The sequence below is a fragment of the Hydrogenobacter sp. T-2 genome (assembly GCF_033971325.1).
In the GTDB taxonomy this organism is placed as follows: Bacteria; Aquificota; Aquificia; order Aquificales; family Aquificaceae; genus Pampinifervens; species Pampinifervens diazotrophicum.
Map to the genome: position 1 here is coordinate 605,630 of NZ_CP117180.1, position 53,326 is coordinate 658,955.

The 53,326-nt window shown below is 43.5% G+C and carries 68 protein-coding genes (2 of these 68 cut by a window edge); 35 read left to right on the plus strand and 33 right to left on the minus strand.

The window, feature by feature from the left end:
• Positions 1-626: the 5' portion of a selenide, water dikinase SelD gene (gene selD / locus IAE16_RS03570; RefSeq protein ID WP_323701352.1), read on the minus strand. 346 nt of this gene lie to the left of the window's left edge; the window shows 626 of its 972 coding nt (coding positions 1-626); the start codon lies at positions 624-626; its stop codon lies beyond the left edge, outside the window.
• A gap of 154 nt (positions 627-780) precedes the next feature.
• Between selD and trpD the strand changes: the two genes are divergently transcribed.
• The 3 genes from trpD to IAE16_RS03585 are packed head-to-tail and all read left to right on the plus strand — an operon-like array spanning position 781 to position 2,946.
• Complete coding sequence (gene trpD / locus IAE16_RS03575; RefSeq protein ID WP_323701353.1) at positions 781-1,794, plus strand: anthranilate phosphoribosyltransferase; 1,014 nt, start codon at positions 781-783, stop codon at positions 1,792-1,794.
• Positions 1,794-2,525, plus strand: coding sequence for a menaquinone biosynthesis protein (locus IAE16_RS03580; RefSeq protein ID WP_323701354.1), 732 nt, complete (start codon positions 1,794-1,796; stop codon positions 2,523-2,525). Before trpD ends, IAE16_RS03580 begins: the two co-directional genes overlap by 1 nt.
• Before the next feature lie 22 nt (positions 2,526-2,547).
• Positions 2,548-2,946 (plus strand): YMGG-like glycine zipper-containing protein, encoded by a 399-nt coding sequence (locus IAE16_RS03585; protein WP_323701355.1) that lies wholly within the window; start codon positions 2,548-2,550, stop codon positions 2,944-2,946.
• A gap of 11 nt (positions 2,947-2,957) precedes the next feature.
• Here IAE16_RS03585 and hpf read toward each other — a convergent pair whose 3' ends face one another.
• On the minus strand, positions 2,958-3,560 hold the full coding sequence (gene hpf, locus IAE16_RS03590; RefSeq protein WP_323701356.1) for a ribosome hibernation-promoting factor, HPF/YfiA family: 603 nt from the start codon (positions 3,558-3,560) through the stop codon (positions 2,958-2,960).
• A gap of 43 nt (positions 3,561-3,603) precedes the next feature.
• On the opposite strand from hpf, the gene purN reads away from it, so the two are divergent.
• The 3 genes from purN to IAE16_RS03605 are packed head-to-tail and all read left to right on the plus strand — an operon-like array spanning position 3,604 to position 5,162.
• Positions 3,604-4,251, plus strand: coding sequence for a phosphoribosylglycinamide formyltransferase (gene purN / locus IAE16_RS03595; RefSeq protein ID WP_323701357.1), 648 nt, complete (start codon positions 3,604-3,606; stop codon positions 4,249-4,251).
• 35 nt (positions 4,252-4,286) lie between these two features.
• Complete coding sequence (locus tag IAE16_RS03600) at positions 4,287-4,679, plus strand: PA2779 family protein (RefSeq protein WP_323701358.1); 393 nt, start codon at positions 4,287-4,289, stop codon at positions 4,677-4,679.
• A 3-nt stretch (positions 4,680-4,682) separates the two neighbouring features.
• Positions 4,683-5,162, plus strand: coding sequence for a peptidase C39 family protein (locus IAE16_RS03605; protein WP_323701359.1), 480 nt, complete (start codon positions 4,683-4,685; stop codon positions 5,160-5,162).
• Here IAE16_RS03605 and purC read toward each other — a convergent pair.
• Positions 5,150-5,848 (minus strand): phosphoribosylaminoimidazolesuccinocarboxamide synthase, encoded by a 699-nt coding sequence (gene purC, locus IAE16_RS03610; protein WP_323701360.1) that lies wholly within the window; start codon positions 5,846-5,848, stop codon positions 5,150-5,152. The genes IAE16_RS03605 and purC overlap by 13 nt on opposite strands.
• A gap of 29 nt (positions 5,849-5,877) precedes the next feature.
• Between purC and IAE16_RS03615 the strand changes: the two genes are divergently transcribed.
• The 10 genes from IAE16_RS03615 to IAE16_RS03660 all read left to right on the plus strand — a co-directional run bounded on the left by IAE16_RS03615 (position 5,878) and on the right by IAE16_RS03660 (position 14,826).
• Positions 5,878-6,981, plus strand: a complete 1,104-nt coding sequence (locus tag IAE16_RS03615) for a type IV pilus twitching motility protein PilT (RefSeq protein WP_323701361.1) — start codon at positions 5,878-5,880, stop codon at positions 6,979-6,981.
• A gap of 2 nt (positions 6,982-6,983) precedes the next feature.
• Complete coding sequence (locus IAE16_RS03620) at positions 6,984-8,216, plus strand: type II secretion system F family protein (protein ID WP_323701362.1); 1,233 nt, start codon at positions 6,984-6,986, stop codon at positions 8,214-8,216.
• A 26-nt stretch (positions 8,217-8,242) separates the two neighbouring features.
• On the plus strand, positions 8,243-9,349 hold the full coding sequence (ychF, locus tag IAE16_RS03625) for a redox-regulated ATPase YchF (protein WP_323701363.1): 1,107 nt from the start codon (positions 8,243-8,245) through the stop codon (positions 9,347-9,349).
• A 17-nt stretch (positions 9,350-9,366) separates the two neighbouring features.
• Positions 9,367-10,212 (plus strand): Hsp33 family molecular chaperone HslO, encoded by an 846-nt coding sequence (locus tag IAE16_RS03630; protein ID WP_323701364.1) that lies wholly within the window; start codon positions 9,367-9,369, stop codon positions 10,210-10,212.
• Positions 10,213-10,293: 81 nt separating this feature from the next.
• Positions 10,294-11,118, plus strand: coding sequence for a 30S ribosomal protein S2 (gene rpsB, locus IAE16_RS03635; RefSeq protein ID WP_323701365.1), 825 nt, complete (start codon positions 10,294-10,296; stop codon positions 11,116-11,118).
• Between the two features lie 2 nt (positions 11,119-11,120).
• Positions 11,121-11,984, plus strand: coding sequence for a translation elongation factor Ts (gene tsf, locus IAE16_RS03640; protein ID WP_323701366.1), 864 nt, complete (start codon positions 11,121-11,123; stop codon positions 11,982-11,984).
• The gene (gene pyrH, locus IAE16_RS03645; RefSeq protein WP_323701367.1) at positions 11,984-12,703 is read left to right on the plus strand and encodes a UMP kinase; all 720 of its coding nucleotides are present in this window, start codon (positions 11,984-11,986) and stop codon (positions 12,701-12,703) included. The genes tsf and pyrH overlap by 1 nt, the downstream gene beginning before the upstream one ends.
• A gap of 1 nt (position 12,704) precedes the next feature.
• Entirely contained in the window at positions 12,705-13,583 is an 879-nt protein-coding gene (locus tag IAE16_RS03650) for a DNA-methyltransferase (RefSeq protein ID WP_323701368.1), read from the plus strand.
• Positions 13,580-14,125, plus strand: a complete 546-nt coding sequence (gene frr, locus IAE16_RS03655) for a ribosome recycling factor (RefSeq protein WP_323701369.1) — start codon at positions 13,580-13,582, stop codon at positions 14,123-14,125. The genes IAE16_RS03650 and frr overlap by 4 nt, the downstream gene beginning before the upstream one ends.
• Positions 14,122-14,826: a SapC family protein gene (locus tag IAE16_RS03660; protein ID WP_323701370.1), complete on the plus strand. Its 705-nt coding sequence runs from the start codon at positions 14,122-14,124 to the stop codon at positions 14,824-14,826. The genes frr and IAE16_RS03660 overlap by 4 nt, the downstream gene beginning before the upstream one ends.
• Here the strand turns inward: IAE16_RS03660 and IAE16_RS03665 are convergent.
• Genes IAE16_RS03665 through IAE16_RS03690 form a run of 6 tightly spaced genes read right to left on the minus strand, consistent with a single transcriptional unit; the run spans position 14,816 to position 19,090 of the window.
• Entirely contained in the window at positions 14,816-15,322 is a 507-nt protein-coding gene (locus tag IAE16_RS03665) for a C40 family peptidase (protein WP_323701371.1), read from the minus strand. The two genes, IAE16_RS03660 and IAE16_RS03665, sit on opposite strands and share 11 nt — an antisense overlap.
• Positions 15,297-16,439, minus strand: a complete 1,143-nt coding sequence (locus IAE16_RS03670; RefSeq protein ID WP_323701373.1) for a geranylgeranyl reductase family protein — start codon at positions 16,437-16,439, stop codon at positions 15,297-15,299. Before IAE16_RS03670 ends, IAE16_RS03665 begins: the two co-directional genes overlap by 26 nt.
• 14 nt (positions 16,440-16,453) lie before the next feature.
• Positions 16,454-17,380: a beta-ketoacyl-ACP synthase III gene (locus IAE16_RS03675; protein ID WP_323701374.1), complete on the minus strand. Its 927-nt coding sequence runs from the start codon at positions 17,378-17,380 to the stop codon at positions 16,454-16,456.
• Positions 17,380-18,384: a phosphate acyltransferase PlsX gene (gene plsX, locus IAE16_RS03680; protein ID WP_323701375.1), complete on the minus strand. Its 1,005-nt coding sequence runs from the start codon at positions 18,382-18,384 to the stop codon at positions 17,380-17,382. Before plsX ends, IAE16_RS03675 begins: the two co-directional genes overlap by 1 nt.
• Entirely contained in the window at positions 18,381-18,566 is a 186-nt protein-coding gene (rpmF, locus tag IAE16_RS03685) for a 50S ribosomal protein L32 (RefSeq protein WP_323701376.1), read from the minus strand. The genes plsX and rpmF overlap by 4 nt, the downstream gene beginning before the upstream one ends.
• Before the next feature lie 35 nt (positions 18,567-18,601).
• The gene (locus tag IAE16_RS03690) at positions 18,602-19,090 is read right to left on the minus strand and encodes a YceD family protein (RefSeq protein ID WP_323701377.1); all 489 of its coding nucleotides are present in this window, start codon (positions 19,088-19,090) and stop codon (positions 18,602-18,604) included.
• A gap of 47 nt (positions 19,091-19,137) precedes the next feature.
• On the opposite strand from IAE16_RS03690, the gene IAE16_RS03695 reads away from it, so the two are divergent.
• Positions 19,138-20,115: a gluconeogenesis factor YvcK family protein gene (locus IAE16_RS03695; RefSeq protein WP_323701378.1), complete on the plus strand. Its 978-nt coding sequence runs from the start codon at positions 19,138-19,140 to the stop codon at positions 20,113-20,115.
• Positions 20,099-21,622 (plus strand): L-aspartate oxidase, encoded by a 1,524-nt coding sequence (nadB, locus tag IAE16_RS03700; RefSeq protein WP_323701379.1) that lies wholly within the window; start codon positions 20,099-20,101, stop codon positions 21,620-21,622. The genes IAE16_RS03695 and nadB overlap by 17 nt, the downstream gene beginning before the upstream one ends.
• 207 nt (positions 21,623-21,829) lie before the next feature.
• Here the strand turns inward: nadB and IAE16_RS03705 are convergent, their stop codons facing one another.
• Together IAE16_RS03705 and IAE16_RS03710 are read right to left on the minus strand one after the other, a co-directional pair.
• On the minus strand, positions 21,830-22,717 hold the full coding sequence (locus tag IAE16_RS03705) for an IS5 family transposase (RefSeq protein ID WP_323699884.1): 888 nt from the start codon (positions 22,715-22,717) through the stop codon (positions 21,830-21,832).
• A gap of 26 nt (positions 22,718-22,743) precedes the next feature.
• Positions 22,744-22,965 carry a hypothetical protein gene (locus IAE16_RS03710; RefSeq protein WP_323701380.1) on the minus strand — a complete coding sequence of 74 codons (222 nt, stop codon included), beginning with the start codon at positions 22,963-22,965 and terminating at the stop codon, positions 22,744-22,746.
• Between the two features lie 201 nt (positions 22,966-23,166).
• On the opposite strand from IAE16_RS03710, the gene IAE16_RS03715 reads away from it, so the two are divergent.
• The 7 genes from IAE16_RS03715 to tpiA all read left to right on the plus strand — a co-directional run bounded on the left by IAE16_RS03715 (position 23,167) and on the right by tpiA (position 28,176).
• Complete coding sequence (locus tag IAE16_RS03715) at positions 23,167-23,295, plus strand: hypothetical protein (protein ID WP_323701381.1); 129 nt, start codon at positions 23,167-23,169, stop codon at positions 23,293-23,295.
• Between the two features lie 288 nt (positions 23,296-23,583).
• Positions 23,584-23,946 (plus strand): DUF1232 domain-containing protein, encoded by a 363-nt coding sequence (locus IAE16_RS03720; protein ID WP_323701382.1) that lies wholly within the window; start codon positions 23,584-23,586, stop codon positions 23,944-23,946.
• Entirely contained in the window at positions 23,946-24,920 is a 975-nt protein-coding gene (locus tag IAE16_RS03725; RefSeq protein ID WP_323701383.1) for an ABC transporter permease, read from the plus strand. Before IAE16_RS03720 ends, IAE16_RS03725 begins: the two co-directional genes overlap by 1 nt.
• Before the next feature lie 13 nt (positions 24,921-24,933).
• A complete protein-coding gene (locus tag IAE16_RS03730) occupies positions 24,934-25,485 on the plus strand; it encodes a DJ-1 family glyoxalase III (RefSeq protein ID WP_323701384.1) in 552 nt (183 codons plus the stop codon).
• Positions 25,482-26,657: a class I SAM-dependent rRNA methyltransferase gene (locus IAE16_RS03735; protein ID WP_323701385.1), complete on the plus strand. Its 1,176-nt coding sequence runs from the start codon at positions 25,482-25,484 to the stop codon at positions 26,655-26,657. The genes IAE16_RS03730 and IAE16_RS03735 overlap by 4 nt, the downstream gene beginning before the upstream one ends.
• Positions 26,657-27,427: an undecaprenyl-diphosphatase UppP gene (uppP, locus tag IAE16_RS03740; protein ID WP_323701386.1), complete on the plus strand. Its 771-nt coding sequence runs from the start codon at positions 26,657-26,659 to the stop codon at positions 27,425-27,427. The genes IAE16_RS03735 and uppP overlap by 1 nt, the downstream gene beginning before the upstream one ends.
• 8 nt (positions 27,428-27,435) lie before the next feature.
• Complete coding sequence (gene tpiA, locus IAE16_RS03745) at positions 27,436-28,176, plus strand: triose-phosphate isomerase (protein WP_323701387.1); 741 nt, start codon at positions 27,436-27,438, stop codon at positions 28,174-28,176.
• On the opposite strand, the gene IAE16_RS03750 is transcribed toward tpiA, so the two are convergent.
• Positions 28,135-29,193: an LptF/LptG family permease gene (locus IAE16_RS03750; protein WP_323701388.1), complete on the minus strand. Its 1,059-nt coding sequence runs from the start codon at positions 29,191-29,193 to the stop codon at positions 28,135-28,137. The genes tpiA and IAE16_RS03750 overlap by 42 nt on opposite strands.
• A gap of 16 nt (positions 29,194-29,209) precedes the next feature.
• Between IAE16_RS03750 and gcvT the strand changes: the two genes are divergently transcribed.
• On the plus strand, positions 29,210-30,229 hold the full coding sequence (gene gcvT, locus IAE16_RS03755; protein ID WP_323701389.1) for a glycine cleavage system aminomethyltransferase GcvT: 1,020 nt from the start codon (positions 29,210-29,212) through the stop codon (positions 30,227-30,229).
• Here the strand turns inward: gcvT and mnmH are convergent.
• The 7 genes from mnmH to rdgB form a co-directional block, all read right to left on the minus strand.
• Complete coding sequence (gene mnmH, locus IAE16_RS03760) at positions 30,185-31,231, minus strand: tRNA 2-selenouridine(34) synthase MnmH (RefSeq protein WP_323701390.1); 1,047 nt, start codon at positions 31,229-31,231, stop codon at positions 30,185-30,187. The two genes, gcvT and mnmH, sit on opposite strands and share 45 nt — an antisense overlap.
• A 27-nt stretch (positions 31,232-31,258) precedes the next feature.
• Positions 31,259-32,584 (minus strand): ArnT family glycosyltransferase, encoded by a 1,326-nt coding sequence (locus IAE16_RS03765; RefSeq protein ID WP_323701391.1) that lies wholly within the window; start codon positions 32,582-32,584, stop codon positions 31,259-31,261.
• Between the two features lie 3 nt (positions 32,585-32,587).
• Positions 32,588-34,027, minus strand: coding sequence for an Asp-tRNA(Asn)/Glu-tRNA(Gln) amidotransferase subunit GatA (gene gatA / locus IAE16_RS03770; RefSeq protein ID WP_323701392.1), 1,440 nt, complete (start codon positions 34,025-34,027; stop codon positions 32,588-32,590).
• 114 nt (positions 34,028-34,141) lie between these two features.
• Complete coding sequence (locus tag IAE16_RS03775) at positions 34,142-34,825, minus strand: HAD family hydrolase (RefSeq protein ID WP_323701393.1); 684 nt, start codon at positions 34,823-34,825, stop codon at positions 34,142-34,144.
• Entirely contained in the window at positions 34,822-35,733 is a 912-nt protein-coding gene (locus IAE16_RS03780) for a LysR substrate-binding domain-containing protein (protein ID WP_323701394.1), read from the minus strand. Before IAE16_RS03780 ends, IAE16_RS03775 begins: the two co-directional genes overlap by 4 nt.
• Before the next feature lie 42 nt (positions 35,734-35,775).
• Complete coding sequence (locus tag IAE16_RS03785) at positions 35,776-36,177, minus strand: arsenate-mycothiol transferase ArsC (RefSeq protein ID WP_323701395.1); 402 nt, start codon at positions 36,175-36,177, stop codon at positions 35,776-35,778.
• Between the two features lie 7 nt (positions 36,178-36,184).
• Positions 36,185-36,781: an RdgB/HAM1 family non-canonical purine NTP pyrophosphatase gene (rdgB, locus tag IAE16_RS03790; protein WP_323701396.1), complete on the minus strand. Its 597-nt coding sequence runs from the start codon at positions 36,779-36,781 to the stop codon at positions 36,185-36,187.
• Between the two features lie 15 nt (positions 36,782-36,796).
• Between rdgB and gatB the strand changes: the two genes are divergently transcribed.
• Entirely contained in the window at positions 36,797-38,209 is a 1,413-nt protein-coding gene (gatB, locus tag IAE16_RS03795) for an Asp-tRNA(Asn)/Glu-tRNA(Gln) amidotransferase subunit GatB (RefSeq protein WP_323701397.1), read from the plus strand.
• A 6-nt stretch (positions 38,210-38,215) separates the two neighbouring features.
• Here gatB and IAE16_RS03800 read toward each other — a convergent pair whose 3' ends face one another.
• The 4 genes from IAE16_RS03800 to IAE16_RS03815 all read right to left on the minus strand — a co-directional run bounded on the left by IAE16_RS03800 (position 38,216) and on the right by IAE16_RS03815 (position 43,148).
• On the minus strand, positions 38,216-40,654 hold the full coding sequence (locus IAE16_RS03800) for a putative bifunctional diguanylate cyclase/phosphodiesterase (protein WP_323701398.1): 2,439 nt from the start codon (positions 40,652-40,654) through the stop codon (positions 38,216-38,218).
• Between the two features lie 128 nt (positions 40,655-40,782).
• A complete protein-coding gene (locus tag IAE16_RS03805; protein ID WP_323701399.1) occupies positions 40,783-41,619 on the minus strand; it encodes an IS982 family transposase in 837 nt (278 codons plus the stop codon).
• Positions 41,620-41,659: 40 nt separating this feature from the next.
• Positions 41,660-42,970 (minus strand): DEAD/DEAH box helicase, encoded by a 1,311-nt coding sequence (locus IAE16_RS03810; protein WP_323701400.1) that lies wholly within the window; start codon positions 42,968-42,970, stop codon positions 41,660-41,662.
• A gap of 22 nt (positions 42,971-42,992) precedes the next feature.
• The gene (locus IAE16_RS03815; RefSeq protein ID WP_323701401.1) at positions 42,993-43,148 is read right to left on the minus strand and encodes a hypothetical protein; all 156 of its coding nucleotides are present in this window, start codon (positions 43,146-43,148) and stop codon (positions 42,993-42,995) included.
• 243 nt (positions 43,149-43,391) lie between these two features.
• On the opposite strand from IAE16_RS03815, the gene rpiB reads away from it, so the two are divergent.
• On the plus strand, positions 43,392-43,859 hold the full coding sequence (gene rpiB / locus IAE16_RS03820) for a ribose 5-phosphate isomerase B (RefSeq protein WP_323701402.1): 468 nt from the start codon (positions 43,392-43,394) through the stop codon (positions 43,857-43,859).
• On the opposite strand, the gene IAE16_RS03825 is transcribed toward rpiB, so the two are convergent.
• Both IAE16_RS03825 and IAE16_RS03830 read right to left on the minus strand, forming a co-directional pair.
• Entirely contained in the window at positions 43,834-44,061 is a 228-nt protein-coding gene (locus tag IAE16_RS03825) for a type II toxin-antitoxin system HicA family toxin (RefSeq protein ID WP_323701403.1), read from the minus strand. The two genes, rpiB and IAE16_RS03825, sit on opposite strands and share 26 nt — an antisense overlap.
• On the minus strand, positions 44,054-44,272 hold the full coding sequence (locus IAE16_RS03830) for a type II toxin-antitoxin system HicB family antitoxin (protein ID WP_323701404.1): 219 nt from the start codon (positions 44,270-44,272) through the stop codon (positions 44,054-44,056). The genes IAE16_RS03825 and IAE16_RS03830 overlap by 8 nt, the downstream gene beginning before the upstream one ends.
• Positions 44,273-44,333: 61 nt before the next feature.
• On the opposite strand from IAE16_RS03830, the gene IAE16_RS03835 reads away from it, so the two are divergent.
• From IAE16_RS03835 to ndk, 5 genes are read left to right on the plus strand one after another with little or no spacing between them, the layout of a single operon-like run.
• Complete coding sequence (locus IAE16_RS03835; RefSeq protein ID WP_323701405.1) at positions 44,334-44,774, plus strand: F0F1 ATP synthase subunit B; 441 nt, start codon at positions 44,334-44,336, stop codon at positions 44,772-44,774.
• A complete protein-coding gene (locus IAE16_RS03840; protein ID WP_323701406.1) occupies positions 44,771-45,265 on the plus strand; it encodes a F0F1 ATP synthase subunit B in 495 nt (164 codons plus the stop codon). Before IAE16_RS03835 ends, IAE16_RS03840 begins: the two co-directional genes overlap by 4 nt.
• Positions 45,262-45,798 carry a F0F1 ATP synthase subunit delta gene (locus IAE16_RS03845; protein WP_323701407.1) on the plus strand — a complete coding sequence of 179 codons (537 nt, stop codon included), beginning with the start codon at positions 45,262-45,264 and terminating at the stop codon, positions 45,796-45,798. The genes IAE16_RS03840 and IAE16_RS03845 overlap by 4 nt, the downstream gene beginning before the upstream one ends.
• Position 45,799: 1 nt before the next feature.
• A complete protein-coding gene (locus IAE16_RS03850) occupies positions 45,800-46,078 on the plus strand; it encodes a hypothetical protein (protein ID WP_323701408.1) in 279 nt (92 codons plus the stop codon).
• Positions 46,079-46,090: 12 nt separating this feature from the next.
• Positions 46,091-46,513, plus strand: a complete 423-nt coding sequence (gene ndk / locus IAE16_RS03855; RefSeq protein WP_323701409.1) for a nucleoside-diphosphate kinase — start codon at positions 46,091-46,093, stop codon at positions 46,511-46,513.
• On the opposite strand, the gene hemH is transcribed toward ndk, so the two are convergent.
• From hemH to IAE16_RS03870, 3 genes are read right to left on the minus strand one after another with little or no spacing between them, the layout of a single operon-like run.
• A complete protein-coding gene (hemH, locus tag IAE16_RS03860) occupies positions 46,471-47,490 on the minus strand; it encodes a ferrochelatase (protein WP_323701410.1) in 1,020 nt (339 codons plus the stop codon). The genes ndk and hemH overlap by 43 nt on opposite strands.
• A 7-nt stretch (positions 47,491-47,497) precedes the next feature.
• Complete coding sequence (hisA, locus tag IAE16_RS03865; RefSeq protein ID WP_323701411.1) at positions 47,498-48,202, minus strand: 1-(5-phosphoribosyl)-5-[(5-phosphoribosylamino)methylideneamino]imidazole-4-carboxamide isomerase; 705 nt, start codon at positions 48,200-48,202, stop codon at positions 47,498-47,500.
• Positions 48,199-49,428: an EAL domain-containing protein gene (locus IAE16_RS03870; RefSeq protein WP_323701412.1), complete on the minus strand. Its 1,230-nt coding sequence runs from the start codon at positions 49,426-49,428 to the stop codon at positions 48,199-48,201. The genes hisA and IAE16_RS03870 overlap by 4 nt, the downstream gene beginning before the upstream one ends.
• Before the next feature lie 21 nt (positions 49,429-49,449).
• Here IAE16_RS03870 and hslV point away from each other — a divergent pair, with 21 nt between their 5' ends.
• A complete protein-coding gene (gene hslV, locus IAE16_RS03875) occupies positions 49,450-49,986 on the plus strand; it encodes an ATP-dependent protease subunit HslV (protein WP_323701413.1) in 537 nt (178 codons plus the stop codon).
• Here the strand turns inward: hslV and IAE16_RS03880 are convergent, their stop codons facing one another.
• Together IAE16_RS03880 and IAE16_RS03885 are read right to left on the minus strand one after the other, a co-directional pair.
• Positions 49,987-50,361: a HEPN domain-containing protein gene (locus IAE16_RS03880; RefSeq protein WP_323701414.1), complete on the minus strand. Its 375-nt coding sequence runs from the start codon at positions 50,359-50,361 to the stop codon at positions 49,987-49,989.
• Positions 50,362-50,489: 128 nt separating this feature from the next.
• Entirely contained in the window at positions 50,490-50,627 is a 138-nt protein-coding gene (locus IAE16_RS03885; protein WP_323701415.1) for a nucleotidyltransferase domain-containing protein, read from the minus strand.
• 17 nt (positions 50,628-50,644) lie between these two features.
• On the opposite strand from IAE16_RS03885, the gene IAE16_RS03890 reads away from it, so the two are divergent.
• Positions 50,645-52,072: an acetyl-CoA carboxylase biotin carboxylase subunit gene (locus IAE16_RS03890; RefSeq protein WP_323701416.1), complete on the plus strand. Its 1,428-nt coding sequence runs from the start codon at positions 50,645-50,647 to the stop codon at positions 52,070-52,072.
• On the opposite strand, the gene IAE16_RS03895 is transcribed toward IAE16_RS03890, so the two are convergent.
• The 3 genes in view from IAE16_RS03895 to nadC are tightly spaced (at most 22 nt apart) and all read right to left on the minus strand, a layout consistent with a single transcriptional unit that may run on beyond the window.
• Positions 52,060-52,803 carry a hypothetical protein gene (locus IAE16_RS03895; RefSeq protein ID WP_323701417.1) on the minus strand — a complete coding sequence of 248 codons (744 nt, stop codon included), beginning with the start codon at positions 52,801-52,803 and terminating at the stop codon, positions 52,060-52,062. The genes IAE16_RS03890 and IAE16_RS03895 overlap by 13 nt on opposite strands.
• Entirely contained in the window at positions 52,800-53,117 is a 318-nt protein-coding gene (locus tag IAE16_RS03900; RefSeq protein ID WP_323701418.1) for a rhodanese-like domain-containing protein, read from the minus strand. The genes IAE16_RS03895 and IAE16_RS03900 overlap by 4 nt, the downstream gene beginning before the upstream one ends.
• 22 nt (positions 53,118-53,139) lie before the next feature.
• On the minus strand, positions 53,140-53,326 hold the end of the coding sequence (gene nadC / locus IAE16_RS03905; RefSeq protein ID WP_323701419.1) for a carboxylating nicotinate-nucleotide diphosphorylase. Its footprint extends 617 nt past the window's final position; the window shows 187 of its 804 coding nt (coding positions 618-804); the start codon falls outside the window, past its right edge — the gene reads right to left on this strand; it ends in the stop codon at positions 53,140-53,142.

The following is a 53,326-nucleotide window of genomic DNA, read 5'->3' on the forward strand; positions in this document are numbered from 1 at the left end:
AGACCAAAACCCGTTACATCAGTGCAGGCACTTGCCTCTACAGCCTTTGCAAGCTCAGAAGCCTTTTCGTTTAGCATAAGCATATATCCTATGGCATCGCCTATATCCCTCTCTCTAATTTTTCCTTCTTTTATCCCCTTCGTAAGCACACCCACACCCACGGGTTTTGTAAGGGCTATAAGGTCTCCGGGCTTAGCTCCTTCTTGGGTGAAGTATCTTCCCTTCTCGCATACACCCATAACCGCAAGACCAAACTTTGGCTCTTTGTCGTCAATGGTATGTCCACCCAGGAGGGCAGTTCTTGCCTCTCTCAGCTTATCTGCACAACCCCTCATAACTTCCTTAAGAACATCTATCTCAAGGTCGCAGTTGTTAAAACCTACTATGGCTAAGGCATTCAATGGCTTGCACCCCATAGCATAAACATCGCTCAAGGAGTTAGCGGAGGATATGGCACCCCAGAGGTATGGGTCGTTAAGTATAGGAGTTATGAAATCCACTGTATGGACAAAAACCTGCCCACCGTAAGCGTAGACTCCCGCATCATCACCCACGCCCAAGAGGGTCCGTTCATCTGTGTAGAGGTCTATACCCTTTATCAACTTCTCAAGGTCCGCCGGACCCAACTTGCTCGCTCAACCAGAAGCCCTAACAAGTTTCAAAAGCTCCATAGCCTTATATCATAAAACAGCTCTTTAGAAGAATACTTTGAACTTTTCAAAGAACCCATAACTCATTCTTTAAAGATTTCAAAGGCTATCATGATTTAAAATTTCTACTATGAAGGAGATACTAAAAAAGCTATCTGAGTTTCAGAACCTTACAAAGGGAGAAGTCAGGCAAGCCCTTGAGGACATAGTGGAAGGTAGAGCCACCGACGCCCAGATAGGTGCCTTTATTATTGGCACAAAGATGAAAGGAGAAACGCCAGAGGAGATAGAGGGTGCTGCGAGCTTTTTCAGAGAAAAAGCAACAAGGGTTGAAATAACAGACAAGGAAAACTTGGTGGATACCTGCGGAACGGGTGGCGATATGACGGAGACTTTCAATGTCTCTACTGCGGTTGCTTTTGTTTTAGCGGGTGCTGGCATAAGGGTTGCCAAGCATGGCAATAGGTCTGTATCTTCAAAGAGCGGTAGTGCAGACCTCTTAGAGTATCTTGGAGCAAAAATAGACCTCAATGCGGAACAAGTAAAGAAACTCATAGAAGAGATAGGAATAGGCTTTATGTTTGCTCCTATGTTTCACCCTGCCATGAAAAGGGTCATAGGTCCAAGAAGGGAAGTAGGCTTAAGGTCCATATTTAACTTGGTGGGACCCCTTTCAAATCCAGCGGATGCAAGAAGACAGCTCTTGGGAGTTTTCTCCGACCATCTTGTGGACAAGGTAGCCTTTGCCCTAAAGGGTATGGGAATAAAAAGAGCCTTTGTAGTGCATGGAAAGGATGGTATGGACGAGGTATCCATAAGTGCACCTACGCGTATTGCGGAGTTAAAGGATGGTGAGGTCTTTTTGTATGACTTTCATCCAGAAGAGGTGGGTTTTAAGACTTATCCCATTGAATACATACGGGTATCTTCTGTAGATGAAAGCTCAAAAATGGTGCTTTCTGTGTTAAAGGGTGAGGTTTCACCTGCATACTACATGGTTTTATTAAATTCCATGTTTGGAATACTTGTTTCTGGAGCTACAGAGGACAGAAATACCGCCCTTGATATGGCAAAGGAATCCATCCATTCTGGAAAAGCCTACAAAAAACTGCAAGAATTTATAGAGCTTTCAAGAAAGGTTTAATGATAAGTGTAGGTAAAGTAAGTTACTTAAACACTTTACCTCTTTTCTACCGATGGGACAATTCCAAAGTGAGCTTGGTAGAAGGTCATCCCTCAGAGCTTGTAAAAAAACTTAGAGAAGGTCATATACAAGCTGGTATAGTCTCCTCTGTGGAGTTTTTGCTCTATCCAGAAAACTACAGGGTTGTCCCTGATGTATCCATATCCTCAAAGGAAAAGGCTTGCTCTGTCCTTATATTTTCCAAAAAGCCTCTTGGGTTTATAGAAAGTTTATACCTAACTCCTGCCTCTATGACATCCAAACTGCTTGCCCTATATATAGTGAAGGAAGTATACAAAAACAGTCCAAACATAGTTCAAGCCAAAGATGATGCGGATGCTCTTATGTTAATAGGTGATGAAGCTATAAGGGAAAAATCTTCTGACAGATGGCAGTATGTATATGACCTTGGTGAAGAGTGGTTTCGCCTCTACGGACTTCCCTTCGTCTTTGCTCTTTTTTTAGTAAGAAGAGATGCTCCAGAGTGGTTAGAAGGCTTTATATGGGAACAGTGTAAAAGGTCAAAGGAGGAGTTTTTCAAAGACCTAAAAGAAGGAAACCTTCAAGTTCACGGTTATGGACAAGAATACATCAAGGACTACTTTACTCTTTGCCTTGACTATGGGCTTGACCAAGGAGCATGGAGGTCTCTGGAAATTTTTAAGGAAATTTTAACAAAAGAGGTCTTATAATCATAGACAAGGAGGTGTCAATATGAGAAAGAAGGCAATGATTCTTTTTACAGTTTTCTCCGCAGGTTTTATCTTTTCCTGTGGTCAAGTAACCACACAGAGAACCTATGAAGGTGCCACTGTGGGAGCAGTAGGTGGTGCTATAGCAGGAGCTCTCATTGATAAAAACAACAGATGGCGTGGTGCGGTTATCGGCGGTGCGTTAGGTGCGGTTATAGGAGGAACAATAACTGAAGTGGCTGCAAGAGCATCAAGGGAAGCTGCCATGCAAAATAAACCTGTGGAGTATAGGTCTGAGGACGGAAGAGAAAGGGTATATGCTGAGCCTGTGGCTTCAAGGGGTAACTGTAGGATCGTAAAGACCACCTACTATCAGGATGGAAAGGTGGTAAAAGTTGAGGAAAGAGAGGTGTGCCCCTAAGGGGCTACCCCTTATAAACCCTTACACTTGGTGTTTATAACCCCGTAATTTCCACCTCTTTTCCTGTATACTATTCTAAGCGTACCTGTTTCTGCATCAATGAATGGGAGGAAATAAACTCCAGAGTCTTGAAGTTCAAAAACTGCATCTTCCATGCTCATAGGCTTCTCTATTAAAAGCTCCTCCTCCACTATAAGAGGTCTTTCCTCTTCTTCGTGAGGTCTTATTTCTTGCCTTATCATTTCCTCCTTTATCTTATGCCCCTTGCGTCTTAACTCATGCCTTCTTTGCTTTAGCTTTATAAGCTGTCTTTCTATTTCATCCATAACCCTGTCAAGGGCTGAAAAGGGGTCAATGTCCTCATCCCAAGCGTGCAAGGCACCACCACCCCAGGTCTTGAGGTATATGTCCATGTCAACTCTATATAGGGTTGGTCTGCTTTCACCTGCAAAATCTTTCTGTTTTGCTCTTGATGTAGATAGGGTTACGACTACTTCTACTTGGTCTTCCTCAGCCTCCTTTAAAAACCTGTTGAACCTTTCAACCTTACCCTCTACAAAGGCTTTCATTGAGTCTGTCCACTCAATACCCTTACCTATAAACTCTACGTTCATTTCCTAACCTCCTCTAACCTTCTATGGAGTAGAATATGATACCATGAATTTAGGAGTTCTTGTATCAGGGCGTGGTTCTAACCTTCAGGCTATCATTGATGCTATTGAGGCTGGAAAATTGAATGACAGTATATCTATGGTTATATCTGACAAGGAAGGTGTTAGAGCCGTAGATAGATGTCTAAAGCATGGTATTCCATACAGAGTTATAAAGCGAAAGGACTTTCGTAGTAAAGAAGAGTTTGAGAAGGCTCTCGTAGAGGCTCTAAAGGAAGCGGAAGTAGACTTGGTTGTTCTTGCAGGCTTTATGCGTATCCTTTCTGCCACCTTTCTTGGTCATTTTCCCATGAAGGTAATAAACATACATCCCTCTCTTATACCCGCTTTCCAAGGAATGCATGCCCAAAGGCAGGCTTTGGATTACGGTGTGAAGATAACTGGTTGCACTGTTCATTTTGTTACAGAAGAGTTAGATAATGGTCCAGTTATAGCTCAGGCGTGCGTGCCAGTTTTTCCAGAAGACACAGAAGAGAGCCTGTCTGAACGGATACTCCACCATGAGCATAGGATACTGCCACAGGTAATAAGATGGATATCAGAGGGAAGGGTTAGGGTTGAGGGCAGAAGGGTGGTGGTGGAAGGGGCAAGGTATGGAACTTTACCCTTTAACCCTGAGCTTGAAGACTTTTGATATAATCTTAGGAAAACTGACAAGGAGGTGGAAACATGTTAAGTCTTTTTAGAAGACGCCTGCTTGTGCTTGGAGTGGCTGGTTGTTTTTTTGCCTTCAATTCGTCTCCAGCCCTTGCTGGACTTGTGGGTTCAAAGCCTGCCTCTGAAACTCTGACTATGAAGAGAGAGGAAGATATAGCTAAAATTCAAAGAGCCCTTGAAAGCAAACAGCTTCAGGAAAAACTAAAAGCTTACGGTCTCACAAAGGAGGAGGTGGAGAAAAAGCTCTCTGAGCTAAATGACGAGCAGATACACATGTTGGCAAAGGCTTCCGATAGGGTTCTTGCCGGTGGGGATGGTGTGGGTCTCGCCATAGGTATACTCATAGTGGCTATTCTTCTCGTTATACTCCTCAAACTTCTAAACAAGGAGATAATTATAAGGTGAGGAATGTTCCTTCTTTTACTTCTCTTCCCTCTTTTGCTATACTCCAAGAATCTTGATGTTCCTTTCGTTAAACAGCAGGACCAATTCTGCGGTCCTGCCTCTTTAAGTGCTGTGCTTTCCTACTATGGTATAGAGGTTTCTCAAGAAGATATAGGAAAAGAGGTTTACAACCCTAAGCTGAAAGGTGCACTCATAACGGACCTTGAGAATTATGCAAAGAAGAAGGGTTTCAGAACCGAGACAAGGGTCTTAAGGCTTGAAGAAATAAAAAGCTATATAGATAGAGGCATACCATCCATACTGCTTGTAGACCTTGGTAGATTGTGGGTAAGCGTGCCTCATTATGTGGTAGTGGTAGGATACGATGGAGATGTTTTTTATCTCCACACAGGCTATGAAGATAGAAAACCCATTAAAGCCAGAGAGCTTGATCGAATCTGGTCAAAGATGGGAAGGGTTGCTTTGATAGTTTATCCACCTTGAACCCTTTCAAGCACCCTTCTGTAGCCCTCAAGGAGGTCTCCCAAATCAAACCTAAACCTATCCTTGTCTAACTTCTCTCCAGTCTTTGCATCCCATAGTCTACATGTATCCGGAGATATCTCGTCTATCACCGCAAGGGCACCATCGGGAAGCCTCCCAAACTCTAACTTGAAATCCACGAGCAAAAGACCATGAGATTTAAAAAACCTTTTTAGTATGGTGTTTACCTTAAGGGCTATTTTCACTATATCCCTCAAAGTCTTTTTATCCGCTATACGGAGAAGGATTGCGTGTTCAACACATATAAGTGGGTCATGTAAGTGGTCGTTTTTGTAGAAAAACTCCACTAAGGGCTTTCTTAGTTTTTCTCCTTCTCTGAAGCCAAGTCTTTTGCATATGCTCCCAGCGGTTATATTCCTTATTACCACCTCTAAGTCAAACCTTTCTGCCTTCCAGACAAGCATCTCCCTTTCGGAAACACGCTCTATAAAATGGGTTTTTACACCCTTTTCTTCCAGCAATTTAAACATTATGCTTGATATGGTGTTGTTAAGAACACCCTTGCCCTCCACCTCAGCTTTTTTGGTGGCATCAAAGGCTGTCGCAGTGTCTTTGAAGTATATCAGGCATTTATCTCTGTCAACCTCGTAGACTTTCTTAGCCTTGCCTTCGTAAAGAAGTTTCATATAATGTATTTTATAGCAAGGAGGGTAAAATGACACCAACACAAAAAGTTGAATCACTAACACAGAGTATAAAGTTGACAGATATACTTTACAAAGCTGTTCAGGCAAATGCCTCTGACGTGCATATAACAGCAGGTGCAAGACCATCGCTAAGGATTGATGGAAAAATAACACAGCTCGTTGAGTATCCCATATTAACTCCAGATATAACCCAAACGCTTGCCTATTCTGTCATGTCCGAAAGACATAGAAAAACACTTGAAGAAAAGGGGCAAGTAGACTTTTCCTTTGGTGTCAAAGACCTTGCTAGGTTCAGGGCGAACGTTTTTTACCAAAGAGGAAGTATTGCGGCGGTCTTTAGAAGGCTCCCCAGCAAGATACTAAGCATTAAAGATTTAGGGTTAAGTGATAGGGTTCTGGAGGTTTGCCATAAAAGTATGGGTCTCGTTCTTGTAACCGGTCCTACGGGATCTGGAAAGACTACAACCCTTGCAGCGTTGATAAATTACATAAATGAAAACTTTCCTCATCACATTATAACCATTGAAGACCCTATAGAGTATGTGTTTCAACATAGAAAAAGCATAGTAAACCAGAGAGAGATAGGTGAGGATGTCCACAGCTTTGCAGATGCTCTTAGGGCTGCTTTGCGTGAAGACCCAGACGTTATCCTTGTGGGTGAAATGAGAGACCTTGAGACAATAGAAATAGCACTAAGGGCTGCAGAAACGGGACATCTTGTTTTTGGAACACTGCATACAAACACTGCCATATCAACTATTACAAGGATAATAGACGTATTTCCTCCAGAACAGCAAGAGCAGGTTAGGGTTCAGCTCTCTTTTGTGCTTCAGGGTGTTATATCTCAGAGGCTGTTACCAAAAATTGGTGGTGGAAGGGTTCTTGCTTATGAGCTTATGATACCAAATACTGCAATAAGAAACCTTATAAGGGAGAATAAACTTCAGCAGATATACGCCATAATGCAGAGTGGGCAGGCTCAAACGGGCATGCAAACCATGAACCAATCACTCTATGGACATTACAGGGCAGGGCTTATAACACTTGAAGATGCATACAAGTATTCACCAGATATAAAAGAGTTAGAGAGAATGACACAGAGAGGAGGGTAAGAATGCCGAGGTTTAGGTATAGAGCCTTTGACGAGACGGGAAGCTTTGTAGAGAGTGAAGCAAACTATCCAACTCAGGAAACCTTAATAGCGGACTTACAACAAAGAGGTTTGAGTATCATAGAGGTAATAAAGGTTGATAAGGAAGAAAAAGAAGAGGGAAAGAAGGAACTATCCTTCAAACTCCCAATAGGTGGTAAAGTAAGCGATAGAGACCTTTCCATATTCTGCAGACAGCTCGGAACTATGATAAACGCAGGGCTTAACATAATAGACGCTCTTAATATATTGGGAGAACAGCTTCCTAACAAAAAACTTGCGGAAGCCAGTAAAAAGGTCGCGGTAATGGTGAGCGAGGGAAGACCTATATCTAACTCTATGGCTGAGTTCCCTGCAGTTTTCCCAGAGTTTATTGTAAACTTGGTAAGAGTGGGTGAGGAAACGGGTAATCTTGATATTGCTCTTATGAGGGCTGCAGACTATTACGAAAAGATGGCAATGATAAAGAGCAAGATAAAGAGCGCAGCTTTTTATCCTACCTTTGTGGTTATAATAGCTACCGCCATAGTTACGGGTATACTCTATTTTCTTGTTCCAACCTTTGGAGAGATATATGCCTCTCTTGGTGGAGAGCTTCCCGCTCCTACTCAAATGCTTATCGCTGCCTCTAACGCCCTTAGGTCAAACCTTATCTTTATACTTGGTTTCATAGTAGCTTTTTCTTTAATATTTAGATTTTTACTCAACAATAGCTACCAGTTTAGAAAATCTGTGCATTCCTTTATGCTTAGAGCTCCAAAGATGGGTGAGCTTGTAATGAAAAGCACCATGGCAAAGTTTGCCAGAACTATGGCAACTCTCTTTTCGAGTGGTGTAGCTCTTGAAAAGGCTTTTGAGATAGCAGGTCAGGTAACGGGAAACGTGGTAATAAGGGAGGCTCTTGAGTCCGCAAAGAAGGGTGTTATAGAGGGTGAGCCCATGCACAAGGCTCTTGAAAAAACTGGTATGTTTCCAAAACTTATAATAGCCATGGTGAGAGTAGGTGAGGATACAGGTAGGCTTGATGATATGTTAGATACTATAGCGAGATTCTATGAAGACGAGTTTGATAAGGCTGTGGAAGGAATGATAAAGCTAATAGAACCAATGCTTATAGTCTTTATAGGCGGTATAGTGGGAGCTATACTCATAGCCCTATACATGCCCATATTCAAGATGGGTGAGTTGATAAGGTAAGCCTTGGAGTTTATAATTAATAGCTTATGGCTCTGAGTGTAGGAATTGTAGGACTGCCTAATGTAGGAAAGTCTACCTTGTTTAACGCCCTAATACAGTCCGCAAAGGCGGCCGCAGCAAACTATCCCTTTTGCACTATAGAGCCAAACGTGGGCACGGTGGAAGTGCCAGACAAGAGGCTCTACCACATTGCAGAGCTTGAAAGGTCAAGAAAAATAACACCCACCTTTATAGAGTTTGTGGATATCGCTGGACTTGTTAGAAACGCCAGCAAGGGAGAAGGTCTTGGAAATCAGTTCCTCGCCCATATAAGGGAAGTGGATGCAATTGCTATGGTGTTAAGGTGCTTTGAAAACCCTGACGTGGTTCATGTAGAAGGCAGTGTTGACCCCATAAGGGATGCTCAGATAATAGACCTTGAGCTTATAGCAAAGGACTTGGAGACGGTAGACAAAAGGCTTGAGAAGGTGGAAAAGATGGCAAGGCTGGGAGACAAAAAGTCAAAGGAAGAGTTGGAAATGCTAAGAGCCATAAAGGCGGTTTTGGAAAATATGGAGACTCTAAGAAAGCACATAAAGGACCTTGGCTCAGAGGTCTTTGAGTATGCCAAAAGGAATCTTTTTCTCCTCACCACCAAGCCTCTTATGTATGTGGCAAATGTGAGCGAGGCAGACCTGCCAGAGGGTAATCAACTAAGCGAGAGGGTTTTTCAATACGCACAAGAGGAAGGCTCTTCTGCGGTATTGATATGTGCAAAACTTGAAGAGGAGCTTATTGGTCTTGAAAAGGAAGAAAAAGAAGAGCTCCTTAGGTCTTATGGATTTGAAGAGCCAGGGCTAAACAAACTTATAAGGTCCGCTTACTCACTCCTTGAGCTTATAACCTTCTTTACCGCGGGGGAAAAGGAAACGAGGGCATGGACCGTAAAGAGGGGCACAAAGGCACCGCAAGCTGCAGGCAAGATACACTCAGACTTTGAAAGAGGCTTTATCGCTGCGGAGGTGATAAACTACGAGGACTATGTAAAGGTTGGCTCTATGACTAAGGCTAAAGAGCTTGGTCTTGTAAGGCTTGAAGGGAAAGAGTATGAAGTCAAAGATGGCGACATTATCTATTTTAGGTTTAACGTTTAGGCTTATATTTTAAACTCATGTATAGAGACCTTGACGCACAAACCAGGGAAGACCTAAGGCTCTATTTTCAGGACAGAGACTACATGGTGGTTTCCGTGCCAAAGGATGAGCTTATAAGGGTTTATACCCTGCAGGCAAACCATGCAGTGGCGGTTGCCAAGAGAATACATGACTTGGAAGGGCAAAGGGCGGAGCTTATGGGCTATGCCATAATGTCCGCTTTACTTTTGACATCCCTTGTGAAACATGCAACAGAACAAAAGGTGCTTTTTAAGGTGCAAACAGATTATGGAGTTGTAGTCTCAGAGGCGGACGGAAAGGGGAGGGTAAGAGGTTTTATAGAAGGTAACCCACAAGAAGGTTGGGCTTCTGGAGTTTTAACCGTAGTAAAAGAGCTAAGACTTGGTACACCTTACACAAGCATAGTCCCCGTGGTGGGTAGAAATCTAAAGGAGGCACTTTCCTTTTACTTTGAGCAGTCAGAACAAACAAGGACCTATTTGGATATGCATTTGGAGTTTACTTCAGCAGGAGCTCAGGCAAAGGCTTATCTTGTGCAGGTGCTTTCTGGAGTTTCTCAAAGAAGCATTGACCTTATAGAGGAAAACCTAAGAAACCTCTCCTTTTATGACAAGAGACCAGAGGAAATTGCGATTGAAATACTCAAGGGTATGGAACCAAGGCTTATAGGTTTAAAGGAAGTAGAATACTACTGTCCCTGTAGCGAGGAAATAGCCCGTTCAAGCCTTATGCTCCTGCAGGAAGAGGAGCTCCAAGATATACTAAGCGAGGGTCCTGCAGAAGTGGTCTGTAAGTTTTGTAAGAGGGTCTATCGCTTTAGCAGGGAACAGCTTATGATATAATTTTTCCAAGACCGCACCTTTCCCGACTGGGTTGACCCGAAAGGGTTTTGGGAAAGGGTGGCAAAACCCAAGGAGGAAAATATGGCTGTAGTTTCTATGAGAGACCTTTTGGAAGCGGGTGTCCACTTTGGGCACTCAAAGGGCAGGTGGAACCCTAAAATGGCACCCTACCTCTACGGTGTGCGTAATGGTATACACATCGTAGACCTCAACAAAACGGTGGTTTTCCTTGAGCAAGCCTATCACTTTATAGCGGACAGTGTGGCACAGGGCGCAGAGGTGCTCTTTGTAGGCACAAAAAAGCAGGCAAAAGATGTGATAAAGGAAGAGGCGGAAAGGGCTGGCGTGCCATATGTGAACGAAAGATGGGTTGGAGGACTTCTTACCAACTTTAGGACTGTCCGTAAAAGTATCCTCAAGCTCCATACCCTTGAGAGGATGGAATCGGAAGGTGTCTTTGATGTGCTTCCTAAGAAAGAGGTAAGAGAGCTAAAGAGAAAGATGGAAAGGCTCAGAAAGCTGTATGGTGGTATAGTAAACATGGAAAGGCTACCCAGCATCATCTGGGTTGTGGACACAGTGAGAGAAGCCATAGCGGTCCAAGAGGCTAAAAAGCTGGGTATAACGGTGGTAGCAATAGCGGACTCCAACTGCGACCCAGATGTGATAGACTACCCTGTTCCAGGAAATGACGATGCCATAAAGTCCATAAAGCTACTTACTTCAAAGATAGCGGATGCGGTTCTCGAGGGTAAACAAAGAAGGGAAAACCTTGGAGAGGCGGCGATTGAAGTTCCAAGGAGAAGGGTCATTGCGGTTGAAGAAGAAGAAAAGGTGCTCTTTGAGAAGGCTATGGAGATGTCTGAGAAATACGAATACATTGACAAAGGTGCAGAGGAGGAGTAAGCATGATAAGTGCTGAGATGGTAAAAACCCTAAGAGAGATGACTGGTGCAGGTATGTTGGAATGCAAGAAGGCTTTGGAGGAAGCAGGGGGTGATATGGAAAAGGCTAAGGAGATACTCAGAATAAGGGGGCTTGCTAAGGCGGACAAAAAGGCAGGAAGGGAAACAAAGGAGGGCATAATCTACGCCTATGTCTCCGAGGATAGAAAAAGGGGAGTGCTTATAGAACTAAACTGCGAGACAGACTTTGTGGCAAAAAACGAACACTTTGTGGAGCTTGCCTTGAATATCGCCAAGCACATAGCAAGCATTCCAGAGAACAAGGATAGGGCAGGCACTGGTGAAGATATTACAAGCCAAGCCTATGCACAGGACACAAACATAAGCGTAGGAGACCTCATAAAGTCTGCTATAGCCAAGATAGGAGAGAACATCCAGCTTAGAAGGTTTGCGAGGTTTGATACCGAGGGCTTTGTGCATGCCTATGTGCATGGTATAGGAAAGGTAGGTGTGCTTATAGACTACTTTGTTCCAAGCCTTAACGACCAGACCCTTAGGGTTGTGCAAGATGTGGCACTTCAGATAGCCGCTATGAAACCTGAGTTTGTAAGCATAGAAAGCGTTGACCCTGAAGCCCTTGAGAGAGAGAGGAGAATACTCACAGAGCAGGCAAGACAAGAGGGTAAGCCAGAGAACATCATAGAAAAGGTAGTAGAAGGAAGGCTCAAAAAGTTTTATCAGGAAAAGGTGCTCTTAGAACAGGCTTTCATAAAAGAAGAGAAGAAAACCGTAGGACAATACATAAAGGAAAGCCAAACGGGTGTGGAGATTAAGAGGTTTGTAAGGTTTGAAGTAGGTGGTGCCTGATGGAGGAAGCACCTGTATACAAAAGGGTGCTCTTAAAGCTCTCTGGAGAAGCCTTTGCTGGTGAGCAAGATTTTGGTATAGACCCAAGGTTTCTTGAATACATAAGCCTTGAGATAAAAAGCCTCGTGGAAGCGGGAGTTCAAACTGCAATAGTGATAGGTGGTGGCAATATCTTTAGAGGTATAGAGGGGCTCGAGATAGGTATAGACAGGGCAACGGGTGATTACATGGGTATGTTGGCAACGGTTATAAACGCCCTTGCCCTGCAATCCGCACTCGAGAGGATAGCACAAATTCCTACGAGGGTCTTGTCCGCTATAGAGATGAGGCAGGTGGCAGAACCCTACATAAGAAGAAGGGCTATAAGGCATTTAGAAAAGGGTCGTGTGGTAATATTCGCTGCAGGGACAGGCAATCCCTTTTTCTCCACAGACACTGCAGGTGCTCTCAGAGCCATAGAGATAGGTGCGGACCTTCTTATAAAGGCTACAAAGGTAGACGGCATATACACCGATGACCCGCTGAAAAACCCAAAGGCTGAATTTATCCAAGAAATAGCCTATCTTGAAGCCATAAATAGAGGTCTTAGGGTTATGGACTACACCGCTATGACCCTCTGTAAGGAAAACAGGCTACCCATATTGGTGCTTAACATAAAAAAGCCAGGAAATCTGCTAAGGGCTGTAATGGGTGAAAGGGTTGGGTCTTTGGTGAGGTAGCATGAAAACAAAAACAAGCAGGTTTGGAAGTAACGGAAGGATAGCTCATGACTCCTCGGATTTTTATCGCAGAAGGCTATACTCTGAATTTATGCCGATGGAGGCTCAAGGGGACCAGAAGGAAATCCTATTTCCTGACAACCTCAAAAATACTATCCTTTGCAAATCCTCAGAAGATATGTCAGAAATTCCTGACAATAGCGTTCACCTTATGATAACTTCACCTCCATACAACGTGGGCAAAGAATACGATATGGATATGAGTTTTACAGAATACAGAGAATTTCTTAAGAGGGTTTGGAGAGAGGTTTATAGAGTTCTTGTTCCCGGTGAGAGGGCATGCATAAATGTGGCTAATCTTGGTAGGAAACCTTACATTCCACTTCATGCCTTTATAATTCAGGACATGCTTGAGTTGGGTTTTTTAATGAGAGGTGAGATAATATGGGCAAAAGCTGGTGGTGGTGCACCATCAACCGCATGGGGCACTTGGCTTAGTGCAAAAAATCCAGTGATAAGGGACGAGCACGAATACATTCTTGTCTTTTCAAAGGGCAGTTTTGAAAGAAAAAGCACGGGACAAAGCACTATAAGTAGAGAGGAGTTCTTGAATTTTACGAGAAGTGTGTGGCATATGAAAAGCGAAAGTGCCAAAAAGGTGGGACACCCTGCAGTTTTCCCTACGGAGCTTCCCTATAGGCTAATTCAGTTGTATACCTTTAAAAATGATGTAGTGCTTGACCCTTTTATGGGTAGTGGTCAGACTGCTATAGCAAGTCTGATGTGTGATAGATATTACATTTGCTACGAGATAAACCCTGAATATGGGGAGCTTGCAAACAGAAGAATACAAACATACACACAAGGAGGACAGCCATGATAGAGGATATTTTTAAAAGTGCGGAAGAGGATATGAAAAAGGCGGTAAACTACTTTAAGAACGAAACCGCAGGGCTAAGGACAGGTAGGGCAAGCACATCTCTTGTAGAGGAGCTAAAGGTAGAATATTACGGTTCAAAGGTCCCTCTTAAACAGCTTGGAAGCATAAGCGTAAGCGATGTGAACCAGCTAACCATCCAACTTTGGGATGCTAACGCAGTCTCAGGCGTGGAAAGGGCAATAATGGAAAACTTAAACCTTACACCTCAAAGACAGGGCAATGTGATAAGAATAACCCTACCACCTCTCACACAAGAAAGAAGAAAAGAGCTGGTAAGGATGCTCCATAAAATGGCGGAAGAGTCAAGGGTGGCGGTTAGAAACATAAGGAGAGACGCAAAGGAAATGCTGGAAGACCTTGAGGGAGTTTCTGAAGATGAGATAAAGAGGGCTTTAGAAAGGCTTCAAAAGCTCACGGACAAATACATAGAAGAGATAAACGCCATTACAGAGGCTAAGGAAAAGGAGATAATGGGAGGATGAGGCTCTTTTCCAACACCCTGCTTCCTGACCCAGAGGAACACAAAAACCTCAAGTGGCAATGCCTTAAGTCAAACTGTCCGCAGAGCTGTTGCTTCATTCCAGATAGAACTTTTGTGGTTCTTGAAGAGGTGCTTTCCCTCTCAAGACACTTTCCAGTGGTTATAAACATTGAGGTTGACCAAGAAGGTAAAGAGCAGAGGCTTCTTTGTGCCTATTTTAGACTTAAGGAAGATAAGAAAGGCTGTGTATATCTCAAAGATGGTATGGGCTGTCTTATAGAAGAAGAAAAACCATACACCTGTAGGCAGTATCCCTTCTTTATAAGGGAAGGGTATTTAGCACTTGACCTTACTTGTCCTGGATTTTCCGAGGTGGAAGGTGTAGCCTTTTGGGAAGGCCAGTTTGTAAATCCGCTCTTTGAGAGAGATTTCTATACATACTCGCTCAGAATTGAAGAAGGAAAAGCCCAAACAGAAGAGTTTGTTAACACCCTATTTGACCTTGGGCTTGTGGTGGGTGGGCGGATAAGCTACGAGGATGTTGAGGTGTCTTTTAACATGGTGGACGAAGAAAGGCTCTTTGAACTTCCTACAGACACACTCAGACTGCTTTCAAAGAAGGGATATACGAAGCTCATCTATTCCCATCTTAACTCCTTACAAAACTGGGAGCGTCTCATAAAAAGATATATTAGCGGTTAGAAAGGATAAAGATTAGGTCCGCTATTTCATCCTCATTAAAGTTTTTAGTTAGAGGTTTTGCTTGTCTTTCAGACTTTGTATAGATGATGTTAGGTTGCTCCATCCTTCTTGCAAAGAGAAACCTTCTGCTCCAATAGGGTTCATCTATTCTGTTTATTGTTATGCCGTTTTTTTCACTTGCATGCACGAACCTACCGTTGCCTATGTATATGCCTACGTGGGATGGGCCAGGTCTGTATGTGGTAAAGAAGAGAAGGTCTCCGGGCTTTAGGTCCTCAAGCCCTACCTGCACTCCCACGCGGGACTGCTCTGCAGTGCTTCTTGGTAGCCTTATACCGTTTACCTCAAAAACCCTCTGCACAAAGGCGGAGCAGTCCATCCTGTATAGGTCGTTAGCACCGAATTGATAGGGTCTTTCCATATAGGTGAGAGCGGTAAGCACGATGTTATCTGAGTTTGCAAACACGAAACTAAAACTCAGTATTAACCCTACCAAGCCTCCCCTCATGCTTTCTGAGTATATAAGTTATTTTCTCCTTTGTCAAGTGTTTTATAAACTCAAGCCAACCCTTCCAGTAGATATCCTTATAAGTTTTATCTCCTGTGAGCACACGATAAAAATTTCTCAATGCGTAGTCTCTTCCCATTCTAAAGGCAACCTTTTGAAATCTATAAGCAAGCCTTGCTATCTTCCCTGCGTATATGAGCTCCTCTACAAGTGGTTTTAGCAATATCTCATAGGCTTTTGTTGGTTCAGAGGGGTTTTGTGCTATGGCTTTTGCAAGGATCTCTCCTGCCCAGAGGGCGTAGTATATGCCTTCACCAAGCAATGGGTCTGTCATATTGGCAGAATCTCCTGCAAGCAAAACTCTCTCTTTACCTATTTGAATGTCCTTTTTCCCTTCTGGAAAGGGTATATGCCAACCCTTTGGATGTTTAAAGTTTATGTTTTTACTGAGAGCGTAGTCCCTTAGTATTTCAAGCAGGTTTTCCATTCCAGTGGTTGCAATGCCAAGGCTTATGCCATCACCATGAGGAAACATCCACAGATAACCTCTACTTACCCATCCTATTTCAATTAAAACCTTGTCCCTCATACTACCTTCTGTAAACAGCTCAAGACTTCTGAAAAACTTCCTCTTTTTGTATCCGAGAAGTTTTGCGGTTCTTGAATGAAAGCCGTCCGCACCGATTAGATAGTCTGTGTAGAAGTTACCCTTGCTGGTGTAGACCTTGTATCGGTTTCCTTCCTTCTCAAAACCTACAAACTCTCCAATAAGGAGCTCCGCACCTGACTTGAGAGCTTCTTGCACCAAAAAGTGGTCAAACTCAGACCTATCAACTATGTAAGCAACCTCTCTGTTTGCCTCCACCTCATACTCCTGCAAACCTCTATAGCCAAGTTTTCCAGAGCTTATCGTGTTTAGTATTAACCCTTTGTAGCCCTCTGGCAGAAGCCCTAGGGTTCTTGCGGACAGACAGCCTGCGCAGAGTTTAAACCTTGGAAGTTTTTCCTTTTCAACTATTAGAACCTTAAGACCAGATTTTGAAAGGTGGTAGGCAGTGGAAGCCCCAGCGGGACCACCACCCACAACTACAGCGTCGTAAAGCACATATAAAGTTTAACCTAAAACCTTATGAGACTTGCACCCCATGTAAGTCCGCCACCCATAGCGGTCAAAAGAACCAAGTCCCCTCTTTTTAGCCTCCCTTCCTTGTATGCCTCACAGAGAGCTATAGGAATGGATGCGGCGCTTGTGTTTCCATACTTATGAATGTTTGAATAGACCCTTTCCATTGGCACATTGAGTTTTTCCACAAGTGCCTGCATTATCCTTATGTTTGCCTGATGAGGAACTATAAGGTCTATATCCTGTGTGGAAACTCCGGCACTTTGTAGAACTTCCTCACACACATCCGCCATAGAACGGACCGCAAGTTTAAAGAGCTCCTTCCCCTTCATCTTTATGTATCCACACCTTTCCGCATAGAGGATTTCCCAGTAGTTGCCGTCAGAACGCATCACAGAGGCAAGAAGCTCACCTTCACCCTCGGAGCTAAGCACCACCGCACCCGCCCCATCACCAAAAAGAACACAAGTAGACCTGTCTGTCCAATCCACTATCTGGGAGAGTTTCTCCGCCCCCACTAAAAGCACCCTTTTAGCCCTTCCAGAGGATAGCATAGAACTTGCTATCTCAAGACCATACAAAAAGCCACTGCAGGCTGCGGATATGTCAAAGGCGTAAGCCCTGTTTGCACCAAGTCTTGCCTGAAGAAGACAGGCACTTGCAGGAAAGCCAAGGTCTGGAGTAAGGGTTGCAAAGATTATGGCGTCAATCTCTTGAGGGTCAATCTGCGCAGACTCTAAGGCTTCAAGACTTGCCCTATAAGCCATATCTGTAAGACTTTCCGAACCTGCTATCCTCCTTTCCCTTATACCCGTTCTTGTGGTAATCCAATCGTCAGAGGTGTCCACCATCTTTTCAAGGTCAAAGTTTGTAAGCACCTTATCAGGCACATAATAACCCATGCCCCTTATGGTTATGCCCATTAGACCTTTACCTCTTGTGGAAGGAGTTTTTTCAAGTTCTCTGAGAGCCTTTCGTTAAAGTGGTGTGTTAAAAACTCGTTGGCAACCCTTATGGCGTTCTTTATAGCCTTTGCATTTGCCCTTCCGTGGGTTATTATCACAGGCTTTTTTGCCCCAAGAAGAGGAATACCACCATACTCTGCAAAGTCCGCCTTTTTCTTAAAGTTGTTAAGTGTAGGCTTCATAAGAAGTGCTCCAATCTTTGCCAAAAAACTTTTTTGTACCTCCTCTTTTATCATCTGAAGGACTGCAAAGCCTAAGCTCTCGCTCGCTTTTAGCACCACATTGCCCACAAAGCCATCGCACACTATCACATCAAAGGTCCCTGCGTATATGTCTCTTCCCTCAGCGTTTCCAAGAAAGTTTAGTTTGCTGGCTTTTAAGAGGGGATAGGTTTCCTTGACAAGCTCGTTACCTTTACCCTCCTCCTCTCCTATGCTTAGAATACCTACCCTTGGGTTTTTTATGCCCAATATTTCCTCCGCATGGGTATGTCCTATCACGGCAAAATGGAGTAGGTGTGAGGGTTTACAGTCCACGTTTGCTCCCACATCAATGAGAACCGTTTTCCCCTTTGGATTAGGCAAAGCGACCGCTATGGCTGGTCTTTCAAGGTCAGGAATAGAGCCTATTACAAACTTGCCTACCGTTAGCACCGCACCAGTGTTTCCTGCAGAAACAAGACCATCCGCTTTGCCCTCTCTTACCAACATGCCTGCCACATACAGAGAGGAGTTTTTCTTTCTCAGGACATTAGAGGGTGCTTCGTGCATCTGCACCACATCCTCTGCGTGAACTACCTGCAGACCGTCAAACTTCTCCCTTTCAAGTACCTGTCTTATTTTTTCTTCGTCCCCTACAAGGATGCTTTCAAGACCAAGATCCTTGTAGGCAAGAATACAACCCTTTACTATCTCCTCAGGGGCGTAGTCCCCTCCCATACAGTCAACTGCTATTTTTGTCATGAAGTCTTGAGAACTTCCCTACCCTTGTAGTATCCACAATATGGACATGCCCTATGTGGCATCATAAGCTCACCACAGTTAGGGCAGGTGGCAAGGGACAAAGAACTCAGTTTTGCAAAAAAGTTTTGTGCTCTCCTTTGGTCTCTTCTCCACTTTGAGGTCTTTCTCTTTGGAACTGCCATCTTATAGCCTCCATAAGGTCGTAGTGGGAATTGTATTATAACACATTCGCCTTTTTGAGAAGGTCACCAAGGGTGGTGGTTTTTACCTCAAGGTTTTCATAGAATCCCGCACTGCAGTCAGGACTGCAAAGGGGCTTTGTAGGTATGCTAAGTATTATCTGCTCTTTCACAAGCTCTGTAAGGTCAAAGGCTTCCTCATCCTCAAAGAAGGACACTTCAAGCTCTGAAGGCTTTAGATATAGCACGTCCTTAGTAGGATATGGCTCTATCCTAATGGACTCACTCCTACCTATGTCCTTATGGAACACGGTCAAACACCTGCTACACTCAAGCACCACATAGCCTTCGATCTCCATGTTTACTCTGTATCCGCCTTTCTCTCGGGTTATTTCCACATAAACGCTTACGGGCTCTCTTATCTCACCAAGGTCTGGAGGTAGCTTTAGGTCTTGGGGGCTAAAAACATAGCTCTGGGAGAACCTGTTTTTTGTTTTGAATATCTCTTTGAGGTTTAACTTCGCCATAATGGTTTAAAATATCTCAAAGCTAAGAAAATTTCAAGGAGGTCCTCATGAGGCTTGTAGCCATTGGAGGAGGAACGGGGCTCTCCACGCTTTTGAGAGGTCTAAAAGAGAAGGTGGGAAAGGACATTGAAGACCTCTCTGCCATAGTCACGGTGGCGGACAGTGGAGGAAGCACGGGAAGGCTCAGAAAAATATACAACATGCCAGCACCAGGAGACATAAGAAACTGCATTGTTGCTCTTTCGGAGAGCGAGGAGATAATGCAAAAACTTTTCCAGTTTAGGTTCAAAGGTGGAGAACTTGAGGGTCATGCCTTTGGCAATCTTTTCCTTGTAGCACTTACGGAGATAACAGGTAGCTTTATGAATGCAATAAACATAGCATCACAGATATTAAGGACAAAGGGTGAGATAATACCTGCAACCCTTGAAAGTATTCAGCTTTGTGCGGAGTTTAGCGACGGGAAAATTATTTGTGGTGAAGAGGACATAACCGAGTATGGAAAGCACGACAGCGTAAGAATTAAAAACATATGGATAGAGCCAAGGGAAGCAAGAGCACCCATAGATGCTATTGCAAAGATAGAGTCTGCGGATATGATAGTTTTTGGTCCTGGGAGCTTATATACGAGCATAATCCCTAACCTACTCATTCAAGACATAAGGGAAGCGGTAAACCACTCCTTAGCTGTAAAGGTTTTTGTGGTAAACGCCATGACCCAGCCTGGAGAAACTGACAGCTTTACCGCCTATGACCATATAAAAGCCTTTAAAGAGTATACGGGCATTGAGAGGATAGATGTGGCTGTGGTAAACACAAAAATGCCATCAAGTTCTGTTTTGAAGAGGTATTTGGAACAAAAACAAGAACCCGTAGTGCCAGATGTGGCAAGGATAGCAAAGGAAGGCATAGAAGTATATACGGAAGACCTAATAGGCGATAAGGACGACTTTGTAAGGCACGACCCACACAGGCTTGCGGATCTTATAGTGGAAATATACAAAAAGCATGGCGTTTTTTCTTAACTTTGACATTTCAAGGCTTTCTGTAGAAGAAGCCAAGGTAGTGATATGTGGCAGTGGCATTGCTGGACTTACCAGTGCCATAGTTTTAAAGGAGCTTGGCATAGAGCCTATTGTCCTCACAAGGGGGATAGGAAACACCTACTACTCTCAGGGTGGTATTGCTTGTGCTATTGACCCAAAGGACAGCCCATACCTTCATATGCTTGATACACAAAAGGCAGGAAGGGGGCTATGCAAAGAGGAAACCCTCAAAATTCTCGTAGACGAAGGCATCCAAAGAATGGCAGACCTCAAAAGGTGGGGCGTGGTCTTTGATGAAGAGACCACCATAGAAGGAGGTCATTCCTTTCCAAGAGTATACAAGGTAAAGGACTACACGGGCAAAGCCATATACCAAGCCTTGTGGAAGAGGTCTCAAAGCTTAGGCATTAGGGTAATAAGGGGAGAGTTAGAGGAAATCCTTGGAGAGGAAAGGGTAGAAGGGCTTGTTTACCATGAGGGGCAAAGCCTTAGAGTTATAAAAACACCTGCCATCCTTTTGGCAACGGGTGGGTCTGCGAGTATGTTTTTGCATACCTCTAACCCAGTAAAGGTAAGAGGAGACGCACTGGGCATAGCACTAAGGAAGGGCGTAAAACTAATTAACCCAGAGTTTGTGCAGTTCCATCCCACAGTGGTGAAAAACACCAGCATACTCATCTCAGAAGCGGTTAGGGGAGAAGGTGCTATTTTGGTGGATTCAAAAGGTGAAAGGTTTGTGGAAGAGCTCCAGCCAAGGGATGTGGTAGCAAGGGCAATATACAAAAAGCTAAGACAAGGGCAAGAGGTTTTCCTTGACCTAAGACCCATAAAAGCCAAAGGAGTAGACCTCTCCAAAAGGTTTCCCACCATATACTCCATGCTAAGGGAAGCAGGCTACAACCCAGAAACCCAACCCATACCCATCACACCCGCATCTCACTACTTTATAGGTGGCATTGAGGTAGACAGCTATGGAAAAACCACCTTTGAAGGTCTCTATGCGGTAGGAGAATGTGCCTGCACGGGCGTGCATGGGGCAAACAGACTTGCCTCTAACTCCTTGCTTGAGGGCTTGGTTTTTGGATACAGAACCGCCTACAGAATTTTTCATGACCTTTCCTTTTTGAAAAAGCCAAAGGAGACCTATTACAAAAACAAAAGGGAAGGGCAAAAAGACCCACCTTACACCTTTGAAGACCTGAGAAGGCTTATGTGGGAAAACTGTGGACTGGAAAGGGAAGAGACCTCTCTCAAACAGGCACTTGAAAAGCTAAGCACATGGCTACAAACATGGAAAGACTGGAAACCCACCATAGAAAACCGCCAGCTTTTTGACATAAGCCTTGTAGCCATGGCTACCCTTAGCTGTGCTCTTTGGAGAAGGGAAAGCAGGGGAGTGCACTACAGGGTGGACTATCCTTTTGAGAGGGAGGAGTTTAGAAAAGACAGCGTTTTTGCTCCTCGTTTTCTTATGTTGGGAGAGTAGTCTCCTTTAGGGGTTTCTGAGGGTTTCTGTTTTTTGTCTTTACTTGCATCCCTCACAGTGGGCTTAAAACGGGCTAAAGAGTTTGAGGAGTATTATGAAGAGCTCAGGGAAGATATCTAAGGTTTTTCCTAAGTGCTCTGTCCAACAATGCAAATTTTAAACTCCCATCAAAATTCCACTTCCTGTTTATACTATATTACATATACCTTAAGTTCCCAAATTAAGAAATAGATTTATTATCCATACCTTAAACACAACCTCTTTCCTTATGTTCTCAAATTTTACATGACTTACATACTCGCCAAACCATCGCTTGAATACAGAAAAAAAGCTCTCTACAAGCCATCGCTTGCCATAACCACTCGCTTCTTTCCACACCCTCTTACTTCTCCTTATTAGCCTTATAACCTTATCCCTCGCTATATTTCCACTTATCCTCGCAGATGACCTCGGCAATATACACGCCTCTATTCCTCTCTCATGCATGTCCCTGAATATCCTGTGTGTGTCATAGCCTCCGTCCGCTATTACCTTCTCTACTCTCTTGCACTTCTCTTTAGCTTTCTGCCTTGCTGTCTCTACAAGCTCCTCTGCCTTCTGGCTATCATGTGTCTTCTCATCAGTTACTTCAACACTAACCACCTGCTTGCTATTTATGTCAAAGGCTACGTGTAGCTTTATCCATCCCTTCCTTGTCCTCCTACCATGCTTTTTTCTAAGCCACTCTCCTCTGTTTGTGACCTTTAACCCAGTTGAGTCAAGCACTATGACAAAGTCATCTTGTAGCTTTTCTATCTGTGGCAGGTCTTCAAGGTTTATCTCTTCTTTTGTTAATCTATAATGCAGTGTTCTAAAGTTGGGGATGGTAACGCCCAAGGAGGAAAAGATTTTTCTTGCCAATCCTTCTGTCTGTCTATATGGTAGTCTGAGGGAGAATTTTAGGAGCAAGAGTAGGAATATGAGTGCTTTTGGGTATGTGTATGGTCTTCCTCTTTTTGGCTTTGTGTCTGGAGTGGTCGGGCTTCCGAAAAGGGATAGGTCAATAAGCATTTCCCCTCTCTTAACCAGTTCCTTGTTATAGTCCCTGTTTCTCATCTCTTTCCTACCTTATTTTAAAGAGATTATATCTTAGACAAAGCAAGTGCAAACTTGTAAACCACATACAACATCATAAGAATAGTAGCAAGTATAAAGGCAAGAAACAGACCTATTATTGCCAAAACTGGGAAAAAGTAAAAAATCGCAATCAAAATAGCCCAAGAGATAAGACCAAACATAGCAGAGATTATAAACCAGTCTCCATCCCTCACAGTGGGCTTAAAACGAACAAGAAGTTTCAGCAATCAACAAAAAAGCAGAAGTCTCCATTCCTCACGGTGGGCTTAAAACCTCAAATCTACACACAAAGAAAAGCAGGAATTATCAAGCATTTTCTTATGGTAGCACTCCTCTCAAGTTGAGGTAGTTTGCCAGAAGTGTCAGGTCATGCAAGGTTGAGTATGTTATTATCAAGTTTAAATCTTTGAGAGGTAAGGCTTTGGAGCATGTGTCATAAAAGCATAAAAGCATCAAAGCATCTTGATGCCAAAACATCAAAGCATAAAGGCATTAAAAATAATTCAAGCAAACTACCCTATCTCCACCCTACGACCTCTGAAAGAGCCTACAGATAGAAAGCATAAAGAAAAATACCTCAACTTGAGAGCTATCAGCCAAGAGGCTAAGGAATTTAGAGAAGTTAAGGCATAAAAGTGCGGTAAGCAAGTCCCACCAGTGTGGCTTCCAAAGCCTATTGAGCGAATATTACTCCCTTAACTTCAAGAATCAAAAGCCCTATTCACCTGCCAAGATGTCAAGGGAGGCAAAGCTCCAACTAAATGCCTTAGGGTTATTATAGCTCAAAATCTCTCTCCCATATCAAGCCAACACCAAGGCAAAGGCGGTGCTATAATAAAAAACTTATGGAGGCAAAACTGACAAAATACTACAGGGATATAGACATAAGGGAACTGGGTAGGCTCTTTGAGGAAAAGCTCAGAAGGGTCTCTCCCACTATGGAGTATGTGAGAAACCTTATACTTGATGCCAAAATGCTCTATAGGATACTCTCTGACGAGGAGTTTGACCTAAGGCAAGAAGCCAAAAGGGACTTTGTGTCCGCACTTTTATACTTTATAGAAGAGAAGGACTCCATACCTGACCGCATACCCTTGATAGGCTACCGGGATGACTACAAGCTCATAAAATACGTCAAAGAAAAGCACAGGGAAGAGATAAACCGCTACTTTTCACAGGTTAAGCACTTTATAGCCAACTACTTCTAATGGTGGGCTTTCTGCTCTATAGACTTCTTCAGGCTTTTATAACCCTGCTGGGTGTTACCTTTTTGTCCTTTCTTATCATAAAACTTGCACCGGGGGACTACCTTGACCAGCTAAAGCTAAACCCTCAAATATCTCCAGAAACCATAGAAGCCCTAAAGAGGCAATACGGTCTTGACCAAAACCTCCTTCTGCAATACGTAAAGTGGCTTACCTCTGCCCTTAGGTTTGACCTTGGATATAGCTTTCAGTATCACGCTCCTGTATCTCAGCTCATAGGCGAAAGGGTCTGGAATACCCTATTGCTTACCGCTACCTCTACAGTCTTGTCTTGGCTTATAGCGGTTCCTCTTGGTATGTGGGCGGGGCTAAAGGAAGGCACTTGGATAGACAGGCTCATAAGGGCATACAGCTACGCTTTTATGTCTTTTCCTTCCTTTTTCCTCGCCTTTGTTATCCTTGTTTTGGTTTCAAAGACGGGCTACCTGCCAGTGGGTGGTCCCTATAGTCCAGACTTTCATAAGCTAAGCCTTTGGGGTAAAATAGTGGATGTGCTTTCTCATCTTTTTGTGCCTGTCCTTACCTTGACCCTTGTGTCCTCCGCGGGTCTTATAAGGCTTATGAGAAGCAGTGTTATAGAGATAAAGAACAGTCCTATGGTGGTAATGCTTAGGGCAAAGGGTGTGTCCGATTGGGTTATCATTAAACATATACTCAGAAATGCCATGAACCCTTTTACTACCCTTATTGGCTATGAGATAGCGGGTCTCCTGTCGGGTGCAGCTCTTATTGAGATAATAGTGGGTTGGCCTGGGCTTGGCACTCTTATGTTGGATGCGGTGCTCTCTCAAGACCTCTTTCTTGTTATGGGAGGGCTATACATCGGCACTATAATGCTACTTATAGGAAACCTTATTGCGGATATCCTTCTTGCTGTGGTAGACCCGAGGGTAAGGGAGAGGGAGATAATAAAATGAAGGAGGTTTTCTTATGCCAAAGGTAGCTATAATTCTTGCGGAGGGCTTTGAAGAGGTGGAGGCGGTTGCACCCATTGACGTGCTAAGGCGTGCAGGCGTGGAGGTTGTGATTGCAGGGCTCTATCCTGAACCTGTCGCCAGTGCAAGGGGTGTAAAGATAGTGCCAGAGACTACCGTTGACCAGCTTAAGGCGGAAGAGCTTGACCTTGTCATATTGCCCGGTGGTGCAGGTGGTGTGGAAAGGCTAAAGCAAGACCCAAGGGTAGAAGGGCTCATAAAGGCTATGCAGGAAAAGAAAAAGCTCATAGGTGCCATTTGTGCAGCACCCACAGCCTTGGCAAAGTTTGGTCTTCTTGAAGGCAAGAGAGCAACCGTGTATCCCACCCTTGTGGAAGATATCAAGCCTGCTCAGTATGTGGACAGCCCAGTGGTAGAGGACGAAAATGTTATAACCAGCCAAGGACCAGGCACAGCCCTTGAGTTTGGTCTAAGGCTTGCAGAAAGGCTCGTAGGAAGGGAACAGGCTAAGGAAGTGGCAAGGAGGATGTTGGTTCAATACGAATGATACAGGTTCGGGTAAAGCCCGGCGTTGAAGAGAGGATAAGTGGCTTTTTTCCTTGGGTTTACAAACCAGAAATTATAGGATACTCTAAGCCACCTCAGAAGGGAGACCTTGTGGTAGTAAGGGACTTTGGGGGTAAGTTCCTTGGCTACGGTTATATAAACCCTTCCGCCAGCATAAGCATAAGGATACTTTCCTTTGACAAGGAAGAGCCCATCAATCAAGAGCTCATAAGAAAGAGATTAGAGCAAGCCCTTGAGTATAGAAAAAGGCTAAAAATAAACAGCAACGCCTATAGGCTTGTTCACTCAGAAGGAGACCTTCTACCTGGGCTTGTGGTGGACATATATGGCGAATATGTGGTGGTGGAGTTTACCACCTACGGTATGAATAGACTAAGGGACTGGGTAATTCCTGCACTCATTGACCTTTTGAAACCAAGAGGCATCTATGAAAAAACCGACGAGTATGTAGCCTCTGCGGAGGGTTTTAGAGAAAAGGGTGGGGTCATATACGGAGAAGTGCCAGAGGAGGTCATAATCTGGGAGTATGACCTTGAGTTTATCGTTAACATACCACAGGGGCAGAAAACTGGCTTTTTCCTTGACCAAAGGTGGGCAAGAAGGCTCATAAGGAGCTTTGTCCGTCCGGGGGATGAATGCCTTGACGTTTTCTGCCACACAGGAGGCTTTGCCCTTAGTATGAAAAAGGCGGGTGCGGGAAGGGTTATAGCCATAGACATCTCTGAGCTTGCCCTTGAGACCGCAAAGAAAAACGCAGGGCTAAACCAGATTGAAGGCATAGAGTGGATAAACGCCAACGCCTTTGACCTGCTTAGGCAGTTTCATAAGGAAGGAAGAAAATTTGACCTTGTGGTAATAGACCCACCTTCCTTTGCAAAGAATAGAGCGTCCGTTCCAAACGCCCTGCGAGGTTATAAGGAGCTTTTAGTGAGAGGCTTGCACCTTACAAAACCCGGTGGCTACTTAGCCATATACTCCTGTTCCTTTCATATAACAAGGGAGCATCTTTTAGAAGTGCTCGCATCCGCAGGCAAAGATACAAGAAGGCAGGTTCGTATTGTGGCGGAGAGCTTTCAAGACCTTGACCATCCATGGGTCTTGCAGATGCCTAATACCCTATATCTAAAGGGAATATATGCGGAGGTGTTATGATGGAGATAAGTCAAGCCTTTATATTGGGGGTGGTGGAGGGACTTACGGAGTTCCTGCCCGTCTCCTCCACAGGACATCTTATCCTCACCGCCCATCTTCTTGGCATACCTCACAACACTTTTACCAAGAGCTTTGAGATTTCCATACAGCTTGGCTCAATACTGGCGGTGGTTTTTCTCTATTGGAGGAGGTTTCTTACAGACCTTGAGCTTTGGAAGAGGATAGGTGTTGCCTTTCTGCCTACAGGAATTCTCGGCTTTAGCTTCTACAAGTTCATTAAGGGATACCTTATAGGCAACGATGTGGTAGTGGTTATAGCTTTAGTGCTTGGTGGTGTTTTTCTCCTTTTTGCAGACAGGGTGTGCGAGCGTTTTTGTTATCTTGGAGATGCAAGAGAGCTCAGCTACAAAAGAGCCTTTGCCATAGGTCTCTTTCAGAGCCTTGCCATGGTGCCTGGGGTTTCAAGGTCTGCGTCCACCATAATAGGTGGTATGCTAATGGGTCTAAATAGGAAGGCGTCTGCGGAGTTTTCCTTCCTCCTTGCAGTTCCCACCATGCTTATTGCCACAGGCTATGACCTCTTTAAGTCTCATGGAGAGTTTCAAAGTCAAGATTGGCAGGTGCTTTCTGTAGGCTTTATAACCGCCTTTGTCTTTGCCCTAATAAGCGTAAAGGCACTGCTCGCCTTTCTTTCAAAACACTCCTTTCTTCCCTTTGGCATATATAGGATAGTCATAGGCTTGGCTTACGCCTACTTTTTTCTGCTATAATTTATCTGATGAAGCTCATAGCAGGAAACTGGAAGATGAACCTCACACCCTCTGAAACAAGGGAATACCTCTCAAAGTTTCTCCCTCTTGTTGAGGACATCTCAGACAGAGAAATACTCCTTTGCCCACCCTTTACATCCCTATGCGTAGCCTATGAGCTCCTAAGGGAAAGCAAGGTCAAGCTCGGTGCTCAAAACTGCCATTATGAACAAAAGGGTGCATACACGGGGGAGATTTCTCTCAATATGCTAAAAGACCTTGGCGTTTCCTACGTGATAATAGGTCATTCAGAAAGAAGATGGATTTTTGGCGAGTCTGACGAGCTAATAAACAAAAAATTGACCGCTTGCCTTCAGGGGAACATAAGACCTGTGCTTTGTGTGGGTGAAAGGCTTGAAGAGAGAGAGGCAGGTTTAACCTTCAAGGTGGTAGAAACTCAAATAAGGCTTGCTCTTTCTGGAATAGAACACTACACGGACAGCATAGATATAGCCTATGAACCCGTCTGGGCTATAGGGACAGGAAACCCTGCCACACCAGAAGATGCCCAGCTTGTCCACGCCTTTATAAAAGACCTTCTCCACCAAATAAACCCACAGCACGCAGGAAAAACAAGGGTGCTATACGGTGGGAGCGTAAACCCAAAGAACGCAGGAGATTTCATGAAGATGAAGGATGTGGACGGCTTGCTCGTGGGTGGTGCCAGCTTAGACCCTGAATCCTTTGCTCAAATCGTAAAGTCCTTTTAAACTCAAAATAGGTATGGGAGCGTAGAGGAGAAGTATCAGGGGCAGGCTCAGGTTAGTGTTTTCTATGGTAGACCTAATAAGGTTTATAGAAAACCAATGGGCGGAGAAGGAAACAACAAGGGCAAAAAGTCCAAGTTTTAGACTTCGCCATCTTATGTAAACCCAACCCACTATAAGGCTCATAAAGAGAGGAAGAAAAGAGGTCAATGTTCGCTTTGATAGCTCGTAGGCGTATTGTCTGTAGTTTATGCCTATGCCTTTACCAAGAAGGCTAAGCACAAAAAGCTCCCTCATGGAGAGGTGCTCTGGCTTTTCCGCAAGAGGACCTATCTGAGAAAGGTCAATAAATTCAAAGGTTAGCTTTTGAAGTTTTTCTTCGCCAGTAGAGAGGTCTTTAAGGCTCGCCTCGGGAAAGTTCAAAAATTCGCCATGCCACTCTCCAGTCTCTGCGGTTGCTACTTGTGTTATAGACCCATCCTTTACCTTAAGAAGGTAAAAGCCATGCACCTTGCCAGTGGATAAGTCTACAAGCTCAAAGTTGTAAAATTCTTTTTCTCCATTTTTTTCCTGCGTAAGCCACAAGTTTCTCACTATTCCCTTTTCTATCTCCTTAGCCTTTTTGTATTCCTTTTCTATGCTAAAAAGCCTTTTTTGACTTTGTGGATAGAGCCAATAACTACCAAAAAGGTTAAAAATTGAAAGGAAAAGAGAGAAAAAGATGGCAAAGGAGAAAAATCTCAAAGGTGAGATGCCAAAGCTTTGAATAAGCAAGTCTATCTTTCTCTGAAAGAGTCTCCTGAGAGCTACAAGCAAGGCAAGGGCGTTCACAAAAGCACCAGAGTAAAAAAAGGCAGTGGGAAGGAAGTTAAGAGAGTAAGATATCGCAACCTCAGGATTTCTATTCTTGAAAACCAAGAAAACCTCACCTATCATATAGGCGTATAGTATTCCTATGAGAACTACAAGTAAAAGGGCAAAGGTTTTAATGTGGTTAACTAACAGGTATCTAAAAAGCATAGGCTAAAATTTTAATATGAGAACACCTCTCTATTCAAAACACAAAGAACTCGGTGCAAGGTTTGTGGAGTTTGCAGGCTGGGAAATGCCTCTTGAATACAAGTCCATAGTGGAAGAGGTAAGGGCGGTAAGAAGCTCTTGCGGGCTTTTTGATGTGTCTCATATGGGAAGGCTAATTATCTCCGATGGCTTTGAGACACTACAAAAGCTAACTTCCAGAGACATCGGAAGGCTAAAAGAGGGTAGGGTGCAATACAACCTGCTTTTAAACGAGCAAGGTGGAGTAAGGGATGATATAACCCTCTATAGGCTTTCTGAAAGGGAGTTTTTTATGTGTGTAAATGCAGGAAACAAGGAAAAGGTCAAAGAGTGGCTTTTGGGCTGGGGGCTTTCTGTAAGAGACATGAGCCAAGAGTGGATGCAATTTGCCATTCAAGGACCATGGTCGCAAGAAGTCCTTAGCAAACACCTACCTGTGGGGGACATAAAATACTACCACTTTAAGGTCTTTGGAGATATGCTCCTTTCACGCACAGGATACACGGGCGAGGATGGATTTGAAGTCTATGCACCGGTGGAAAGGGTCTTAGAGCTTTTTATGGAGCTTTCCAAGGAATGTATGCCCTGCGGGCTTGGTGCAAGGGATGTTTTGAGGATAGAGGCAGGTATGCCACTGTATGGACACGAGCTTTCAGAAGATATAACACCCTTTGAAGCCAACCTTCACAGGTATGTGAGCCTTGAAAAGGACTTTGTAGGGAAAGAGGCACTTTTAAATAAGAAGGTAGAAAAGGTTCTTTTTGGACTTGAGCTTTTGCAAAGAGGCGTGCCAAGAGAGGGCTACAAGGTATTTTACAAAGACAAGGAGATAGGCTATGTAAGCAGTGGCACTTACTCTCCAACCCTGCAGAAGGGTATAGCACTTTGTTTTGTCCATGTAGACCACAGAATTGATGGACTTGAAGTGGACCTGCAAGTGAGAGATAAAAGGCTACCTGCAAGGCTTAGAAGTTATCCCTTCCTTCAGAAGGCATGAGTATATATCCTTCAGTCTTTTAAGACATATATCTATTTGGTCGCAGGTGAGCCTAAAGGAAGGGTGCTTGTGTGGTTTGTAAGTTTTGTCGTAGTATTCCCTTATAAGGAACTCTGCAAACTCCTCTACGCGTTCCTTGCTTAGCAGTTCAAGAGCCAATGAGTAATTCCTCTCTCCAAGATACCTTCTTATCCTAAGCAAGGACTCCTTTGCCTCCTCCTGCCAGTCTTCAAACTTAGTATACTCTTCAAGGAGATTTTTCACCCTCTTCTCCAGCGATGCTTCAATTTCTACATATACTCCCTCCTCTTTCTTTCTCCAAAAGGCTTCTGGAAGATGTATGTTACCTATTGCCCTACTCTCATCTTCGGTAAAGATAAGGTCTGATTCTGCTCTTAAAAGGCTCTCATATAGGAGGGTATCAAACATCTTTTGGCTTACTCTTTCCCTTATGCCCATCTTTCCAAAGGCGGAGCCTCTGTCTTTTGCAAGACCCTCAAGATCAACCACAGTATAGCCTTCTTCCTTTAGCTTCCTTAGTATACGCGTCTTTCCCACGCCAGTTTTACCAGCAAGCACTATAAAACTCTTACCTTCAAGGATTCTCTCCATTTCTCTAAGGATAAACTCTCTGTAAGCTCTGTAGCCACCTTCAATCCTTAGAACCTCAACCCCCATAGATTGAAGAACTTTACATAGCTCTTGACTTCTCAAGCCACCTCTCCAGCAGTAGACCACCACATGCCTATATCTTTCCTTCAAATCTCTGAAACTTTTCAAAAGACCCTCAAGTTTTGATTCCGCTATTTCATAACCCAGATGTTTCGCCCTATCCACTCCGTCCCTCCTGTAGATGAGTCCTATAAGTCTTTTTTCTTCATCCTCAAACAAAGGCAAGTTAATAGCACCGGGTATATGAAACTCTTGGTATTCTGAAGGGCTTCTTATGTCTACAAGAACCTTATCCTCAAGTTGGTATATCTTCTCAGGGCTTATATCCATAGTTTAATAATTTAAGGCGTCTATATACTACTTCACCAATCTTTCAAGACGAATGGTTTTATCCTTTAGTTTAAACTCCGCAACACTAAAACCCTTTGATTCTCCACAGGCAACTACATACTCCGCATCCTTGTTTTTCCCTAACGACTGCAGAGGTTCGCCTTTCAACAAACCTATATATAAACACACGGATTTCTCCTGTGGACATTCGCAGGCTATTGGACTTTTGGGGTCTATAAGTTTTACCATCCGCTCTGCAATTCTTTTTCTTGAAGTTTCTCTGCTTTCTGCGTAAGGGAAAAAGAAAAAGCTATGGAGAAATTTCAGTATCACTATTCCAGAGAGAACAATAAAAAGTAGTCTCTTATAGGCTTCAACCCTGAAAGCCTTATGAACGTAATAGGCAAAAAGTATTGCCAAGAGTGGATAAAGTGGCATTATGTATCTGCCTGCAGAGTTGGAAACCCAATAGGGAATGTAGTTGGCTATGAAAAGCAAGAGAAGTGCTCTTAGCTGTAGAGGAAAGTCAAGGTCTTTTCTTGCCACATACAAAGACAAAGGGAAAAGAAAACTCCAAGGTAGCGTATCTTTGAAATTTACAAGTGGGAAGAAGAGCATATGCCTTAGCCTTGAAAAATCTCCTTCTACTCTGCTAAAGCTCTCTCTCCATAGGTTTGCCAAGTATTGTATTGGCTCTGGTGTTTGAATTATCCACAAAAGCGGTATAAGAAGAGAGGGCGTATATACAAGAAGGGCATCTGGTTTAAAAACCTTCGCATAACTTTTGCTATAGAGGGCAAGGGTTAGAACAGAAATACCCATAAAGGCGTAAGCAGGCAAACCTTTGAGTAAAAAGGCAAGACCAAAAACCACGCCCGCTAAAAAACCAACAACCTCTGAACCCGTGCTCCACCATATGTAAAGAAGGCAAAGGCCAAGAAATACAAAAAAGGTGAAGGTAATATCAATCTCTCCAAGAAAGCCGTAGAAAAAAAGCACATTACCAAAGGTTAGGAAAACAAGAGAGGATAGGGTGGCAAGGGAGAGGTTTCTAAAAAGATAATGGGAGAATATGCCAACGAGCAATGTGGTAAGCAAGAGAAAACTAAGGCTTACCGCCCTTGCGGTCAGCTCGCTCCAAGGTATAATTTGAGAATACAAAACTATGAGCCAGTTAAAGAGGGGAGGCTTGTTAAAGTATGGCTCGCCAAGAAAGGTAGGCTGAAGGTAGTTTCCAGAATGCCACATCTCAAAGGCTACTTGAGTGCGTAGGGATTCTTCGTTCTTGAAGGGATACCTATGAAGGTTTGGCAGGAGGCTAACAAAGGCTAAAAGGATAAAAAATAAAAACATACTCTAAAGTTTTGGCTCAAGCTCGTAGTGCTTATATACGTGCTCCCACCAATAGGAAACTCTAAGGAGGGTTGCCTCGTCAAAGGCTTTCCCTATTAGCTGTCCACCCACAGGAAGACCTTCGGACATGCCTATTGGTATGGAGATGCCAGGAAGACCTGCAAGGTTTACGCTTACAGTAAAAATGTCTGAAAGATACATAGAGATGGGGTCTGAGGTTTTTTCTCCGAACTTGAAGGCGGTTGTGGGGCTTGTGGGTGTGGCAATGAGGTCTACCCTTTCAAAAGCCTTTTCAAAATCCTGTGCTATAAGCCTTCTCACTTTCATAGCCTTAAGGTAGTAGGCATCATAATACCCTGCGGAAAGGGCAAAGGTGCCAAGAAGTATTCTCCTCTTTACCTCTGGTCCAAAGCCTTCATCTCTGGTCTTTGCATACATTTCAAAAAGGTCCTTGTATTCCCTTGTCCTGTATCCAAACCTGACACCATCATAACGCGCAAGGTTAGAGGAAGCCTCAGAGGGTGCTATGATATAGTAGCAAGGTATGGCATACTTTACGTGAGGGAGAGAGATTTCTTCTACCTGCATGCCTTCCTTTTCCATCTCCTTGAGAAAGTTTTCAAAAGCTCTTCTTACACCCTCCTCCAACCCATCCTGCATAAACTCTCTAACTACACCCACCCTTAGACCCTTTACACCTTTTCTTAGCTCTTCCGTATACTTGGGAACAGGTCTTTTACTGCTCGTGGAATCTTTAGGGTCATGTCCAGATATGACCTCCATAAGGAGTGCAACGTCTTCTGTACGTCTGCCAAAGGGTCCTATCTGGTCAAGGGAAGAGGCAAAGGCAACAAGACCATACCTGGAAACTCTTCCATAGGTGGGCTTTAGTCCAATAACACCACAAAAGCTGGCTGGTTGACGAATAGAGCCTCCCGTATCTGAACCGAGAGAAAGGGGTGCTGAGCTTACTGCAACCGCCACCGCAGAGCCACCAGAAGAGCCACCGGGAACTCTCTCCAAGTCCCATGGATTCCTTGTGGGGAAGAAGGCGGAATACTCTGTAGAAGAACCCATGGCAAACTCGTCCATATTGGTTTTTCCAACCACTAAAGCTCCTGCCCTCTTTAGCCTCTCTATAACGGTAGCGTCATAGGGAGATATATAACCTTGCAGTATCTTTGACGCACAGGTAGTGGGATAGCCTTTTACGTTTATGTTATCTTTTATGGCTATGGGTATACCAAGTAGAGGGTTTTCCTTAGAGGGTTTGAGGCTTTTTGCCTCTTCAAGGGCTCTTTCATAAAGTGGCAGTATGTAAGCCTTGACCTTATCTTCTGTTTCTAAAAACCTTTCATAAAAGCTCTGGACCACCTCTTCTGGTTTTAGCTCTCCCTTGTTTATCAAGGAAGTGAGCTCTATTACCGACTTTTTCCACAACATGGTTTATAGTTTATCATATGCAAGCCTTTGACCTGCGTGCGGAGAGATATGAAGTATGAGGAAGGATTTTATGCAGATGGAGGATTTTTGTGCCTTGTAGCTAATCCCATCCTTTCAGACATTGTTTAAACTCAAGGTGTGGAGCAATGCTTGTAAAAGGGATGTTTGTCCATGCTTTGGGATATGCCTAACATCCTCTAATACAACACTATCTCCCACGTGAATGTATTCAAGAGGTTTGTTATACATTCTTCTATAATCCCTTAGCATCTGCCAGTCCGCAAGACTATCGCCCACATAGACACCTGCATCTATACCAAGACCTTCTACGCATAGGTGTAAGGCATAAGGATGTGGTTTTCTGAGTTCCTCTTCCTCTATGGTATCCTCGTCTACCACAAAATCAAAGCATTCTGAAAGCCCATGCTTTTCAAAAAGATACAAAAGGTCTTCTCTTGGTCTTCCCGTGACTATGCCAAGAGGGTATCCCATTTCCCTTAGGCTCATAAAAAACTCTTTTCCAAGTATTAGCTTCTCCTTGTCTCTCAAATTGGTATAAAACTCGTTAAAGACCTTTACAAGCTCTTCAAAGTCCGCAGTTCCTCCATATTCCCTTATGACCTCAAGAGTGGCAAGCCAGTCGTTGTTTATGCCTTTGGAGAACTTTATTCTTCTTACCTCTTCTATGGGAACTTCTCTTTTGAGAAAATACTCCGCAGTGTGCTTTATAGCGTAGTGATAGGACTGACTTACATCCACTATGACTCCGTCCACATCAAAAATTACACCCTTCCTCATCCAGCTAATAATTCAGAGCTTGCCTTAGAAAGTAAAAATTTCATAAACTTGCTTGCCAGGAAGGTAAGTTTTTCATGCTCTGGATAGATTATGTAATACCACCTTACAGCGTTAAAACCTTTTATCTTCACAGGAACAACGCTACCCTCTTCTATTGCCTTTTCAACTATACCCTTTGAGAGAAAGCTACAGCCATAGCCATTTTTTACCATACTAAGGATTGACCTTCCGCAGTTTATCTCTATCCTTATGTTGAGCTTTTCAAAGATTATACCAAGCCTTTCCAACTCTTCCTTTACCACCTTCCTTGTGCCAGAGCTCACTTCTCTGAAGATTAGGTCTACCCCGTAGAGCTCCTCAGGCTCTATCTCTCCCTTTTTAGCAAAGGGATGAGAAGGATAAGTAAAAAAGACTACCTCATCCATGAACCATTTTATGGAGCTAAATTTTTCTGAGGGCTCTCTCTCTATAACTCCTATGTTAAGCACACCCGATGATAAACCCTCCTCTATGTGCTGAGAGTTGTCCACGAGCACTCTTATAGAGATGTTAGGAAGCTGTCTGTGAAACTCTACGAGAAGCTCTGGGACCTTGTATTCGCTTAGAGTGGTGCTTATGCCCAAAAGGAGTGTATCTTTGAAGTCCTTCTTTATCTTTGCCATCTCCTCCATGAGGTTTTCGTAGTTAGAGAGTAGACTCTTGGCGATCTCGTATATTCTCTTTCCTTCATCTGTTAGCACTATCCTACCACCCTGTCTTTGAAAGAGCTTTGCTCCTATTATCCTCTCGAGGGCTTTTATCTGCTGGGTTACCGCAGGCTGGGTTATGTAGAGTATCTCGGAAGCCTTTGAAAAGCTCCCAAGGTCTGCAACCGCTACAAAGGTCTTGAGCTTGCTAATGTCTATCATTACAATCTAAAATTATAAAACTTTCTTATGGCAAGTGTAAGGTTAACTTATCTTAAAGAGGGTTTTTATGAGACTTTCTAACTGTTCTAAGAGTTTTGAGAGCTCTTCTTTTGTCATGCTTGATGTTTCTTCCAAAACCCAATGCTCCCTTCTCATATGCTTCTCCGAATAGGAACACATGTCTCTCGCTTCGGGTGATAGAGTTATGAGCACATCCACTTGGTCGTAGGGTATTTTTTCTACAGGTTTAGGGTAGAGCTTTTCTGTGGGATAACCCTTTTCCTTTAGGAGAGCTATAACCTCCTCTGGCACTCTTTTGGCAGGCTCTACACCTGCAGAGTATATCTCCAAAGACAAAAGGGCGAGCTTTGATAGCTTTCTTGCAACCGCCTCTGCCATTATGCTCCTGACTGCGTTTTTTGTGGATATAAAGGCTATCTTCATGGAACTTCTATTTTAGCATTTGCATTATCCTTCTGAGGGCTTTGCCTCTGTGGGATATGAGGTTTTTCTCTTCCATGCTTAATTGTGCCATGCTCTTTTGGAAACCTTCTGGTTGAAAGATTGGGTCGTAGCCAAAGCCTCCTTCTCCAACTGGCTCTTGGAGTATAGTGCCATAGCATCTCCCTTCTGACCAAAGACCACCATCTTCTAAAAAAAGCACCGCAAAGGCTACATAGTATGCCCTTCTGTCCTGCTTGCCTTCCATAAGCCTTAGAAGTTTGTTTATATTCGCCTTGTCTTTGCCCTCCTTTGGCTCTTCCTTTCCTCCCCACTCTAAGTTATAAAACCTGCTGGAATAGACGCCCGGATACCCATCAAGGCTTGGAACTACGAGCCCAGAATCCTCTGCGAGGGTTGGTATTTTGTAAACCTCGTAGTATGCCTTTGCCTTTAGATAAGCGTTCTCTAAAAAGCTACAGCTTCCCTCTTCTACTTTTAGGTCTTCCTCTGGGAATAAAACCTCAACCTCATATTCCCTGAGTATGGAGAGAATTTCTCTCCTTTTTCCCAAGTTTGTGGTTGCTACAAGAATTCTCCTCACCATGCTACAATTATAAGCATGGAGTTTGAGCCAGTTATAGGTCTTGAGATACACGTGCAGATGGATACAAAAACCAAGCTCTTCTGCTCCTGTCCTGTGGAGTTTGGTGCGGAGCCAAATAGTAATGTTTGTCCTGTATGTCTTGGACTGCCTGGGAGCTTACCCGTTATAAACAAAAGGGCTGTGGAGTTTGCCATAAGGGCTGGACTTGCTCTTAACTGCCAGATAAACATGCGTTCTGTCTTTGCAAGGAAAAACTACTTTTACCCAGACCTTCCAAAGGGATACCAGATATCTCAGTATGAGGAACCTATTGCGGTCAATGGATGGCTTGAAGTAGATGGCAAAAGGGTAAGAATAAGAAGACTACACATAGAGGAGGATGCGGGTAAAAACATCCATGAAGGTTCAAAAACCCATGTGGACCTAAACAGGGCTGGCACACCTCTTATGGAAATAGTGACAGAGCCAGATATAGACTCTCCACAAATGGCAAGGGAGTTCCTTGAAAAGCTAAGAAACATTATGAGATACACTGGAGTCTCTCGTGCGGACATGGAAAAGGGACAGCTTCGTTGTGATATAAACATCTCCATAAGACCGAAGGGTTCAAAAGAGCTTGGCACGAGAGTGGAGATAAAGAACGTCAATTCCTTTCGTTTTGTCCAAAAGGCGATAGAGTCCGAAATGGAAAGGCAGATAAAACTCCTCCTTTCTGGAGAGAAGATAGTGCAAGAGACACGCACCTTTGACCCCTCCACAGGTCTAACACATACCATGAGGACAAAGGAAGAGGCGGAAGACTACAGATACTTTCCAGAGCCAGACCTCCTGCCCCTTGTAGTTCCTCCCCAGTGGTTGGAAGAGATAAAAGCCGACATGCCAGAGCTTCCAGAGGAAAGATACGAAAGGTTCATAAAAAACTACGCCCTTGACCAATACTCCGCAAAGGTGCTAACCGATAACAAAGAGCTTGGAGACTTCTTTGAAGAGTCCCTTAGGTATTACGGACAAGACCCCAAGCTAACTGCCAATTGGCTACTTAATGACCTTCTTGGAAACCTTTCAGAGGCTGGTAAAGACATAGAAAGCTCTCCTGTTAGCCCCCAAAGTCTTGCAGAACTTGTAAAACTTATAAAGGAAAATGTGCTCTCTTCAAAGCTTGCAAAGGAAGTTATAAAGGAGATGACCGCAACTGGCAAAAGCCCCTCCCAGATAGTAGAAGAAAAGGGTCTAAAGCAAGTAAGCGACGAGGGACAGATAAGGTCTATGATAGAAGAGGTTTTGAAGGAAAATTCAAAGGAAGTGGAAAGGTTCAAAGCAGGAGAGGAAAAGGTCTTTGGCTTTCTTGTGGGTCAAGTTATGAAGAAGGCAAAGGGCAAGGCAAACCCACAGATGGTAAACAGAATTCTTAAGGAAATGCTTAGGTAAAGAACCTTAAATCAACCTTTCTGATGGCTTTCCGATGTAATAACCCTGGGCATAGTCAACCTTTAAGTCTTTAAGTATCTTCAGCACTTCTCCGCTTTCCACATGTTCCGCTATTGTTTTCATTCCCATACCCCTTGCAAGAGTAACCACAGATTCTATAAATATCCTGTCTCTCCAATCTTCTATCACATCCTTTACAAACTCACCCTCCAGCTTTACAAAGTCAACAGGCAACTTTTTTATGTAATGAAAAGAGGAATAACCAGAGCCAAAGTCATCTATCGCAAACAGAAAGCCTTCTTCTTTGAGCTTCCTTATAAACCTTTCAAGCAGGCTGATGTTTTTTATACTTTCCCTTTCGGTAAGTTCAAAAACCACCTGCGATGGCTCCATGTTATATCTCCGCATGAGGTCCTTCATGTTTTCAATAAAGTTTTCCACAAGCATCGCTCTTGGAGAAAGATTAAGAAAGAGCTTACCTCTATAATGCGCATTGTACGCCTTCTTAAAGGCTTTTTCATATACCTGCATGTCCATCTTAAGAACTATACCAAGCCTCTCTGCCATCTCTATAAACTCTCCAGCTGGAGCTAAGTTGTCTCCTATTCTCATAAGAACCTCGTTACCGAAAACTTCACCATTCCTCAAATCCACTATGGGCTGGAAGAAGGGAACTATCTCTCCTTTATCAAAGGCTGTAAGCACCCTTATAGCCTTACTGCTGTATTCTCGGTATGATTGCACAAGCTCCTCCTGACTGGGAAGCCTTATCTTTCCCTTACCCTCCTCCTTCGCATTCCTAAGCATACTGTCCGCAATGAGGAAAAGGTCTTTCGGCGTTTCTCCGTGCTCTGGATATACCGCTATACCCATGGAAACCCTTGGTGAAATGGAACTCCCATCTGGTAGGTTCAGAGTAATGCTTTCTATTTGCTCCTTCAGAGAGGATGCAAGGGCATAAGCATTGAGGGGGTCAGCACCAACTGCAATAATCACAAACTCATCCCCACCGTACCTTGCAGCTATGTCAGACTTTCTTTTCCGCTCACCTATAACCCTCGCAACTTCCTTAAGAAGCATATCACCCACGTGATGACCGTAGGTGTCGTTAATAAATTTAAAGTTGTCAAGGTCAAGGATTATAAGAGAAAGTTTTCTATCAAATCTTTTCGCCCTCTCTATCTCATAGCTTAGCAGTTCCCAGAAGGTTCTTTGGTTATAAAGGGTGGTAAGCGGGTCCCTCATGGCATAGAACTCCACCTGCTCAATGTAGTCACTTATTGCCTTTGAAGAACCTATTGTGTTCACAAGAGTTGAAAGTAGACTGTTTAACACCGCCTGCTTTGCTACATCGTCCATGACACAGGATTCCACTCCAAGCCCGACTATTCCCCCAATTTGTGGTTTATCAAAAAATACAGCCTTAGTCCTGAGCCTTATTTTCTCCTTATCCTCTTCGCTGTAGATTTCCTTCCCGTTTACCGTATGATGCATGATTCGCAGTTGCCTTCCCATTAACAAAGACACTGGAAGCTCAAGGGTTATCTTCGATTTTATAAAGGCTTCAATATATCTCTCTGTTCTTTCATCTGCCTTCTTATACCAGAATATTTCAACCTTGAGCACCTCTGGCTCAAGAAAGAGGGTAAAGACTATATCAATGGGAATTATTTGGTTCATTTCACCTATCAGATTCTTTACATAATCGTGCCAGTTTTTTATGGTTTTTGACGTAATTATGAACCTTTCTAAGAGCTTCGCTTCCATATCCAGGATCTCCCTGTCTATGGCTATTGACTTTATCCTTTCACCAAGATGTTGAAGAGACTCATACACTGGTTTTAGTTCCTTGTAGGAGTCTTCTATGCTTTTATGCAGGCCTTCCACATCTTCTATTGACCTTATATTCTCAATGCTTTCACTTATTTTTCTACTTAACTGTCGTAGCAAACCTATTAAGGTAAGCAAAATAAAGGTCAATACAAGAGAAAAGGCAATCAAAGGTCCTGCTATTAACGCCTTCAAAGTATGCCTTACATTTGATACAAAGCTCTGTATGTTTATACTTGTTTCCACAAGCCCGAGAACACTGCCTTCCTGAGCGTTCCAGTGACACCTTAAACACTCCGATTCAGCCTTCACAGGTTTTATGTATAGGTAAACGCCACCCTCAAACTTGTTCTGAGGCTCACCCTTGAGGGCAAGAAAATGAAGTTCCCCCTTAGCTGGCTCAGGAACTGTGCCGTAGATTTCTTTAACAAGGTCAGACCTGTATATGTTTATGTTTACAGGTGTCCCTTGGTAGGAAACTTCAAGAGCCTTCATAAACTCAAGAAGGTCCCTTCTCTCCCAACCCCTTTTCATAACCTGATACATGGAACTGAATACCTGCTTTGAGATGCCATCTGCGGTCTGGCGGGCAGTTTCCTTAATGAAGTCGTCCATGTAACGCACAGCCACCACATAAAGGACCATATACACGGATAAGGTTAGAAGGATATAAACCAATATTATGCGAAATATCAGGCTTTTTTCCTTTTCCATAGGTAGATTATAATAACGCAAGTTGTAAGTTATATTAGGTTCATTTTCCACATTCTATACAGATTATAGGAAACCACAGCGGTATAGATTTTCACAAGAAGCCCATTCAGGCTAACAGAATAAGGTCTCATACCGATAAACCTTTTAAGGACACTAAACACACTCTCCGCAAGCCTCCTGTATAACCTCTTTGCATACTCAATCCACCCACCCTCATATCTGCTTTCCTTTGTACTCCTTAATGGGTTAAGCACTATGCCCTCTTCCTTCAAGATATCCTCCATCAGATAATTCTTGTATGCCTTATCACATATGATTTCCTTACTTTCTACACTGTAAAAGCTCATGTTTGCCAAACCATCAATATCATGCCTACTCCCCTCAAGTAGATGAACCTCTCTAATTAAACCCTTAGAGTCCATAAGTGCGTTTAGCTTAAGCCCGTAAAAGTATTCTCTCTTGCCTGGTGTATATCCTCTGTATAGCTCACCTTTTAATGTTTTGCATGTCCATATGCGTGCATTCTCACACACTTTCACTGGCATGCTATCAATTAGGTAATATCTTTCATCCACCTGTGGTAGAGATGCGAGTTTTAATATGATGGTTTGCATATAAGGTAGCAGTTTTTCAAGTCTTCTTGAGAAGGTAGATTTATCAGGGACTTTAGGGAAGAGATGACTACAGAAACTTTTAAGCCAATCAAGAGCCTTTGAGTAGTTTGCACAAAAATCTATGTGGGCTATAACTGCCATTGTTAACACCTCCGAGTTAGATATTACCGTTTGTGGTTCTTCACGAAGTCTAAGTTCCTTAAGCAAGTCGTCTATAATTACAAAGTATGTTATTATTCTATCTTCTGTCATTTTTGCACCTCCCTATGGGGATGCTCCATAGGGAGCTTTTTTACCACATCTCTTTATAACTTGCAACTCGGGTTATAATAATATGGCAAAACTGGAGATTTATACCTTCTCCTGCAGCCTCTGTGGCAACCATGACCTGAGTTTTCTCCTTGAATTCCTTCTCTGCTCCAATCCTTTCCTCTAAGCTCATCCCACCATGTATATAGCTCACCGAGTAGCCCCAAGACCTTAATTTTTCAACAAGATAGTCCAAAGTGTCCTTTGATTCGGTAAATATGAGTATCTTTTCGTTTCCTTGCATTTCTCTTATCTTCTTTAGACCCTCCTCTATAGCCTTTCTGAGTTCTTGTAGCTTTACTTCCCTTTCCTCCTTGACTATCCTCTTAGCTCTTTCAATTAGACCGCTTATAACCCATATCTCTCTTCTTAGTTCCTCTGGATTCTCTGCAAGGGTTAGTGTTTCCCATTCTTCCTCTTCCTTCCACCTCTCTTCCTCTTCGTAGTCCTCTACCTCCTCAAAGTCCACCAAAAGGTTCCTTTTTTGCATTTTAGACTCTTTCAATAGGCTTTCAAGCCTTCTTTTCCTTCTCTCAAGAGATTTCCATAGGGCATAGGTGCTTGATGCCATCCTTCTTTGGAGGATCAAAAGGGCAAAGGCTACGTTTCTCTTTTGGTCTCTACCCTTCATAGCCTTGTTATATTGATGTAGCACATACTTAGAAAGTTCATTGTATAGCTCTTTTTCTTCCTGAGAAAGCCTGAATTTTATCGTCTTTGCATAACGGTTTGTAAATATGGGCTTGCCATCAAAGTCCCTCAGGTTTTCCTTTAGTCTCCTTATAAAAAGCGGATTGTCTCCCCTTTCAATAGACTCTTCAATAAGCTCATAGGTTCCAAAGAACCCCGGCTCTAAAAGGTCAAGCAAAAGCCTAAAGTTTTCTGGGTTTCCTCTGTGAGGTGTTGCAGTAAGAAATAGGAAGTGTATTGTGTTTTTTGACAGGATTTCACCGAGTCTGTATCTTTCTGTTCTTGAAGTCTTGTTCCCATAAACATAAGCAGACATCTTGTGGGCTTCGTCCACTATAACCAAGTCCCAGTGGGTAGAGTTCAAAGAGGGTAATATGTCCTCTTGTTTTGCAAAGTCCATAGAGGTTATCACCTGCTTTTCTGTTTCCCAAGGGTTTTCACCATAGATTGACCTAAAGGTATTCCTGTCTACGGAGTAAAAGGTTTCTTGAAACTTTTCCTTTAACTCTCTTATCCATTGGTCTTTTAGGTGCCCTGGGACAACTATTAGGATACGGTTTGCAAGGCCACGCAGTTTTAGTTCCTTTATTACAAGACCTGCCATTATGGTCTTGCCAGCTCCAGGGTCATCCGCTTATAAGAAATCTTATCTTTGGAAGTTTAAGGATATGACCGTATACCGCTTCTATTTGATGTGGCAGTGGGTCAACCTTTGAAATGTTCATTCCCAGAAGTGGGTCAAAGATAGAAGCCAATCTAAAACGCAGGGCTTCCGTAGCCAAAAAGGCTTCCAGTCCATCCTCGGTAAAGCAGAGGGAAGTATCTACTATCCTTATTTTTTGAACCTCATCCTTTGATATTAGTTGGTCTACATACGTCTTAGATTCTACGGTTGCACCAACTATGCGTATGTAATCTTGAAAATACTCAACACTTTTTTATCTCCACCGGCTCATGCCAAAAGGGACCTTCAAGCACCAAACCTTCTTTTAGCTCTAACATGGACAAATGTATATAATTTTAACATGCTTAACATAGCCATAGGCTCAGACCACGCGGGTTATCCTCTAAAGGAAAAGATAAAAGAGTATCTCATCTCAAAGGGCTATCATGTGCTTGACTTTGGCACTCAGTCCACAGACTCCACCGACTATCCCCTTTTTGCAAGGGATGTTTGCCTTGCGGTTCAAAGGGGTGAGGCTCAGATGGGTATCCTTGTTTGTGGCACGGGCATAGGCATGTCCATAACCGCCAACAAATTCAAGGGCATAAGAGCTGCTCTGTGCCTAAACGAATACATGGCTCGCATGAGCAGAAAACACAACGATGCCAACGTGCTATGCCTTGGAGACAGAATATTGGGCGATGACTTGGCTATTGCCATAGTGGACGCATGGCTTTCCACAGACTTTGAGGGTGGAAGGCACGAAAGGAGGGTAAGGCTCATAAGGGAGATAGAACATTCCTCTAAAGGTCTTCAAGAATCTTCATGAAGTGTTCTACTGTTATGCCAGCGTCTCTTATCAACTTTCTTAGTAGCCCTACCCCTATTTCATCGTGATAAGGGATAGTCAATGGGTTTCTATATTTGTGATGTAGCCTCACATGGCTTCCCCTTTGCCTGACAACCTCATAGCCAAGTTTTTCAAAACACTTTATAACCTTCCACGCAGGGAGCGGAGTTAGCCTACCCACTTTCCATTACACTGAAAATTAACTCTTCTGGGTTGTAATCCTTGGCTATCTCAAAATTTTCTGCCTCCTCAAGGCACAAGTTTATGACCTCCTTAAGTCTTTGAAGCGCCTCCTCCAAAGTTCTACCTTGTGTGTAGCATCCCCTAAGCAGTGGACACTCTACCACATAAAAGCCATCCTCATCCCTTTCTATTACCACTGGCAGTTTCATAGTTCATAAATATAGTCCAAAAGGCTTGAGGTATGATATAATAACCTCATAGGAGGCTAAAATGGATATACAGCAAGCCATGTATCCTAACATAACCCTCTTTATTCAGGCAATTCTTTTCCTTGTGTTTACTGCCATAATAAGGAGCATTCTTGTAAAGCCTTACTCTCAGGTAATAGAGGAAAGGGAAAGACTTGTTGAAGAAAACACACAAGAGGCAATAAGACTTAGGGAAGAAGCTCAGCGGTATATCCAAGAAGCTCAAAGCATCTTAGAAAAGGGAAGAAGGGAATCAAACCAGATACTGGAGCAGGCAAGAAAAGAGGCGGAAAAGCTAAGGGCAGAGATACTCTCAAAGGTGGAGCAAGAAACCCAAGAGGAAATAGCCAAAGCGGTAGAAGAGATAAGAAAAAGCCTTGAGGAAGAAAAGAGCAAACTTGATGAGAGGGTAAGGGAAATAGCAGAGCTAATAACAAGCAAAGTCTTGGAGGAGGCGGCATGAGCGAAGGACACCACACCCTTGAGCTAATATGGAAAGGTCTGAATATTCTGGCTTTTCTTGGTATAGTCTACTACTTTGGGAAAAAACCTATCTCCGAAGCCTTCAATAGATACTTTCATGGTTTGACGGAAAAGCTCATAGGCTCTGAAGAGGAGCTTTCAGAAGCTCAAGAAGAGCTAAAGAGAGCAAAGGAAAGCCTTCAGGATGCGCAGAGAAGATATGAAGAACAGCTTAAAATTTCCCAGCAGACCGCACAGAGCATAAAGGAAGAGGAGCAAAAAAAAGCACAAGAAATAGCCAACAGGATAAGGGAAAAGGCAAGGGAAGTGATAGACATAGAGCTAAAGAAGGCAAAGGAAGAGCTACTTCGCTACGGTGCGGAAAGGGCTTATCAGCTCTCTGCGGAGCTTCTAAAGGAAAGGTTTAAGGACGAAAAGGTGCAGACCGCATACATAGAGAAGTCTCTTAAAAATCTGGAGGCGAAAAGATGAAAGCACGGCCCGAGATAATAAGAAAAGTGGCAAAACTACTTTTGGAAAAGACACAGAAGGAGAGACAAGAACTCATAAAGGTATCACAGCTTTTGGAACTTCTATACAGACTCTACAAGTCAGAAAAGGATTTTAGGGGCTTTGTGCTAAACCCTACAATACCCAAAGAGAAAAAGCTCGCCTTTTTGAAAGGTCTTAGAGAAAGGTTTGGCATAGGGCAGAGCTTGGATGAAGTGCTTGAATACATACTGGACATAAACGCCATTCCCTCCCTCGGTGAGGTCAAAAGGGTCTACGACCACGAGGTGGAGAAACTCTTAAGGCTCAGCAAGGCATTGCTTGTTCTCGCAAGAAGGGTAGAAGACCAAGAGCTTGAGAGGATAAAAAAGGTAATAAGAGACTATACGGGTAGGGATTACGAGTTTGAGGTGGTAGAAGACCCAGAGCTTATAGGGGGCTTTCTTTTGAAGACTTCCAGCTTTGTGCTTGATGCTTCTGTAAGAAGAGGGCTTGAGGGCATCTTGAGAGGTTGATATGGAGTATCCAAAGGAAAAATTTGAAGAGCTTTCAAAAAGATTAAAATCTATGGCTATACCGCCAGAGGTGGATGTGGAACTACTACTGCCAGACAGAGACCAAGTGGAATATCCTACCGTAGTTATCACATACCTTGAGGGTGATGAAGAAGGTCCGCAAAAGGAGCTTGTTTTTAACGAGGCTTACTGGAACTCTCCTGTGGAGAACCTTTTGGGTGCAATTATGCACCAAGTTAAATCCCTTATGGAGGAGTTACAATCCTTTGAAGGAGAATAAAGGAGGTATAAGATGGAGAGGACGCTGGTTATAGTCAAACCCGATGCCTTTGAGAAGGGTGCTACGGGCAAAATAATTGACCGTTTTATATCTGAGGGCTTTAAGATTAGGGCTATTAAGCTCCTTAGGTTTACCAGAGAGCAGGCGGAAGGCTTTTATGCGGTTCACAGAGAAAGACCCTTCTTTGGAGAACTGGTAGAGTTTATGACCTCAGGTCCTGTGGTTGCTATGGTCTTGGAAGGCGAAGATGCCATAAGAAGGGTCAGAGAGATAATAGGTCCTACAGACAGCAACGAGGCAAGAAAGGTAGCTCCTAACTCCATTAGGGCACTTTTTGGCACCGACAAGGGCAAAAACGCAGTGCACGCTTCGGACTCCAAAGAGTCTGCGGACTACGAAATACCCTTTATCTTTTCACAGCTTGAGGTAGTCTGAATCACAAGCTCTTTTAAGGCTTGTATATACGCGGGGTGTGTCTTGAGAGTTGGGATTCTAACAAAGTCCACACCCCTTTCCCTTGCCATGTTTCCATAAAGATAGTCAAGCTCATACAAGGTTTCTGAGTGTTCGCAGGTAAAGGATACTGGAACAACCGCTATCCTCTTTACGCCTGAGTTAATAAGTTCTTCTAAGAGTTTATCTGTAAAGGGTTCAAGCCACTTGGTGGGTCCCACCTTGCTTTGATAGCCAAGAGCATACCTTACACCCGGAAAGTGTTCCATAATAAGCCTTACTGTCTCTTCCGTTTGCCTTTGGTATGGGTCTCCTTCCTTTATGATACTAACTGGAAGGCTATGGGCAGTAAAGAGAAAGAAGTATTCCTGCCAGTTTGGTAGATGTTCCTTTATGTTCTCTACCATAGCTCTTATGTAGGTGGGATGGTTGTGATAACAGTTTATTCTATGGATAGGTAAAGTAGAGGGATAAAAGTATGGGTTTTCTTGACCCTCTACGGTAGTTAGGGAAAAGTGCTTTCCTGAGCCTGTAAGTCTTCTAAAAACCCTGTCAAACTCATTAAAGGAAGAGCCTGTGGTGGTCCTGCTGTATTGAGGATAGAGGGGCAGTAGCACTATCCTCTCAACGGGGTAAGACAAAAGTTCGCTGAGAGCTTCCTCTGTGAGGGGATGCCAGTAGCGGAGGGCAACCACCACCTTGAAGTCTTCTCCAAGGGCTTCCTGCAGAGCTTTTGCCTGAGCCTGAGTTTGTTCCCTTTGTGGAGATTTTCCACCCATTATTTCGTAATAGTGCCTTGTTTTCTTAGCCCTAAACCTTGAAATGAGCCAAGCAAGAGGTTTTTGAATAGGTCTTGGAAACCTTATTATGTCGTGGTCAGAAAAGAGGTTATAAAGAAAGGGTCGTATAGCAGATAGGCTGTCTGGACCTCCCATGTTAAAAAGGACTACTCCAACCATAGGAAAATCATAACAGCTCTCTTAGGTTTATTCTGCCCTCATATATTGCCTTTCCAACCACCACTCCTTCCACTATACCCATGAGCTTTTTTACGTCCTCAAGACTTGCCACACCTCCAGAGGCAAGCACGGGTTTTTTTGTATAGCCTTTAAACTCCACATAAGGTTTTGTATCCACACCCTCAAGGGTGCCATCCCTGTCTATGTTGGTGTAAAGATAACCCCATATGGGTATGTTTTCGTATTTTAGAGCCAGCTCCTGCGGGCTTGTAGAGCTCTCCTCCTTCCAACCACCTACCGCCACCTTTCCACCCTTTGAATCCACAGCCAATATAACCCTTTCTGGAAAAAGCTCCACCATCCTTTCAAAGGTTCTTGGCTCTCTTACTGCCAAAGTGCCAACCACAAAAAACTCTATTCCTTCCTCGTGCAAGACCTTACAGGTTTCCACGCTTCTTATACCACCGCCAACCTCAATAGAGCCAGAAAAGGCTTTCCTTATAAGTCTAATGGAAGGGAGGTTCAGTGGCATACCCTCAAGACTTCCATCAAGGTCCACCACATGAAGTCTTTTAAAACCGAGCTCCTCAAAGAGCTTTGCCATATCCTCGGGAGAGCTTGAATAGACCTTTGTCTTTTCAAAATCACCTTTAAAGAGCCTTACTACTTTACCTTCCTTTAGGTCAATGGCGGGTATTATAAAGTTTTTCATAACAGTTGAGGTCTTCCTAAGTAAAAGCCCTGTGCCATATCCACCTTGAGGCTTTTTATAAACTCAAATTCCTCTTCATTTTCCACCTGTTCCACAACCACCTTAAAGCCAAGCCTTTTCATCCCAACAACCACCCATTTTAACATAGAACGTGCCTCTCTCAAGAAAAAACCATCAAGTTTTACCACGTCTGGTTTTGTTTTAATAAGCCTCTCTACAGAAGAGTATTCTACGCCAAAGTCATCCACCGCAATTCCAAATCCATAGCTCCTCGCTTCCTTTACAAGTTCTAATAGGTCTTCAGTGCTTCCTGTCATCTTACCTTCAGAAAGCTCTAACACCACTCTGGATGGTTCAATTCCGTAAGAGGTTACTTCCTTGTAAAAGTCTAACAGCTTGAGCCTGCCCTTTGCTACGAAGTTAACAAGGTTGTAAGGGAAATTTACATACATCTTACCCTCAAGACCATAGGCTGTAAACTTTGAAAAAGCCTTCTGAAGCACCATTTCCTCAAAGGGACTTATAAAGGAGGTTTTTAAAAGGTCTTCTATGAAACAACCAGCAGGCAGGACTCTTCCATCCTCCATTACAAGCCTCATAAGCACTTCATAGCCTTCTATCTTTCCACTCTCAAGGTTATATATGGGTTGAAAGGCAGGCTCTACAAGTTTTTTCTTAAGAGCTTCAATGAGGGTCTGGTAGTCAATGGCTCTCTTTGGCAGTTCCTTTTGAATAAGCACCATATCGCCACCGCCTCTACTTTTAACCTCCGCCACGTGTGCTTCCATAAGGTCAAGCACAGCCTCCACGCTTTGACCTGTAGGCACAAGGCTGTATATACCAATAGTAACGCTTATCTTTGAGTTAAAATCAAGGACTTCTATTCTACTTTTTATCCTTTTTGCAACCTTTTCAGCTCCTTTTGCGTCAGAGTTTGGAAGTAATATAAGGAAAGAGCTACCTTTGTATTTGCCTGCTATATCGCTCTTCCTTATACTGTTTGATATAACTTCGGATATTTTCAAAAGAACCTCATTCCCATATGCGTATCCACTGCCTTTGTTTATATGTTTCATGTTATCCACATCCAGAAGAAGCACAGAAAGACTTTCTCCCTTTCTTTCGTAGAGGTAGAACAACTTTTGCATGTACTCGAGGAGGCAAGCTATGTTTGACACTAAAGTTTGTCTGTAGAGCTCCAAACAGCTTAGATTTTTCCTCACCACAGGCTGTAAAATATTATAGCAATGAAAGGCATAAGGTCAACTACCATACTTGCGGTAAGGAAAAATCATATAACGGTTATGGGTGGTGATGGGCAAGTGACTCTTGGGTCTTCTGTGATAAAGCACAGTGCGAGGAAGATAAGGAAACTTTACAAAGATAGCGTTCTGGTAGGATTTGCCGGTTCTGCGGCGGATGGACTTGCCCTTATGGAAAGGCTTGAAGGGAAATTGGAAGAGTTTAGAGGAAACCTTCTCAGAGCTTGTGTGGAGCTTTCAAAGGATTGGAGGATGGATAGAAGTCTAAGAAGGCTTGAGGCTCTTTTGCTTGTAGCGGATAGAGAACGCATGCTACTTCTTTCTGGCAACGGAGATGTAATAGAGCCAGACGAGCCCGTGCTTGCCATCGGTTCTGGTGGAGACTATGCGAGGGCTTCCGCTTTGGCTCTTTACAGAAACACGGACATGTCCGCAGAGGATATAGTTAGAGAATCTCTCAAGATAGCGGGTGAGATTTGTATATACACTAACCAGAGCTTTATCATTGAAAAACTTGAATAGTTAAACCTTTTCTATGAGATTTTGGATAATTTTCTCTAACTGCCCCACATAAATTTCCACATCTTTTAAAAGTTTTTCACACTCCTCTCTATCAATGAAGTCTCCTATAACATCGTAGTCTGCCCTTTGCCTCATATACATCGCTTGGTCATATATCTTTGAAAGGCTAACATACTTCTTTTCTTTAAAAAGATATAGGTTCATCAATTGCCTCACGCCCTTATGTGTTTGAGGGTCTTCTCCCAAGAGAAATAGATAGGCTTTAGAAGAGTGAAAGACTGAATAGTAGGCTTCATGAACTGCGGAGGGATACATTCCAAGTTCAAAAAGTTGTTTTGCTCTTTGCAGATGCCTCTGGACTTTGAATAAATGCATCTCCGCATACTTTAACTTACTACTCTCTGAAAATCTCTCCTTTTCCTACATCCTTACCTCTCCGTATATGGGTATTATTGGTCTTATTGTAAGGTCTTTTAACTGGTTTTCTTTCACAAAGATAGGACTTAATCTGAACCTGAGTGAAAATCTCCTCTTGCATAAGAACCAAAAAGTAAAAGTGAAAGGCTCTTACCTGTAAACTTTTCTATCTCCTTACCAAGCTCTCTCAAGATGCCTTTTAGCTTCTTCACCAAAAGCGTCATGGTTTAAAATTTATAGCATGTTCAGAAAAGTTCTTGTGGCTAACAGGGGAGAAGTGGCTCTTAGAATAATAAGGGCGTGTGAGGAGCTTGGTATAAAGACTGCTGCCATATACTCAGAGGCGGACACAAAATCCCTTTATGTGAAAAAGGCGGATGAGGCTTACCTAATACCCGGTGATCCTGTAAGGGCTTATCTTGACTACGTGAGAATAGTAGACCTTGCCAAGTCCATAGGTGCGGATGCCATACACCCGGGCTATGGTTTTCTTGCGGAGAACGCAGACTTTGCTCGTTATTGCAAGAAAAAAGGCATAACCTTTATAGGACCTTCTCCAGAGCATATTGAGCTCTTTGGAGACAAGGTAAAGGCAAAACAGGCTATGCAAAAGCTTGGCATTCCCACCATACCCGGGTCTCCAAACCCTCTCAAAAACTACGAAGACGCCATGCACTATGCAAAGGAGATAGGTCTTCCTGTAATCCTTAAGTCCGCTTACGGTGGTGGTGGTAGGGGTATGAGGGTGGTGCGTAGCCTTGAAGACCTACCAAGGCTCTTTGAATCTGGCTATAGAGAAGCAGAGGCTTTCTTTGGCAAGGGAGACCTCTTTGTGGAAAAGTATTTGGATAACCCCAAGCATATAGAAGTTCAAATCTTGGGGGACATGTATGGTAATGTAGTCCACTTGGGCGAGAGGGACTGCTCTGTGCAGAGAAAACATCAGAAGGTAATTGAGATTACTCCATGTCCTGTGCTTCCAAGGGATATAAGACAGAAAATGCTGGGGCTTAGCGTAAAGGCTATGATGCAGGTAGGCTACTACAGTGCAGGGACCTTAGAGTTTTTGGTGGACCTAAAAAGTGGAGAGTTTTACTTTATAGAGATGAACACCCGTCTTCAGGTGGAGCATACCATCACAGAAATGGTAACGGGCATAGACATAGTGGAGACCATGATAAGGGTTGCCATGGGCGAGCCACTGCCTTTTACACAAAGTGATATTACCTTTAGAGGATATGCCATTGAGTTTAGGATAAATGCAGAAGACCCAAGAAAAGGGTTTGCACCCGCACCAGGAAGGCTAACCGCCTACTACTCACCGGGTGGTCCTGGTATAAGAATGGACTCTGGTGTTTACAAGGACTATGTGATACCACCTTACTATGACTCTATGATAGCCAAGATGAGCGTCTGGGCTCTCACTTGGGACAGGGTGTTGGCAAGGGCAAGAAGGGCTATAGATGAGTTTATTGTGAGAGGAGTCCCCACCAACATACCCCTACATAGGGAGATAATAAGAGACCCAGACTTCATATCGGGCACTTTTGGTATAAGGTTCTTAGAGGAGAAACTGCCTACATATGATTTTGAGATAGAGGGCGAAGAAGACCCAGAAAGCCTTGCACTTGCCATATCCGTTGCAATCGCCGCATACTACGGGCTATAATCTACAGACCTTCCCTTGCTTTCAAAACCCAGAGGACTGACCACCTTTACCGTAAAGGTTGTTTTTCCCTCTGGAAGTTCCGTTTCAAAGGCAAAGCCTGTGGTCCTTCCTATCTCCTTGCCATCTCTGTATATGACAAATTCTCTGTAGTCCTGCCCATAAGACCATACAAGGTATAGAGCTTGCTTTCCCTCTCTTATCTCAAGCCCGTCAACTTCAGGCACAGTGGGTGGTGGTTTTGGCTTTACACAAAACTCCACAGGTTCACTTTCCACGTTCCCCCTAATGCCTGTAATGGCATAACACCTCTCCCAGTAGTCTCTTTCCAACCTAATAGACTCTCTAAAGGTTTTGGCATTCTCAAGGGACAGGGAGCTGTCCCTGAGGTTGTATAGCCTGTAGGCTTCAAAGTTAGAAGGGTAAACCTCTACAAAGGCTTCGCCCTCTGATATTTTCAAAGAGGGCTTTTCTTCAAGAGCACCACCCACACAAAACTTCTTTGAGGCTTCTCTAACCCTTTCCACTACAAAGCAGAAGGGTTTTTCCTCCTCTCTTACCCAGTAATCGCCTTGTCTTTCAAATCCTTTTATTTGCACCTCCCCAGAAAGGCTTTTTACATAAACCTTTTGTCCTATCCTTCTAATCTCAACCTCTGGAGCCTTTAGCACCTCTGGGCTTGCCTTGATGCCACAGCTTGCTAAAAGGAAAAGTAAGGGTATTAGCCTTTTCATTTAGGAGGTCCAGACTCCTTCTCGTAGGGCCAGACAATTATACCTCCTGAAAGGTTGTAGGCTTCGTAGCCCATGTGCCTAAGGAAGTATGTGGCAAAGGCACTTCTTTCACCGCTCCTGCAGTAGACTATGTAGGTTTTATCCTTAGGAAGGTCCTTGAAGGCGTATCTAAGCTCATCAAGGGGTATGAGCATGGAATTGGGGATTCTAAGTTGGACGTGCTCCTGTGGTGTTCTAACATCAAGAAGGACTACATTATCCCTTTGAAGCATCTCCTTTGCTTCTTGTGGTCCAACCTCTGGCACTTGAAACATCTTAACCTCCTTAAGTCATTAATTATATTCTAAAAAGCCTCATACTCAAGTCAAGCCATCTGGCAGAGTGAGTTATTGCACCGCTTGATATAAAGTGAACGCCTTCTATGGCATAGTCCTTTATGTTTTGAAGGTTTATATTCCCAGATACTTCCACTATAACTCTGTCCTTTGTTAAGGCCACCGCTTTTCTTACTTCCTCTGGACTA

Coding starts and splice junctions, on each gene's coding strand:
- trpD (WP_323701353.1), top strand. CDS start 781: ATGAAGGAGATACTAAAAAAGCTATCTGAGTTTCAGAACCTTACAAAG.
- IAE16_RS03580 (WP_323701354.1), top strand. CDS start 1,794: ATGATAAGTGTAGGTAAAGTAAGTTACTTAAACACTTTACCTCTTTTC.
- IAE16_RS03585 (WP_323701355.1), top strand. CDS start 2,548: ATGAGAAAGAAGGCAATGATTCTTTTTACAGTTTTCTCCGCAGGTTTT.
- hpf (WP_323701356.1), bottom strand. CDS start 3,560: ATGAACGTAGAGTTTATAGGTAAGGGTATTGAGTGGACAGACTCAATG.
- purN (WP_323701357.1), top strand. CDS start 3,604: ATGAATTTAGGAGTTCTTGTATCAGGGCGTGGTTCTAACCTTCAGGCT.
- IAE16_RS03600 (WP_323701358.1), top strand. CDS start 4,287: ATGTTAAGTCTTTTTAGAAGACGCCTGCTTGTGCTTGGAGTGGCTGGT.
- IAE16_RS03605 (WP_323701359.1), top strand. CDS start 4,683: ATGTTCCTTCTTTTACTTCTCTTCCCTCTTTTGCTATACTCCAAGAAT.
- purC (WP_323701360.1), bottom strand. CDS start 5,848: ATGAAACTTCTTTACGAAGGCAAGGCTAAGAAAGTCTACGAGGTTGAC.
- IAE16_RS03615 (WP_323701361.1), top strand. CDS start 5,878: ATGACACCAACACAAAAAGTTGAATCACTAACACAGAGTATAAAGTTG.
- IAE16_RS03620 (WP_323701362.1), top strand. CDS start 6,984: ATGCCGAGGTTTAGGTATAGAGCCTTTGACGAGACGGGAAGCTTTGTA.
- ychF (WP_323701363.1), top strand. CDS start 8,243: ATGGCTCTGAGTGTAGGAATTGTAGGACTGCCTAATGTAGGAAAGTCT.
- IAE16_RS03630 (WP_323701364.1), top strand. CDS start 9,367: ATGTATAGAGACCTTGACGCACAAACCAGGGAAGACCTAAGGCTCTAT.
- rpsB (WP_323701365.1), top strand. CDS start 10,294: ATGGCTGTAGTTTCTATGAGAGACCTTTTGGAAGCGGGTGTCCACTTT.
- tsf (WP_323701366.1), top strand. CDS start 11,121: ATGATAAGTGCTGAGATGGTAAAAACCCTAAGAGAGATGACTGGTGCA.
- pyrH (WP_323701367.1), top strand. CDS start 11,984: ATGGAGGAAGCACCTGTATACAAAAGGGTGCTCTTAAAGCTCTCTGGA.
- IAE16_RS03650 (WP_323701368.1), top strand. CDS start 12,705: ATGAAAACAAAAACAAGCAGGTTTGGAAGTAACGGAAGGATAGCTCAT.
- frr (WP_323701369.1), top strand. CDS start 13,580: ATGATAGAGGATATTTTTAAAAGTGCGGAAGAGGATATGAAAAAGGCG.
- IAE16_RS03660 (WP_323701370.1), top strand. CDS start 14,122: ATGAGGCTCTTTTCCAACACCCTGCTTCCTGACCCAGAGGAACACAAA.
- IAE16_RS03675 (WP_323701374.1), bottom strand. CDS start 17,380: ATGGGCATAACCATAAGGGGCATGGGTTATTATGTGCCTGATAAGGTG.
- plsX (WP_323701375.1), bottom strand. CDS start 18,384: ATGACAAAAATAGCAGTTGACTGTATGGGAGGGGACTACGCCCCTGAG.
- rpmF (WP_323701376.1), bottom strand. CDS start 18,566: ATGGCAGTTCCAAAGAGAAAGACCTCAAAGTGGAGAAGAGACCAAAGG.
- IAE16_RS03690 (WP_323701377.1), bottom strand. CDS start 19,090: ATGGCGAAGTTAAACCTCAAAGAGATATTCAAAACAAAAAACAGGTTC.
- IAE16_RS03695 (WP_323701378.1), top strand. CDS start 19,138: ATGAGGCTTGTAGCCATTGGAGGAGGAACGGGGCTCTCCACGCTTTTG.
- nadB (WP_323701379.1), top strand. CDS start 20,099: ATGGCGTTTTTTCTTAACTTTGACATTTCAAGGCTTTCTGTAGAAGAA.
- IAE16_RS03705 (WP_323699884.1), bottom strand. CDS start 22,717: ATGAGAAACAGGGACTATAACAAGGAACTGGTTAAGAGAGGGGAAATG.
- IAE16_RS03715 (WP_323701381.1), top strand. CDS start 23,167: ATGTGTCATAAAAGCATAAAAGCATCAAAGCATCTTGATGCCAAAACA.
- IAE16_RS03720 (WP_323701382.1), top strand. CDS start 23,584: ATGGAGGCAAAACTGACAAAATACTACAGGGATATAGACATAAGGGAA.
- IAE16_RS03725 (WP_323701383.1), top strand. CDS start 23,946: ATGGTGGGCTTTCTGCTCTATAGACTTCTTCAGGCTTTTATAACCCTG.
- IAE16_RS03730 (WP_323701384.1), top strand. CDS start 24,934: ATGCCAAAGGTAGCTATAATTCTTGCGGAGGGCTTTGAAGAGGTGGAG.
- IAE16_RS03735 (WP_323701385.1), top strand. CDS start 25,482: ATGATACAGGTTCGGGTAAAGCCCGGCGTTGAAGAGAGGATAAGTGGC.
- uppP (WP_323701386.1), top strand. CDS start 26,657: ATGGAGATAAGTCAAGCCTTTATATTGGGGGTGGTGGAGGGACTTACG.
- tpiA (WP_323701387.1), top strand. CDS start 27,436: ATGAAGCTCATAGCAGGAAACTGGAAGATGAACCTCACACCCTCTGAA.
- IAE16_RS03750 (WP_323701388.1), bottom strand. CDS start 29,193: ATGCTTTTTAGATACCTGTTAGTTAACCACATTAAAACCTTTGCCCTT.
- gcvT (WP_323701389.1), top strand. CDS start 29,210: ATGAGAACACCTCTCTATTCAAAACACAAAGAACTCGGTGCAAGGTTT.
- mnmH (WP_323701390.1), bottom strand. CDS start 31,231: ATGGATATAAGCCCTGAGAAGATATACCAACTTGAGGATAAGGTTCTT.
- IAE16_RS03765 (WP_323701391.1), bottom strand. CDS start 32,584: ATGTTTTTATTTTTTATCCTTTTAGCCTTTGTTAGCCTCCTGCCAAAC.
- gatA (WP_323701392.1), bottom strand. CDS start 34,027: ATGTTGTGGAAAAAGTCGGTAATAGAGCTCACTTCCTTGATAAACAAG.
- IAE16_RS03775 (WP_323701393.1), bottom strand. CDS start 34,825: ATGAGGAAGGGTGTAATTTTTGATGTGGACGGAGTCATAGTGGATGTA.
- IAE16_RS03780 (WP_323701394.1), bottom strand. CDS start 35,733: ATGATAGACATTAGCAAGCTCAAGACCTTTGTAGCGGTTGCAGACCTT.
- IAE16_RS03785 (WP_323701395.1), bottom strand. CDS start 36,177: ATGAAGATAGCCTTTATATCCACAAAAAACGCAGTCAGGAGCATAATG.
- rdgB (WP_323701396.1), bottom strand. CDS start 36,781: ATGGTGAGGAGAATTCTTGTAGCAACCACAAACTTGGGAAAAAGGAGA.
- gatB (WP_323701397.1), top strand. CDS start 36,797: ATGGAGTTTGAGCCAGTTATAGGTCTTGAGATACACGTGCAGATGGAT.
- IAE16_RS03800 (WP_323701398.1), bottom strand. CDS start 40,654: ATGGACGACTTCATTAAGGAAACTGCCCGCCAGACCGCAGATGGCATC.
- IAE16_RS03805 (WP_323701399.1), bottom strand. CDS start 41,619: ATGACAGAAGATAGAATAATAACATACTTTGTAATTATAGACGACTTG.
- IAE16_RS03810 (WP_323701400.1), bottom strand. CDS start 42,970: ATGGCAGGTCTTGTAATAAAGGAACTAAAACTGCGTGGCCTTGCAAAC.
- rpiB (WP_323701402.1), top strand. CDS start 43,392: ATGCTTAACATAGCCATAGGCTCAGACCACGCGGGTTATCCTCTAAAG.
- IAE16_RS03830 (WP_323701404.1), bottom strand. CDS start 44,272: ATGAAACTGCCAGTGGTAATAGAAAGGGATGAGGATGGCTTTTATGTG.
- IAE16_RS03835 (WP_323701405.1), top strand. CDS start 44,334: ATGGATATACAGCAAGCCATGTATCCTAACATAACCCTCTTTATTCAG.
- IAE16_RS03840 (WP_323701406.1), top strand. CDS start 44,771: ATGAGCGAAGGACACCACACCCTTGAGCTAATATGGAAAGGTCTGAAT.
- IAE16_RS03845 (WP_323701407.1), top strand. CDS start 45,262: ATGAAAGCACGGCCCGAGATAATAAGAAAAGTGGCAAAACTACTTTTG.
- IAE16_RS03850 (WP_323701408.1), top strand. CDS start 45,800: ATGGAGTATCCAAAGGAAAAATTTGAAGAGCTTTCAAAAAGATTAAAA.
- ndk (WP_323701409.1), top strand. CDS start 46,091: ATGGAGAGGACGCTGGTTATAGTCAAACCCGATGCCTTTGAGAAGGGT.
- hemH (WP_323701410.1), bottom strand. CDS start 47,490: ATGGTTGGAGTAGTCCTTTTTAACATGGGAGGTCCAGACAGCCTATCT.
- hisA (WP_323701411.1), bottom strand. CDS start 48,202: ATGAAAAACTTTATAATACCCGCCATTGACCTAAAGGAAGGTAAAGTA.
- hslV (WP_323701413.1), top strand. CDS start 49,450: ATGAAAGGCATAAGGTCAACTACCATACTTGCGGTAAGGAAAAATCAT.
- IAE16_RS03880 (WP_323701414.1), bottom strand. CDS start 50,361: ATGCATTTATTCAAAGTCCAGAGGCATCTGCAAAGAGCAAAACAACTT.
- IAE16_RS03885 (WP_323701415.1), bottom strand. CDS start 50,627: ATGACGCTTTTGGTGAAGAAGCTAAAAGGCATCTTGAGAGAGCTTGGT.
- IAE16_RS03890 (WP_323701416.1), top strand. CDS start 50,645: ATGTTCAGAAAAGTTCTTGTGGCTAACAGGGGAGAAGTGGCTCTTAGA.
- IAE16_RS03895 (WP_323701417.1), bottom strand. CDS start 52,803: ATGAAAAGGCTAATACCCTTACTTTTCCTTTTAGCAAGCTGTGGCATC.
- IAE16_RS03900 (WP_323701418.1), bottom strand. CDS start 53,117: ATGTTTCAAGTGCCAGAGGTTGGACCACAAGAAGCAAAGGAGATGCTT.